Origin of the sequence: Hyphomonas johnsonii MHS-2 (genome assembly GCF_000685275.1) — a bacterium.
GTDB classification, from domain to species: Bacteria; Pseudomonadota; Alphaproteobacteria; order Caulobacterales; family Hyphomonadaceae; genus Hyphomonas; species Hyphomonas johnsonii.
This window is the reverse complement of the sequence record NZ_ARYK01000006.1, coordinates 57,672-114,257: the sequence shown is the minus strand read 5'-3', so window position 1 is coordinate 114,257 and position 56,586 is coordinate 57,672. Positions and strand designations below refer to the sequence as shown.

At 64.1% G+C, this 56,586-nt stretch carries 51 protein-coding genes and 1 pseudogene (2 of these 52 running past the window's edge); 23 read left to right on the top strand and 29 right to left on the bottom strand.

Translation table 11 applies throughout. The annotated features are described in order from the left end of the window. The 5 genes from HJO_RS12720 to HJO_RS12700 form a co-directional block, all read right to left on the bottom strand. Positions 1-139, bottom strand: the 5' portion of a protein-coding gene (locus tag HJO_RS12720) for a hypothetical protein (protein ID WP_035617429.1). The gene continues 404 nt to the left of window position 1, outside the view; only the first 139 of its 543 coding nucleotides appear in the window; the start codon lies at positions 137-139; its stop codon lies beyond the left edge, outside the window. Then, the gene (locus HJO_RS12715) at positions 136-522 is read right to left on the bottom strand and encodes a hypothetical protein (RefSeq protein WP_035617423.1); all 387 of its coding nucleotides are present in this window, start codon (positions 520-522) and stop codon (positions 136-138) included. Before HJO_RS12715 ends, HJO_RS12720 begins: the two co-directional genes overlap by 4 nt. Positions 523-599: 77 nt before the next feature. After that, complete coding sequence (locus HJO_RS12710; RefSeq protein WP_051618577.1) at positions 600-2,093, bottom strand: pyridoxal phosphate-dependent decarboxylase family protein; 1,494 nt, start codon at positions 2,091-2,093, stop codon at positions 600-602. Positions 2,094-2,180: 87 nt separating this feature from the next. After that, positions 2,181-2,531 (bottom strand): DUF3147 family protein, encoded by a 351-nt coding sequence (locus tag HJO_RS12705; protein WP_035617420.1) that lies wholly within the window; start codon positions 2,529-2,531, stop codon positions 2,181-2,183. Positions 2,532-2,534: 3 nt separating this feature from the next. Continuing rightward, positions 2,535-3,152: a S24 family peptidase gene (locus tag HJO_RS12700; RefSeq protein WP_035617417.1), complete on the bottom strand. Its 618-nt coding sequence runs from the start codon at positions 3,150-3,152 to the stop codon at positions 2,535-2,537. A 182-nt stretch (positions 3,153-3,334) separates the two neighbouring features. Between HJO_RS12700 and HJO_RS17835 the strand changes: the two genes are divergently transcribed. Then, positions 3,335-4,357 carry a TIGR00341 family protein gene (locus HJO_RS17835; RefSeq protein WP_051618576.1) on the top strand — a complete coding sequence of 341 codons (1,023 nt, stop codon included), beginning with the start codon at positions 3,335-3,337 and terminating at the stop codon, positions 4,355-4,357. Here HJO_RS17835 and pdeM read toward each other — a convergent pair. Next, complete coding sequence (pdeM, locus tag HJO_RS12690; protein ID WP_241764744.1) at positions 4,354-5,112, bottom strand: ligase-associated DNA damage response endonuclease PdeM; 759 nt, start codon at positions 5,110-5,112, stop codon at positions 4,354-4,356. The two genes, HJO_RS17835 and pdeM, sit on opposite strands and share 4 nt — an antisense overlap. A gap of 163 nt (positions 5,113-5,275) precedes the next feature. Between pdeM and HJO_RS17830 the strand changes: the two genes are divergently transcribed. Together HJO_RS17830 and HJO_RS12680 are read left to right on the top strand one after the other, a co-directional pair. Next, positions 5,276-6,313: a sterol desaturase family protein gene (locus tag HJO_RS17830; protein WP_051618575.1), complete on the top strand. Its 1,038-nt coding sequence runs from the start codon at positions 5,276-5,278 to the stop codon at positions 6,311-6,313. Continuing rightward, the gene (locus HJO_RS12680) at positions 6,310-7,455 is read left to right on the top strand and encodes an acyltransferase family protein (RefSeq protein WP_035617415.1); all 1,146 of its coding nucleotides are present in this window, start codon (positions 6,310-6,312) and stop codon (positions 7,453-7,455) included. The genes HJO_RS17830 and HJO_RS12680 overlap by 4 nt, the downstream gene beginning before the upstream one ends. A gap of 1 nt (position 7,456) precedes the next feature. Here HJO_RS12680 and HJO_RS12675 read toward each other — a convergent pair whose 3' ends face one another. Together HJO_RS12675 and HJO_RS12670 are read right to left on the bottom strand one after the other, a co-directional pair. Further along, the gene (locus HJO_RS12675) at positions 7,457-9,949 is read right to left on the bottom strand and encodes a ligase-associated DNA damage response DEXH box helicase (protein ID WP_035617412.1); all 2,493 of its coding nucleotides are present in this window, start codon (positions 9,947-9,949) and stop codon (positions 7,457-7,459) included. A 58-nt stretch (positions 9,950-10,007) separates the two neighbouring features. After that, positions 10,008-11,519, bottom strand: a complete 1,512-nt coding sequence (locus HJO_RS12670; protein ID WP_051618574.1) for a serine hydrolase domain-containing protein — start codon at positions 11,517-11,519, stop codon at positions 10,008-10,010. 297 nt (positions 11,520-11,816) lie between these two features. On the opposite strand from HJO_RS12670, the gene HJO_RS12660 reads away from it, so the two are divergent. Together HJO_RS12660 and HJO_RS12655 are read left to right on the top strand one after the other, a co-directional pair. Continuing rightward, positions 11,817-12,278: a (2Fe-2S)-binding protein gene (locus HJO_RS12660; RefSeq protein ID WP_035617407.1), complete on the top strand. Its 462-nt coding sequence runs from the start codon at positions 11,817-11,819 to the stop codon at positions 12,276-12,278. Positions 12,279-12,283: 5 nt separating this feature from the next. Next, positions 12,284-14,569, top strand: coding sequence for a xanthine dehydrogenase family protein molybdopterin-binding subunit (locus tag HJO_RS12655; protein WP_035617405.1), 2,286 nt, complete (start codon positions 12,284-12,286; stop codon positions 14,567-14,569). Positions 14,570-14,629: 60 nt separating this feature from the next. Here the strand turns inward: HJO_RS12655 and HJO_RS12650 are convergent, their stop codons facing one another. Continuing rightward, positions 14,630-15,859 (bottom strand): Hsp70 family protein, encoded by a 1,230-nt coding sequence (locus HJO_RS12650; RefSeq protein WP_035617403.1) that lies wholly within the window; start codon positions 15,857-15,859, stop codon positions 14,630-14,632. Between the two features lie 114 nt (positions 15,860-15,973). Between HJO_RS12650 and HJO_RS12645 the strand changes: the two genes are divergently transcribed. Further along, a complete protein-coding gene (locus HJO_RS12645) occupies positions 15,974-17,002 on the top strand; it encodes a ligase-associated DNA damage response exonuclease (RefSeq protein WP_035617402.1) in 1,029 nt (342 codons plus the stop codon). Positions 17,003-17,059: 57 nt separating this feature from the next. Next, positions 17,060-18,337, top strand: coding sequence for a S1 family peptidase (locus tag HJO_RS12640; protein WP_051618573.1), 1,278 nt, complete (start codon positions 17,060-17,062; stop codon positions 18,335-18,337). A gap of 6 nt (positions 18,338-18,343) precedes the next feature. Here the strand turns inward: HJO_RS12640 and HJO_RS12635 are convergent, their stop codons facing one another. After that, the gene (locus HJO_RS12635) at positions 18,344-18,958 is read right to left on the bottom strand and encodes a glutathione S-transferase family protein (RefSeq protein ID WP_035617400.1); all 615 of its coding nucleotides are present in this window, start codon (positions 18,956-18,958) and stop codon (positions 18,344-18,346) included. Between the two features lie 89 nt (positions 18,959-19,047). On the opposite strand from HJO_RS12635, the gene HJO_RS12630 reads away from it, so the two are divergent. Next, complete coding sequence (locus tag HJO_RS12630) at positions 19,048-20,670, top strand: cisplatin damage response ATP-dependent DNA ligase (RefSeq protein ID WP_035617738.1); 1,623 nt, start codon at positions 19,048-19,050, stop codon at positions 20,668-20,670. 79 nt (positions 20,671-20,749) lie between these two features. Here HJO_RS12630 and HJO_RS18240 read toward each other — a convergent pair. Beyond that, positions 20,750-21,079, bottom strand: a pseudogene (locus tag HJO_RS18240) (HU family DNA-binding protein); the annotation flags it as partial. A gap of 242 nt (positions 21,080-21,321) precedes the next feature. On the opposite strand from HJO_RS18240, the gene HJO_RS12620 reads away from it, so the two are divergent. From HJO_RS12620 to HJO_RS12605, 4 genes are read left to right on the top strand one after another with little or no spacing between them, the layout of a single operon-like run. Then, the gene (locus HJO_RS12620) at positions 21,322-22,080 is read left to right on the top strand and encodes a hypothetical protein (protein WP_035617399.1); all 759 of its coding nucleotides are present in this window, start codon (positions 21,322-21,324) and stop codon (positions 22,078-22,080) included. A gap of 14 nt (positions 22,081-22,094) precedes the next feature. After that, positions 22,095-22,931 carry a mechanosensitive ion channel family protein gene (locus HJO_RS12615; protein WP_051618572.1) on the top strand — a complete coding sequence of 279 codons (837 nt, stop codon included), beginning with the start codon at positions 22,095-22,097 and terminating at the stop codon, positions 22,929-22,931. Positions 22,932-22,962: 31 nt separating this feature from the next. Then, complete coding sequence (locus HJO_RS12610) at positions 22,963-24,060, top strand: mechanosensitive ion channel family protein (RefSeq protein WP_051618571.1); 1,098 nt, start codon at positions 22,963-22,965, stop codon at positions 24,058-24,060. Further along, a complete protein-coding gene (locus HJO_RS12605; protein WP_051618570.1) occupies positions 24,053-24,418 on the top strand; it encodes a hypothetical protein in 366 nt (121 codons plus the stop codon). Before HJO_RS12610 ends, HJO_RS12605 begins: the two co-directional genes overlap by 8 nt. 6 nt (positions 24,419-24,424) lie before the next feature. Here HJO_RS12605 and HJO_RS12600 read toward each other — a convergent pair whose 3' ends face one another. Next, the gene (locus tag HJO_RS12600; protein WP_035617398.1) at positions 24,425-24,841 is read right to left on the bottom strand and encodes a DUF2147 domain-containing protein; all 417 of its coding nucleotides are present in this window, start codon (positions 24,839-24,841) and stop codon (positions 24,425-24,427) included. A 62-nt stretch (positions 24,842-24,903) separates the two neighbouring features. Between HJO_RS12600 and HJO_RS12595 the strand changes: the two genes are divergently transcribed. Continuing rightward, the gene (locus HJO_RS12595; RefSeq protein ID WP_035617395.1) at positions 24,904-25,806 is read left to right on the top strand and encodes an SDR family oxidoreductase; all 903 of its coding nucleotides are present in this window, start codon (positions 24,904-24,906) and stop codon (positions 25,804-25,806) included. Here HJO_RS12595 and HJO_RS12590 read toward each other — a convergent pair. Continuing rightward, positions 25,803-26,588, bottom strand: a complete 786-nt coding sequence (locus HJO_RS12590) for a TlpA disulfide reductase family protein (RefSeq protein WP_035617393.1) — start codon at positions 26,586-26,588, stop codon at positions 25,803-25,805. The genes HJO_RS12595 and HJO_RS12590 overlap by 4 nt on opposite strands. A 67-nt stretch (positions 26,589-26,655) precedes the next feature. Between HJO_RS12590 and HJO_RS12585 the strand changes: the two genes are divergently transcribed. After that, positions 26,656-27,594 carry a DMT family transporter gene (locus HJO_RS12585; protein ID WP_206741853.1) on the top strand — a complete coding sequence of 313 codons (939 nt, stop codon included), beginning with the start codon at positions 26,656-26,658 and terminating at the stop codon, positions 27,592-27,594. Here the strand turns inward: HJO_RS12585 and HJO_RS12580 are convergent. The 3 genes from HJO_RS12580 to HJO_RS12570 form a co-directional block, all read right to left on the bottom strand. After that, positions 27,591-28,568 carry an NADPH:quinone oxidoreductase family protein gene (locus tag HJO_RS12580; RefSeq protein ID WP_035617390.1) on the bottom strand — a complete coding sequence of 326 codons (978 nt, stop codon included), beginning with the start codon at positions 28,566-28,568 and terminating at the stop codon, positions 27,591-27,593. The two genes, HJO_RS12585 and HJO_RS12580, sit on opposite strands and share 4 nt — an antisense overlap. Next, on the bottom strand, positions 28,565-29,599 hold the full coding sequence (locus tag HJO_RS12575; RefSeq protein WP_035617388.1) for an alpha/beta hydrolase: 1,035 nt from the start codon (positions 29,597-29,599) through the stop codon (positions 28,565-28,567). Before HJO_RS12575 ends, HJO_RS12580 begins: the two co-directional genes overlap by 4 nt. Before the next feature lie 71 nt (positions 29,600-29,670). Then, complete coding sequence (locus HJO_RS12570) at positions 29,671-30,300, bottom strand: TetR/AcrR family transcriptional regulator (RefSeq protein WP_035617386.1); 630 nt, start codon at positions 30,298-30,300, stop codon at positions 29,671-29,673. 216 nt (positions 30,301-30,516) lie between these two features. Between HJO_RS12570 and HJO_RS12565 the strand changes: the two genes are divergently transcribed. Then, entirely contained in the window at positions 30,517-31,974 is a 1,458-nt protein-coding gene (locus HJO_RS12565; protein WP_035617384.1) for a DUF1593 domain-containing protein, read from the top strand. A gap of 23 nt (positions 31,975-31,997) precedes the next feature. On the opposite strand, the gene HJO_RS12560 is transcribed toward HJO_RS12565, so the two are convergent. Genes HJO_RS12560 through HJO_RS12550 form a run of 3 tightly spaced genes read right to left on the bottom strand, consistent with a single transcriptional unit; the run spans position 31,998 to position 34,750 of the window. Further along, positions 31,998-32,684 (bottom strand): DUF6498-containing protein, encoded by a 687-nt coding sequence (locus HJO_RS12560; RefSeq protein ID WP_035617382.1) that lies wholly within the window; start codon positions 32,682-32,684, stop codon positions 31,998-32,000. 41 nt (positions 32,685-32,725) lie between these two features. Continuing rightward, a complete protein-coding gene (locus tag HJO_RS12555; RefSeq protein WP_051618569.1) occupies positions 32,726-33,388 on the bottom strand; it encodes a M23 family metallopeptidase in 663 nt (220 codons plus the stop codon). A gap of 30 nt (positions 33,389-33,418) precedes the next feature. Beyond that, the gene (locus tag HJO_RS12550) at positions 33,419-34,750 is read right to left on the bottom strand and encodes a flavin-containing monooxygenase (protein ID WP_035617380.1); all 1,332 of its coding nucleotides are present in this window, start codon (positions 34,748-34,750) and stop codon (positions 33,419-33,421) included. Between the two features lie 90 nt (positions 34,751-34,840). On the opposite strand from HJO_RS12550, the gene HJO_RS12545 reads away from it, so the two are divergent. Next, complete coding sequence (locus tag HJO_RS12545) at positions 34,841-35,341, top strand: PaaI family thioesterase (RefSeq protein ID WP_051618568.1); 501 nt, start codon at positions 34,841-34,843, stop codon at positions 35,339-35,341. Further along, a complete protein-coding gene (locus HJO_RS12540) occupies positions 35,331-35,762 on the top strand; it encodes a PaaI family thioesterase (RefSeq protein ID WP_051618567.1) in 432 nt (143 codons plus the stop codon). Before HJO_RS12545 ends, HJO_RS12540 begins: the two co-directional genes overlap by 11 nt. Positions 35,763-35,979: 217 nt before the next feature. Here the strand turns inward: HJO_RS12540 and HJO_RS12535 are convergent, their stop codons facing one another. Then, positions 35,980-37,284 (bottom strand): APC family permease, encoded by a 1,305-nt coding sequence (locus HJO_RS12535; protein ID WP_084141972.1) that lies wholly within the window; start codon positions 37,282-37,284, stop codon positions 35,980-35,982. 368 nt (positions 37,285-37,652) lie between these two features. On the opposite strand from HJO_RS12535, the gene HJO_RS12530 reads away from it, so the two are divergent. Beyond that, the gene (locus HJO_RS12530; RefSeq protein WP_035617375.1) at positions 37,653-38,390 is read left to right on the top strand and encodes a polyamine aminopropyltransferase; all 738 of its coding nucleotides are present in this window, start codon (positions 37,653-37,655) and stop codon (positions 38,388-38,390) included. A gap of 569 nt (positions 38,391-38,959) precedes the next feature. Here HJO_RS12530 and HJO_RS12520 read toward each other — a convergent pair. Continuing rightward, positions 38,960-39,826 (bottom strand): DUF3298 and DUF4163 domain-containing protein, encoded by an 867-nt coding sequence (locus HJO_RS12520; protein WP_035617370.1) that lies wholly within the window; start codon positions 39,824-39,826, stop codon positions 38,960-38,962. A gap of 11 nt (positions 39,827-39,837) precedes the next feature. Further along, positions 39,838-42,972, bottom strand: coding sequence for a bifunctional proline dehydrogenase/L-glutamate gamma-semialdehyde dehydrogenase PutA (gene putA / locus HJO_RS12515; RefSeq protein WP_035617720.1), 3,135 nt, complete (start codon positions 42,970-42,972; stop codon positions 39,838-39,840). Positions 42,973-43,172: 200 nt separating this feature from the next. On the opposite strand from putA, the gene HJO_RS12510 reads away from it, so the two are divergent. Continuing rightward, positions 43,173-44,279, top strand: coding sequence for a glycosyltransferase family 4 protein (locus tag HJO_RS12510; protein ID WP_035617369.1), 1,107 nt, complete (start codon positions 43,173-43,175; stop codon positions 44,277-44,279). Between the two features lie 83 nt (positions 44,280-44,362). Further along, entirely contained in the window at positions 44,363-44,554 is a 192-nt protein-coding gene (locus tag HJO_RS12505) for a DUF3008 family protein (protein WP_035617368.1), read from the top strand. On the opposite strand, the gene HJO_RS12500 is transcribed toward HJO_RS12505, so the two are convergent. Continuing rightward, positions 44,551-45,648, bottom strand: coding sequence for a substrate-binding domain-containing protein (locus HJO_RS12500; protein WP_051618566.1), 1,098 nt, complete (start codon positions 45,646-45,648; stop codon positions 44,551-44,553). The two genes, HJO_RS12505 and HJO_RS12500, sit on opposite strands and share 4 nt — an antisense overlap. A gap of 316 nt (positions 45,649-45,964) precedes the next feature. Between HJO_RS12500 and HJO_RS12495 the strand changes: the two genes are divergently transcribed. After that, a complete protein-coding gene (locus HJO_RS12495) occupies positions 45,965-47,107 on the top strand; it encodes a type III PLP-dependent enzyme (protein ID WP_241764740.1) in 1,143 nt (380 codons plus the stop codon). Here HJO_RS12495 and murI read toward each other — a convergent pair. Continuing rightward, on the bottom strand, positions 47,053-47,922 hold the full coding sequence (murI, locus tag HJO_RS12490; protein ID WP_035617366.1) for a glutamate racemase: 870 nt from the start codon (positions 47,920-47,922) through the stop codon (positions 47,053-47,055). The genes HJO_RS12495 and murI overlap by 55 nt on opposite strands. Before the next feature lie 123 nt (positions 47,923-48,045). Here murI and HJO_RS12485 point away from each other — a divergent pair, with 123 nt between their 5' ends. After that, positions 48,046-48,348: a hypothetical protein gene (locus HJO_RS12485; protein ID WP_035617360.1), complete on the top strand. Its 303-nt coding sequence runs from the start codon at positions 48,046-48,048 to the stop codon at positions 48,346-48,348. Here HJO_RS12485 and aguB read toward each other — a convergent pair. The 3 genes from aguB to HJO_RS12470 form a co-directional block, all read right to left on the bottom strand. Beyond that, the gene (aguB, locus tag HJO_RS12480; protein WP_035617359.1) at positions 48,345-49,187 is read right to left on the bottom strand and encodes an N-carbamoylputrescine amidase; all 843 of its coding nucleotides are present in this window, start codon (positions 49,185-49,187) and stop codon (positions 48,345-48,347) included. The genes HJO_RS12485 and aguB overlap by 4 nt on opposite strands. 57 nt (positions 49,188-49,244) lie before the next feature. Then, complete coding sequence (locus HJO_RS12475) at positions 49,245-50,228, bottom strand: agmatine deiminase family protein (RefSeq protein WP_035617716.1); 984 nt, start codon at positions 50,226-50,228, stop codon at positions 49,245-49,247. Positions 50,229-50,322: 94 nt separating this feature from the next. Next, entirely contained in the window at positions 50,323-53,499 is a 3,177-nt protein-coding gene (locus tag HJO_RS12470; protein WP_051618565.1) for a TonB-dependent receptor, read from the bottom strand. 264 nt (positions 53,500-53,763) lie between these two features. Here HJO_RS12470 and HJO_RS18715 point away from each other — a divergent pair, with 264 nt between their 5' ends. After that, entirely contained in the window at positions 53,764-55,470 is a 1,707-nt protein-coding gene (locus HJO_RS18715) for an ArnT family glycosyltransferase (protein WP_051618564.1), read from the top strand. Positions 55,471-55,479: 9 nt separating this feature from the next. Here the strand turns inward: HJO_RS18715 and msrA are convergent, their stop codons facing one another. Continuing rightward, on the bottom strand, positions 55,480-56,130 hold the full coding sequence (gene msrA / locus HJO_RS12460; protein WP_035617357.1) for a peptide-methionine (S)-S-oxide reductase MsrA: 651 nt from the start codon (positions 56,128-56,130) through the stop codon (positions 55,480-55,482). Positions 56,131-56,287: 157 nt separating this feature from the next. Further along, positions 56,288-56,586: the final stretch of a penicillin-binding protein 1C gene (pbpC, locus tag HJO_RS12455; RefSeq protein ID WP_035617354.1), read on the bottom strand. 1,759 nt of this gene lie beyond the right edge of the window; the window shows 299 of its 2,058 coding nt (coding positions 1,760-2,058); its start codon lies beyond the right edge, outside the window; it ends in the stop codon at positions 56,288-56,290.

Sequence of the window (56,586 nt, the reverse complement as noted above, 5' to 3'; positions counted from 1 at the left end):
AGCCGGTCGCATAAGGGAACGCCGCCATGCGCATGCCTGCTTTCGGCGCCGCGTTGATCACGTCATGCATGTAGGCCGTGTCATAATCGTAGCGTCGGCCGAATGCGCGCGCCTGCCTGTTCAGGAACCAGCGGATCATCGACCCGCCCGCCCGGACTGAAACTGCAGGGCCGCCGTCAGGGCCAGCCAGGCCGGCACCTGGATGCCGACAAGGTTGACCAGCGCGATCTCATCGAATGGCACACCGCGCCCCAGCCAGATCCAGACATGGAACAGGGCATGGAAACAGGGCCAGGCCGCGCCGAACACGGCCGCCGTGACATCGCGCTTCCAGGCGCCCCAGCCGAGCGCCGCCGCACTGGCCAGGTAGGCCAGTGCCACATCCCGGATGAAATGCAGGTTGAACGGCCCCATCATCGCAACGCCGGGCGTGCCCTCATACCAGGCATGCGGTGCGAACCACAAATAGGCAGCGAGCACGAAATTCAGTATCGCTATCGCAAACAATATCACGCGCCACATGGGCTTTCTCCTTCTTGCTGCCTCCATGACGAAACAGCCTCCGGATTTGTGACACGGTCTGGCGGAAGGCGCCGCCCTCAGGCTGGCCGAGCAGCTTCCCGCACAGCGGCCACTTCCGGCGACGCGGCGATCCGCACGATCTCGCGCAGCAGGATATCGAGATCCTTGCGCGCCGTGCGGTGATTGGTGATGTTCACCCGGATCGCCGTGCGACCGTGCAGCTGGGTCGTCGACGGGGCGGCGATGCCCTGCTCCTGCAACTGGATGACAATCTCGTCATTCATCGCGTCCAGCACAGGGCCGGGCAGCCCATCGACGACATGCCGGAAACAGCAGATGTTCAGCGCCACGGGCGCGAGCAATTCCAGCCCCGGCGTGCTGGCAACCTGCTCGCCCAGATACGCCGCCTGATCGCAATTGCGGGTAATCATCTGCCCCAGCCGGTCGGTCCCGAACTCCGCCAGCTGCGCCCACACTTTCAAGGCCCGGAACCCGCGTGAGAGCTCCGGCCCGTATTCCACCGGCCACGGGTTGCCGCCCGCCAGCCCGCGATCCTTGGCTTTCAGGTAGTCCGGTCGGTCGGTGAAGGCCGCACGATGCAACACCTCATCCCGGATCAGGGCAAAGCCCGCATCATAATTGACGTGCATCCACTTATGGAAATCGAAGGCCAGGGAATCCGCACGCCTGATCCCGGTCAGCCGGCCCCGCACACGCTCGGACAACACGCCCAGCGCGCCGAACGCGCCATCAATATGGAACCAGAGGTTCTCGTCTTTCGCGAGATCTGCAAGCTGGTCCAGTGGATCGATCGCGCCGACATTCACCGTGCCCGCCGTGCCGACCACAACGAACGGCGTCAGGCCCGCCGCGCGGTCCTGCGCGATCGCCGCCTTCAGCGCGTCCATGTCGATCTCGAGCCGGTCATTCGCCGGAATGCGCCGCAGGGCATCCGTGCCGAGGCCGACAAGGTCGAATGCCCGCGCCACGCAGGAATGCGCCTCGGTCGACGTATAGCCGACCAGGCCATGCCCGCAGACGCCCGCCTTGCGGCTGGCAAAATCGAGGCGCGCATCCCGCGCCACCTTGATCGCGATGATCGTGGCCATAGACGTGCCGGACACGACGATTCCGCTGGCGGTCTCGGGAAACGCGAACAGTTCGCGGCACCAGCGGATCACCTGTTTCTCGACATAGATCGCGCCATGGTCGCGCCCGCCGACATTGGCATTCATCGACGAGGCCGCCATTTCCGCCAGGATGTTCGATGGCGTGCCGGACCCGTGCACCCAGCCGAAGAAGCGCGGATTGGTATTGCCGGCGCCATACGGCAACAGGGCCTCCATCCGGCCGATGACGTCATCCGTGCCCCAGCCCTCGCGGGGTAGCGGCGCCTTCAGCGTGTCCTTGATCTCGGCTGGCAGTTCGGTCCAGACGCGGCCCTGCCGGCTCGCCTGCATGCGGTCGATGGCGGCGTCCAGCATGCGCTGCGCCTGCGCGCGGAAGGCGTCCCAGTCATCGGGGTCGAGCGAGACTTGCGGTGTGGGTTCTTCATGAGACGTGTCGGTCATGTCCGTTTATTCGCCTGCTTTCACCCGACATGCAAAGCGCTTCCCGAGCGGCATGTTGCAAAACGCCCCATCCTGCTGGCCGCACGATCAGAGCCTGAGCCCGAATCTGGGGCCGATCCACGTCATCAGCAGGTAAAGCATGATCGTCAGAAGGCACCCGGCCACCAGCGACGGCCAGAAGCCCCAGCCCTGCCGCAACAGGGCCGGGATCAGCAGGAACATCGGCAACGACGGCAGGACATACCAGAACGTCGCGCTGGCATGATCGGCCATGGTCGCGACATCCGGCTTGTCGCGCCACAGCCAGATCATGCCGAGGACCGAGACCAGCGGCAGCGAGGCGACCAGCGCCCCGAACCCGGGATTGCGCTTGGCAATCTCGGACACCGCCGCGATCAGGATGCCGGAGATCAGCGCCTTGAGAATGAGATATGTCATGCCCTACTGGCTCGCCCACAATATGCGCGCGATCCACGCGATCTCGTTCGGCTTGAAACTGCGCACCGGGTAATCCGGGTTCAGCGAGGCCAGTTCCACGCTGCGCGTATTGCGCCGGGCCAGCACCTTGGCCATCACTTCGCCGCCTGTCGTCTTCGCCACGACCCGGTCGCCCGGCTTCACCTCGGCGCCCGGCGCGACGATGATCCGGTCGCCGGCGCGATAGGCCGGCTCCATCGAATCCCCACTGATCTGCAGCGCATAGACCGGCTCGTCGCCGAGGCCCGGAAACCGCACCTCTTCCCAGCTGCCGCCCACCGGGAAGCCCGCATCGTCAAAGAAGCCGTCCTGCCCGGCCTGCGCAAAACCGATCAGCGGCGCGAGCCCCCCCCGGCGCCCCTCCACAAGGGCGGCGAAATCATCAAACCCGCTGCCAACCGCTTCCAGCACGCGCGCCAGGCTTTCCGTCGAGGGCCAGCGTGGCCGCCCGTCGGCACCTTCGCGCTTGGAAGGATTGAACGCCGTCGCATCAAGCCCGGCCCGCCTGGCGAGGCCGGAGGCTGACAGGCCATGATGGGCCGCCAGCTGGTCAATCCCCCGCCAGATATCCCGATGCTGCATGGAACGCGCCCTGTCCTGTCCTGCCTCAACGGATAATAGGAATAAAACCCTATTGTCAAGCGCCTTGCCGGGCCGCCTATCGAAGCTGGACGCGCATGGACATAGACATAGTGTTCCGCGTAGGCCTCTTGCAGCCATCCGGTTTGAACCGGGCAAACACCTGTCCCTGAGAGTCCGCCATCATGTCATCACGCCTCGTCGAAGTGTTTGTCCAGGATGTCGACGTGGACGAAGCCCGCAGCATTCTCGAAAGCTGCAGCGCCCGCCTCTGGCAGGAAACCGTTCCCGATGGACGTGAAAAGTTCTCTGCCATCGTGCTCAGCCACGATGTCGAGAACCTGCTCAAGCGCCTCAGCAACGCCCTGCATGACAATGAAGGGTTCGTCGCCCTCGTCGTCGAGTTGCAGGCCGTCATCCCGCCACTGCAGGAACCGGAAGTGGCCGGAACAGACCACGGTAAACCCGTGCGTCCGCCCACCCCGATCGAGCGCTTCCTCAGCCGCGACCGGCGCAGCACCGACGAGATCTATGATGATGTTGTCGATTCCATCGCCCTGACGCCGGAATACCTGATCACGGTCATCCTCTCGGCCCTGATCGCCGCGCTGGGCATGCGCAGCGGCCAGACGGCCATCGTCATCGGCGCCATGGTCATCGCCCCCCTGCTCGGCCCCACCCTGTCCCTCGCCCTCGCCGCCACTGTCGGCAACAGCGCCCTCGCCTGGCGCGCCGGGCGCACGCTCCTTGTCGGTGCCGTCAGTGTGCTGGTGTTCACCACCCTGCTCGGCCTGGTGATCGACTTCGATCCACGCACGCCGGAACTCTACAACCGCACAATCGTGCATCTCGGCGACATCGCCCTGGCCCTTGCCTCCGGTGCGGCCGGCGTGATGGCCCTCAACAAGGGCGCCTCGGCATCACTGGTCGGCGTCATGATCGCCGTCGCCCTGGTGCCGCCGCTTTCCGCCGCCGGGCTCTATTTCGGGCAGGGCGATATCGAACTCGGCCTGCGCGGCCTGTTCCTGTTCGCCACCAACCTTGTCTGCATCAACATCGCAGGCATCGCGGCCTTCCTGCTGCAGGGCCTGCCGCCCAAACGCTGGCGCATCACGGCCAGCGTGCTCGGCGTGTGGATCGCCATCCTGCTCGTCTTCATCGCCATGATCACCGGGCGCATCGTCCTCGGCGTCGCCTGGACGGGCTAGAGCCGCCACCGCGCACCGTTCGCCACATCCGGCACCAGGCTTTTGGCCGACACGGCAAACACCCGCTCGCCGCCCAGCGCGAACGCCATCAGGCCCTCCGGGAACAGTGGCGCAAAGGCCGCGTCCAGCACATTCAGGCCGCCTGTAAGCGCGCCCATGGCGGGCATCACCAGCCGCGCCCCGTCGCTGGCAAAACAGCGTCGCCGCACCATGCGCCCGCGCCCTTTCACCTTCGCCGCCGGATGCAGGTGCCCGGCAATCTCGCCCGCCTCGCCGGTCGGCTCGTGCCGGAATACGAGGTGGCCGATCCGCAGCGACTTCGCCGCGCGTCCACCAAGATGCGCCGGCGGATCGGGATCATGGTTGCCCTCCACCCAGACCCAGTCATGCGCCCCGGTCAGCGCCTGGATGCGCGCCGCGTAGGGGGCTGGCAGGCGCAGCTCGGCGGCCCGGTCATGGAAACTGTCACCCAGCGAAATCACGGTGCGGGGCGAAAGGGCCGCGCACAGCCGCTCCACCACATCCAGTGTCGCGGCCGTGTCATAAGGTGGCAGCATCTGGCCGCGGGCCGCATAGGCGCTGCCCTTTTCAAGGTGCAGGTCGGACACGACGAGCACCCGCTCGGCAGCCCACCACAGCGCCCCTTCCGGCAGCGGCAGCAGCATCTCGCCACCAATGTGCAACAGCGTTTCGGACGGGCGGGTGGCGGCAGCGGTCATGCAGGTGAAACTGGACCGGGCGGCGGGGCGGGTCAAATCCTTGTTCCACATCCTGAGAACGCTCGGGGCTGAACGTCGCCCGGTGGCGCCAGCAACGCCCGGTCCCCAACAATCACCTGTCTTTACATGGTTTTAAGCTTGTTTTCCTACAACTGGCGGACGCGACAGAAAATAACAAACCGTGATGGAGTCGTATGCAATGGCCGAATCTGCGCTCTCCGCGAGTGATGCCCTGGGCATTGCGCAGCGCGTGGGCCAGTGGCTGTTCGACCTGCTGCCGGTCGGCACCGGCGACCGTACGCACTGGACGGGTCTCGCCGCCTTCCTCTTTCTCGGCACACTTGTTTATGCCTTCAACCGCAAATCCATCCGCGAGAAAGGCTTCACCGGCCTTGCCGCCTACCTGACGCCAGCGCGCATCTACCTGTCCCGCTCGTCCTTGCTTGATGTAAAGGTCTTCCTGGCCAACAAGTTGTTCCAGCCCCTGCGGGCCGTGGTGTCGCGCGGGGTGCAGTTTGTGATCGTGGCATTCGTCGCCGACGCGGTCGGCACCGGCCTGCATCCCGGTACTGACGGCACGCTTCCGGTGCCCATGCTGTTCCTCGCGGCCTTCGTCGCAGCGCTCGCCGCAGATTTTGCCTATTACGTCACGCACCGCTTCCATCATGAAAGCCCGCTGCTGTGGCCGTTCCACAAGTTGCACCACAGCGCCGAGCACCTGACGATACTCACCGCCAAGCGCAACCACCCGGTCTTTGACCTGCTGCTCGACCTCGTCGCAGCACTGTTCATCGCGCCCGTCATCGGCGTGATCTACGGGCTTTTCGGCATGTTCGACATCGCCACCCTGTTCGGGATCAGCGTGTTCTTTGCCGTGTTCAACCTTGCCGGCGGCGCGCTCCGCCACTCTCACATCTGGCTCGACTACGGCCCGGTGCTCGACCACATCTTCATCAGCCCGGCCCAGCACCAGGTCCATCATTCCCTGGACCCGAAACACCATGACAGGAATTACGGCCTGATGTTCGCCCTCTGGGACTGGGCCTTCGGCACGCTGTACATTCCGCAAGGCCGCGAACAGCTGCGTTACGGCGTTGCCGACGCCAATGGCCACCCGGAACCGCAAGTGCACACCTCGCTCGTCACGGCGTATGCCGTGCCCTTCACTGAAGCGGCACACGTGCTGCGCCAGTCCGCCCGCCCTGCCCCTGCCGCCAAGGCAGGGCTCGCGAAATGACGCGCGGCTTTTCCCTCTATCTCGATGCGCTGCGCTTCCTTGCGGCGCTGGTCGTGTTCGCCTCGCACATGGGGTATGCCCGCTTCACCGGCGGCAACATGCAGTGGATCCGCGACCTCAATCTTGGCAGCGACGCCGTCGTGGTCTTCTTTGTCCTGTCCGGGTTCGTGATCGCCTACACGACCTTCGCCCGCAACCGTGGCCCGGCTGCCTATGCCGAGGCCCGCTTCGCCCGCCTCTATTCGGTGATCATCCCGGCGCTGGTCCTGACCTTCGCCCTCGACACGCTCGGCACGTGGATCGAACCGGCCGCCTACGCAGGCTGGTGGTACAATGGCGAAGACCGCGCCGGCCAGCTGGCGCAGGCAATGACGTTCACGACGCAGGTCTGGTTCGACGCAACCCGCGTCGGCTCGAACGGCCCTTTCTGGTCCGTCGCCTACGAGGCCTGGTATTATGCCGGGTTCGGAGTCGCCGTGTTCTGCCGCGGGCGTGTCCGGGTCCTGCTGCTCCTGCTGATGGCGGCGATTGTCGGCCCGCGCGTCCTGCTGCTGGCGCCGTGCTGGCTGCTCGGCGTCCTGTTGCAGCAGGCGGTTCACAAGGGCCACGCGCAGGCCCTGTCGAGAGCAACCGGCTGGCTGCTGGCCGTGGTCCCGTGGATCCTCTACGCTGGCGCGCAGGCAATTCACCTGCCCACCCGCCTGGCCAACCTGACCTATATCCTGCTTGGCAAAGTCGCACCGCCGAATTCCATTCTCGGCTTTTCCGATGAGTTCATCTGGAACTTCCTGATCGCCGTCCTGATGGCCCTGCATTTCCTCGGCGTGTACCGGCTTGCGCGGGAAGCCACCTGGATCAGTGCCCGTGCCGAGACGGCGATCCGCTGGGCGGCCGGCGCGACCTTCTCGCTCTACCTGTTCCACTATCCGATCCTGACATTCCTGCACGGCCTGCCGGGCTATGACAGCGCCAGCGTGCTGCACCCCGCCCTGATGGCCACCGCGGCGCTGATCGCCTGTTTCGCCCTTGCCGAGATTTCGGAACGGCGCCTGGGTGCATGGAAGCGCCTGGTCCATGCCGTGTTCCGGCATGTTTCAGCCTGGACGGCGGGTCCGGCGGTCATCGCCAAGCGCCCGTCCTGATCTAGTCCCGCATCGCATCGCGCACGAGGTCGGCCTCCGCCTCGCCCAGCACAGCGTCCTGCGCTGATGCACCGAACACCGGCTCCCGGCCCATTTCCAGCATCACCGGCACGGCGAACGGGCTGATACGGTCGAGCGTCTCATGATCGATCTTGCCGCGAATGCGCACCAGCATGTCCGACAGACGCCGCACATCCAGCAGGCCGGTCGCCGCATCCTGCCGCGCCGCCTGGAGCAGTATATGGTCCGGCTCGTGGCTGCGCAGCACGTCATAGATCAGGTCGCTGGAGAAACTGATCTGGCGCGAGTTCTTTTCCTTGCCCGGCAGGTTGCGCGCAATCAGGCCCGACACCTGCGCGCAATGCGCAAAGGTCCGCTTCATCAGCGCACTCTCGTCCAGCCATGCTTCGAGATCGTCACCCATCATGTCCGGGTGGAAAAGATCGCCCATGTCCAGCCCGCTCATGTCGTCCATCGCCCAGACAGCCAGCGCGTATTCGCTCGCCACGAAGCCCAGCGGCTTGGCCCCCATCCGCTCCAGTCGCCGCGTCAGCAGCATGCCCAGCGTCTGGTGCGCCAGCCGCCCCTCGAACGGATAGCAGACCATGTAATGCCGCTCGCCGCGCGGGAAGGTTTCAACCAGCAAATGATCCGGTGGCGGAATGCTTGAGCGGCGCACCTGCACTGCGAACCACTCCCGCACCGGCCCGGGCAGCGCATCCCACTGCGCCGGGTCATGGATCATCTGGCGCACCCGTTCGGCAAGGAACGTCGTCAGCGGAAACTTCCCGCCATTATAGGAGGGTATCGCCGGCTTCTCACCCACCGCCCGAACGGTGAGAACGTCGAGGCCCTCGACGCCGATCAGGCGCAACACTTCGCCGCCGAACAGGAACGTGTCGCCGGGCACCAGCGTTGAAATGAAATATTCCTCGATCTCGCCCAGTTTTCGCCCGGCCCGCACCGTTCGCTTTTCCCCGACCGCTGCCGCCCCCTTCCCCACGAAATTGGCCAGCCGCACCGACAACTGCACGGCCTCGACAATCGCCCCGACATTCATCCGGTGCTGCTGCGCATCCTGCGCCGTGCGCGCCACCCAGCGCCCGTCCGGCCGCCGCACGATCCGGTGGAACCGGTCATAGGTCTTCAGTGCATAGCCCCCGCTCGCCACGAAATCGACGATCCGCTCGAAGGTCTCCCAGTCGACGCCCGCATAGGGCGCGGCGCGCACGATCTCGTCGTACAGGGGCGCCAGTTCGAACCCGTCGCCGCAGGCCCGGCCCATGACATGCTGCGCCAGCACGTCGAGCGAACCTTGCCGCAGGCCGTCGCCGTCAATCTCCCCGGCTTCCACGGCCGCCTCGGCCGCACGGCATTCGAGCACTTCGAACCGGTTGGTCGGCACCAGAACGGCCCGGCTCGCCTCGTCCATCCGGTGGTTCGCCCGCCCGATCCGTTGCACCAGCCGCGCCGCGCCCTTCGGCGCGCCCATCTGGATCACGAGGTCCACCTCGCCCCAGTCGATGCCCAGGTCGAGTGTCGAGGTGCAGACCACGGCCTTCAGCTGCCCCGCCGCCATCGCCGCCTCCACCCGCACGCGCTGGTCCTTCGCCAGCGACCCGTGGTGCAGCGCGATCGGCAGGTTGGCGTCGTTCACCCGCCACAGTTCCTGGAACATCACCTCGGCCTGGCTCCGCGTGTTCACGAACACCAGCGCCATTTTCGAGCGCTTGATCGCCTCGTACACTTCCGGCACCGCGAACCGTCCGGAATGGCCTGACCACGGGATGTGCTCGCGCGAGACCAGGATATCCACCTCCGCCGACACGCCCCCCTCGGCGCGGATGATGCGGGCATCCGGCGCCAGCCACCGGGCCAGTTCCTCCGGTTCCTTCACGGTCGCCGAAAGGCCGATGAAGCGGCAGGCCGGGGCCCAACCGCTGAGCGTTGCAAGCCCCAGCGCCAGCAGGTCCCCGCGCTTGGAGGCTGCCATCGCGTGCACCTCGTCGACGATCACGCATTTCAGGTCAGCGAAGAAATCCCGGGCATGGTCCGACGCCACGAACAGGGCGAGCTGTTCCGGTGTCGTCAGCAATATGTCGGGCGGATTGCGCCGCTGGCGCTGGCGCACATGGCTCGGCGTGTCGCCCGTGCGCGTCTCGATCCGTATCGGCAGGCCCATGTCGCCAAGCGGCGCCATCAGGTTGCGTTGCACATCCACCGCCAGCGCCTTCAGCGGCGATATGTACAGCGTGTGCAGCGCCGGAATGCCGGTGTTCGATGCGCGCGCCTTCTCCTTCAGTTCGATCAGGCTGGCCAGGAAGCCTGCCAGCGTCTTGCCCCCTCCCGTCGGCGCGATCAGCAGGGCGCTCTGGCCCTCCAGCGCCGCCTCGGTCAGCGCCAGCTGGTGTGGCCGCGCCTGCCAGCCACGCGCGGCAAACCAGCCCGCGAAGGGGTCCGGCAGGGTAAACACGGGGGCGGCGCTGTCCGGCATGGCAGGCCCAGCCTAGCCCAGGCAGGCAGGCTTGCCTTCCCCCGTCATCGCAGCGTGCCTACTGCCCGAAGCGCTGCTTGATGCGTTCCTTGTAGGGCAATTTCGCCTCGGCCTCTTCCGATTCCGCTTCGGCCGTGGCGAGCTGCGCGGCGCGCTCATCCTCGGCGGCCTGCAGGCCCAGCAGCACGTCGCGCGTGAAGCTGTTGATGTCGAACCGTGCGCCGCCGTTCACGTCATAGCCGCGCCGCACGATGATCGCATTCATTGACGGCACGATGACGACATACTGGCCGCGATTGCCTGCCATGTAGAACGTGCCTTCCGGAACGCCGGCCGCATCATTCATCAGCCAGAACTGCGCGCCATAGCCGGGGCCGGTTGCAGGTTGCACAGGGGCGGGCGTGCGCACGAATTCAGCCCAGCCCTCCGGCAGAAGGCGCTCATTGCCCCACATTCCATCCTGCAGGTAAAGCTGGCCGACGCGGGCCAGGTCACGTGCCGTCGACCAGACCTGGCTCGACGCGATGAAGTCGCCGTTCCAGTCGATTTCCATGGTCGTGTGCACCGCACCGATCTTCGTCAGCAGCTTTTCATACGGGAAGCGATGGAAGGCATCATCATCCTTGAGGGCTTCGCGGAACGCCCGCATCGCGATCAGGGTGTCGTCATTGGCATACTTGAAGCGCGTGCCGGGCACGGCCTCCAGCACCTTGCCTGCGGCCTGGTCGACCACGCGTCCGCCACCGAAATAGATCCGGTCGGTACGCGAGCCGCTCTCGCCGCTGTCCAGCCCACTGGCCATGTGCATCAGGTTGCGGATCGTGATCGCCCGGCGCGGGTCGGCGCCATTGTTCCAGGCCGAGATCACTGCCGGATAATCGATATCGATATGCCCGTTGCGCCGCGCGACGCCGAGGATCGTCGCGGCAATCGACTTGCCGGCCGACCATGTCCGCTGCGGGGTCTCGTGATCGATGCCCCGCGCATAGCGTTCGGCGACGATCTGGCCGTCACGCACGACCACGACGGCGCTGGTGCGCGTGCCATTGCCATAGGTCCGCTCGTCAAAGGCCGACGAGACCGGCAGGTCCAGCCGTTCGGCCTCTTCAGTGCGCAACGAGACCTTGACGTTCGCGCCGATGGCACTGCCACGGTCCTCGCTCGGGACAATCGGCCATGTGGTGAAATGCGGCAGGTAGGCGATCGCGCCCTCACCGGCCCCGATGGGCAGCTGGGTGCAGCCATATCCGGGCCGCCAGGCGGCAATGCGCGGCGGCATGTCAGGCGAATAGGTCACCGAAACCGTCTTCATCGCAGTGTCGACCCTGACAGGCGGCAGGCGGTCATAGGCGCGCTGGTAGTCCTGGTAGATCCCGTCGAGTTCGTTGTCCTCGATCTCGGCCAGCGTCTGGCCTGCAGTGAACAGGCCCGAACAGGTGAACGCAGCCTTCCAGCCAGCGGCAAGGGCCGAATCCATTTCGTCGGTATTGCCACCCTCCTGGGCCAGGGCGGGCACCGCACTCATCGCGAGCACGGCAAGGGATACGATCACGGCAGACATGGCACGCATGGGTCAATTCTCCTCTGACGGGTGCACCATATGGGCATGATTCCGTGTCGCAAGTGTGGCGCGGCAGTTCCAGGCCTGGCAATCCGCCACCACCGCTGAAACAAGAAAGTGAAGTCCGCGGGCCCCCTGCGCGCTGGACACGTCGCTGAATTGCGCGAATATGCCCTCCTGCCTACGAGCGTTAATGAATTGGCAGGCAAACCGACTCCGGTCCGCATCGCGACTCCACGCCAGGCCGGCCAGGTCCGGCATCGCCAGTCCCGGTTGCCATGATCGGCAGACATGGGTGGAGAAAACATGACCAGCTTCAAACTCAACGGAAAACCGTTCACGATCGACACCGATCCCGACACGCCCCTGCTCTGGGTAATCCGGGACGAAGCCAACCTCACCGGCACCAAGTTCGGTTGCGGCATTGGCCAGTGCGGGGCCTGCACGGTCCATGTCGGTGGCGTGGCCATCCGATCCTGCATCACCCCGGTCAGTTCCGTCGACGGCGAAGACATCACCACGATTGAAGGCCTTGATCCGAACAGCGCGCACCCCGTCCAGGTCGCCTGGCAAGACCTGCAGGTACCGCAATGCGGCTACTGCCAGTCGGGCCAGATCATGCAGGCGGCTGCAGCGCTCGCCGAAAACCCGGACATGTCGGACGCCGATATCGACTCGATCATGACCGGCAACCTCTGCCGGTGCATGACCTATACCCGCATCCGGACGGCCGTGCGCCAGGCTGCCAACGCCATGAAGGGAGGCTGAGACCCATGTCACGCTTCACACGCCCATCCGATGCCGCCCCGACCGCTCTCTCGCGGCGCGGCTTTCTCATCACCACCGCCGGCGGCGGCCTCGCCTTCAGCTTCCTCACCGCCTGCGGCGCGAAAGACGCCCCCAGCGACGCAACCACGATCGATGCCGCGCCCTATGCGCCCACACTCTGGTTTTCCCTCGGCGCCGACGGAATCGCCACGATCAACATCATCCGCGCCGAAATGGGCCAGCATGTCGGTACGGCGCTCGCGCGGATCCTCGCCGACGAGCTTGAAATCCCGTGGGACAATGTCCGCATCAAGCAGGTCGACACCGATCCGAAATGGGGTCTCATGGTCACCGGCGGCAGCTGGTCTGTCTGGCAGACCTTCCCGATCTATTCGCAGGCCGGTGCGGCCGGACGCACGGCGCTGATCGAGGCCGGCGCCGCCGCCCTCGGCGTCGATGTCGCTACCTGCACCGCCAGCAACGGGGAAGTCATCTCCGGCGGCAAGAAGATCAGCTATGCCGACATCGTCAGCAAGGGCGTCACCAGGACGTTCACGCCCGACGAACTGGCGGCGCTCCCCGTCAAGCCCGCCGCCGACCGCCGCCTGATCGGCAAGCCGGTCATGGCGCGCGACATCAAGGAAAAGACCAACGGCACGGCCCTCTACGGCATCGACGCCAAGGTCGACGGCATGGTCTATGCCCGCCCCATCATGCCGCCGACGCGCAATGGTTCGAAAGTCAATTCCGTCGACGACAGCGCGGCGAAAGCGGTCAAGGGCTACCAGCAGAGCCTCGTGATCGACGACCCGTCCGGCACCGTGACAGGCTGGGTCATGGTGATCGCCGACACCTATCCGGCGGCCATCAAGGCAGTTGACCTCGTCAAGGTCGACTGGACCCCCGGCCCGACAGCCAAGGTCTCCGAAAAGCAGATCCAGGATCATGCCAGCAGCCTGCTCGACGATCCGTCGCAAGGCGCCATTCTCGACACCGGCGTGACCGACACGACGGCCGCCTTCGCCGCCGCAGCGACCAGGGTGGAAGCCACCTACACGACCGGCACGGCGCTCCACATGCACCTCGAACCCGTCAATGCGCTGGCCTTTGAAAAAGACGGCGTGATGGAAATCCACACCGGCAACCAGTGGCAGAGCCTTGTATTGCCCTGGCTGGCAACGGCGCTCGGCATGCCCGAAGACAAGATCGTCATGCGCACCTACCGGCTCGGCGGCGGTTTCGGTCGCCGGCTGAACGGCGACTATGCCGTGCCGGCCGCCCTCGCCGCCAAGGTGCTCGGCAAGCCGGTCAAGATGGTGCTCACCCGCGAGGACGATACCCGCATGGACTCCGTGCGCTCGCCCAGCGTCCAGCGGCTGCGGCTGGCGGCTGACGCCGACGGCAAGGTCACCGGCATGGAACAGCATGTCGCCGCCGGTTGGCCGACCCAGGTCATGGCCCCCTTCTTCATGCCCAACGGCACCAATGGCGTCGCCTATGACCCGTTTGCCATCAGCGGCGCAGACCATTGGTACACAGTCGGCGCCCACCGCGTCCGGGCTGTCTCGAATGATCTCGCCAACAGCGCGTTCCGGCCGGGCTGGCTGCGGTCGGTCGGCCCCGGCTTCACCAACTGGGCGCTCGAAAGCTTCATGGACGAGGCCGCCCACGCACTGGGCAAGGACCCGGTCGAATTCCGGCTCAGCCTGCTCGACGGTGCCGGCCTCAATGCCGGCTCGGCGCCCAACGCTGTCGGCGGCGCGCTGCGCCAGGCCGAAGTCGTGCGCCGCTGCGCCGCCAAAGCCGGCTGGGGCAAGCCACTGCCGGCCGATACCGGGATCGGTCTCGCGACCAGTTTCGGCCAGGAGCGCGGGATGCCAACCTGGGTTGCCTGCGCAGCGCAGGTTCATGTCGATCGCACCAGCGGTCGCGTCACGGCCGAGAAGCTGACCCTGGTGGCCGATGCCGGCACCATCGTCGATCCTGACGGCGCGCTGGCCCAGATGCAGGGCGCGTCGCTCTGGGGCCTCTCTCTTGCACTGCACGAGGGCACGGAGTTCGTGAACGGACAGGTCAAGGACCTGAACCTCGGCCCCTACACGCCGCTGCGCCTCGCCGACGTGCCGGACCTCGACATCAGTTTTGTCGACAGTACCGAAGTCCCCGTGGGCCTCGGCGAGCCGGCGACCACCGTCGTCGGCCCGGCGATCGGCAATGCGATCTTCAATGCCGTCGGCGCGCGCCTGCGCCACATCCCGATCAAGCCGTCCGCTGTCCTGGCCGCGATCTAGGCGGCCAGCCTGCCGAACGGATGCAAGGGGAAACGGGGCCAGTGCGAGCCCGTTCGCACGTTAGCGGGTTGCGGCCCCATGCAGGGCCAGGCCCTTGGCGACGGCGCCGAAGCGGTCATTGGCTGACAGGGCGGCATTGCTGAATCGCCCTGCCAGCCGTTCCTGCACCAGCGGGATGAAGGTGGACCCGCCCACCATGACGATGTCGGTGATCTGGTCGGGCGCCACACCCGCCCGCGCAAGGCAGTCCACCGCCACCGCGTCCATCCTGGTCACGGCACTGTCAATCAACTCTTCGAACGTCTGGCGTTCGACCAGCCGCTCCAGATGCGCCTCGGGCGTATCATAGACGAATGTCTGCTGTTGCGTGTCGCTCAGGCCGATCTTGATCTGCTCGGTGCGCTTGGCATAGGTGTGCGCCTCGTGGTTGTGCACGAGATGGTCGAACGCCCGGATCGCCTTGCTGTTCGGGCTGTTCAGGATCATCCAGCTGATCTGTTTCCGGATGTCGCGTGTGTACAGCTTGTTCAGGCTCTTCCAGTCCGACAGCGTCGCATACGGCGTCGAGGGGGCCGGCAAGTTGTTCAGTTCCAGCGTCTCCCAGTTCCCGAACAGGCGGGAGAGTTCGAAAAAGCTCAGCTGGTGATCGAAATCATTGCCGCCGACATACAGGCCCGCGCTGCCCAGCACATCGAACCCGGAATTGTCCGGCGATATGCGCACGACCGAGAAATCAGACGTGCCGCCGCCGATATCGACCACGAAGATCAGCTTTTCCCGTCCGCTCGGGAACGCCACAGACCGTGCCGCCGCCACCGGCTCGTCAAGGAAGGCGACACGCGCAACGCCCGCCTCGTGCAGGCAGGCTTCCAGGATGGTCTGGGCGCGCCTGTCCAGGTCGGCATGCTTGTCGTTGAACGACACCGGACGGCCCTGGATCACGGAGTCGACGCGCTGGCCCGTCAGGGCCTCGGCATCGGCAATCACCCGGCGCAGGAAATGTGCGATCACATCGCGGAACGGCAGCCGCCGGCGGCCCACTTCCGTCGTCTCGTCAATCAGGGACGAGCCCAGCACCGACTTGATCGAGCGCATCAGCCGGCCATCCTCGCCTGACTCGTATGCGGCCACGGCCTGCGACCCGATGGCGTACTCGCCGGACTCCGATCCGTAAAACACCGCCGTCGGGATCGATGTCGTCTCCGGCTCGAGCGCGATCAAGGTGGTTCCGTCCGGGCCGCAAAAGGCGATGGACGTGTTCGACGTGCCGAAATCGATGCCAATTTGCATGGGAGCAGCCCTTGATGCGAAATGCGGCCCCGTCGCCTAGCCCACTTGGGCGCAAAGCGAAAGGGACCGTGTCTGCCCCCTTCCCCCACCCGCACCAGCGCCTACACTCCGCGCATGCTCCGCCCCGACCTCCTCCTCCAGCCGACACCCAAGGGCCTCTACTGCCCGCCGGGAGACTTCTACCTGGACCCCGTGCGCGGCGCCGTTGACCGCGCCGTGATCAGCCATGGCCATTCCGATCATGCCCGCGGCGGCCATGGCAAGGTGCTCGCCCATCCCGACACGCTGGCCATCATGGCCTGCCGCTATGGCGCCAGTTTCGCGAAGGCGACACAGGCGCTGGACTATGGCGAACCGGTCAGCATCAACGGCGTCACCGTCTGGCTTTCCCCGGCCGGCCACATCCTCGGGTCGGCCCAGGTCGTGCTGGATTACAAGGGCCTGCGCATGGTGTTCACCGGCGACTACAAGCGCCGCTTCGACCCGACCTGCGCCAGCTTCGAGCCCGTCACGAATACCCATGTGCTGATTTCCGAAGCGACATTCGGCCTGCCGGTCTTCCGCCATCCCGATACAGGCCGCGAAATCGAGCGCCTGCTGCACAGCCTCGCCACCTTCCCCGAGCGGACGCATTGCGTCGGCGCCTATTCACTCGGCAAGGCCCAGCGCGTGATCCGCCACCTGCGCCTCGCCGGCCATGACGCGCCCATCTACATCCATTCCAGCCTCGAAAAGCTCTGCGCGCACTACCAGTCCGTCGGCATTGACCTCGGAGTGCTGGTCACCGTGCCAGCGGGCGAACAGGCGAAAGCCGCGCGGGAAGCCTGTCGCGGCCAGGTCGTCGTCGCCCCGCCCGGCAGTTTCGAGGGCAAGTGGGCGCAGAATTTCCCCGATCCGGTCATCGCCTTCGCATCCGGCTGGATGAGTATCAAGCAGCGGGCAAAACAGCGCGGCGTGGAGCTGCCACTGGTGATCTCGGACCATGCCGACTGGGACGAGCTGACCCGGACGGTGCAGGAAGTGAACCCGTCCCAACTCTGGGTGACCTATGGCCGCGAGGACGCGCTGGTACGCTGGGCCGAGCTGGAAGGCCGCCGTGCCCGGCCCCTGCGCCTTGTCGGCTATGACGAAGAGGTCAGTTGACCGCACGCCCCGGATGCGGCCTTTAGGAGGGACATTGGTGCTTTCAGAGGGGACGAAATGAAACGCCCGGTTCTATTTGCGGCCGCCGCCGCGCTACTCGCACTGTCAGCCTGCGACGCCGTTCGTGTGCCGGGCGTCAACCCGGTCGAGGAAGAGTCCGCCGATCCGGTCGCCCAGCTGCCCGACGACATTTTCGACGAGGATGTAGCCAATTCTGTTGAAGTCGTGCCTGAAGCCCCGGCAACCGTGGCCGCGGCCCCCGAGCCGGCAGCCGCAGAAACAGTTGAAGCCGCCGCGCCCGCTTCGGATACCCCCCTCGCCGACGAAACCGGCACGGATACCGATGCTGATGCCAGTGTCGATGCCGGTACAGATGCAGATGCTGATGCCAGCGGCGAGCCCAGCGCCGTTGACGACGCAAGCCTGCAGCCTGAATCCCTCCCCGCCCTCGCCCTGACCGTCGACACGCCCCTGCCAACCCTCGCGTCCCTCAATGCCGGCCGCTGCGGCCTGCCCGCTGGCGCCGCGCCGACACCGACCGTCGCCTCACTCGCCGGTGCGCCAGCGGCGGCTGACAGCACCGCCGCGCCCTCCGCCGTCAACGGCCTCGCCGCCAGCCTTGCGAGCTTTCCGGGCATCGTGAAGCTGGAACCGCGCGGCCCCGGGCCCAACGGCACGATCCTGTCCGGCCATTGCAGCGCCACCCGCATCGCGCCCAACTGGTTCGTCACGGCGGCCCATTGCGTCGATGACCCGTATGACGAGCTGCGCATCATCGGCGACGCGGAAAACCTGCGCAGCCCGCTCGCCAAGGTCACCTCCGGCAAGACGGCCGTGTGCCATGCCGGCTACAAGGGCACTGCCACCGGCTATGCCAATGACATCGCGCTGATCCGCCTCGACGACGACCAGGTCGCCCCGATCGCGGACGTGCCGATCGCCACCTATGGTCCCACCCTGCTGACGCTGGCCCCCGCCAATTACCCCACATTCGACATGGCCGGCTGGGGCATCACCCATTATGGCGGCCAGCTCTCGAACGCCCTCCTCACCACCACGCTGGCCAACAGGGCCGACGGCCCGGCGGTGATCGACGTGGCCAGCGCCGGCGGGGCCGGCCCCTGTGTCGGTGACAGCGGCGGGCCGCTCTATGTCACCGAGGCGGACGGCACCCGTACGGTTGTCGGCGTGCTCTCGGTCGTCGAACAGAACCGCACGACCGGGGAATTCTGCGCCGGCGACTATAATGGCCGCTACACCAACCTGCAGGGCTATATGGGCTGGATCACCTCTGTCATGGCCCTGTGCGACGCCCGCACGGACCATTGCAGGTAGGCAGGCCTAGATCCCGACTTCCAGCATCTTCTGGTAAGCTGGCCGCGCCTGCATCTTCGTGAGCCAGGCCTTGGTTGCCGGGCGATTTTCCAGCGCGCCCATGCTGTCAGCCATCTGGATCTGGAAGCCCATCAGGCAGTCGGCTGCCGTGAACCGGTCGCCCGCGAAGTAGGGATATGTCGCAAGGTGCGCCTCGATGACGCCAGCTGCCTTCTCGCGCTCGGCCGCCATCATTGCGGTGACCGGGCTGTTTGTCATGTCGACATTGCGGAAATAGACCTGCAACAGGCCCGGCAGGAACACGGCCCCCTCGGCAGCGTGAATCCACTCCAGGTAACGCGGGAATTCCGGCGAGTTGGGGCGCGGGTGCAGCTGGAAGGCCGTGTCGTACTTGCCCATCAGGTATTCGGCGATGGCGCCCGTCTCCGCGATGACGACCCCGTCATCCTCCAGCAGGGGTGACTTGCCCATCGGGTGGATCTTCAACAGGTCCGGCGGCGCAAGGTTGGTGGTCTCGTTGCGCTTGTAATGGACGATTTCGTGCGGCACGCCGAGTTCGGCGAGCAGCCAGACGATCCGCTGCGAGCGTGAAGCATTCAGGTGGTGGAGCGTGAGCGTCATCGGCTGGTATCCCTTGCGGTTTTCATTTTGCGTTCACGATCTTGAACGAGGCGCTGTCATGCAATGTGTTTGGCCTTATGTATGGCCTGATGCAAGCCTTTGCCGACCTGCTCGACCGTCTGGTCCTGACGCCGTCCCGCAACGGCAAGCTCCGCCTCATGATGGCCTATTTCGCCGCTGCCCCGGACCCGGACCGCGGCTATGCCCTCGGCGCCCTCACAGGCGACCTCGACATTCCCGGCGTCAAGCCGGCCATGATCCGCGACCTGATTGCGGACCGGATGGACGCCGGCCTTTTTGCGATGTCCTACGATTACGTTGGCGATCTTGCCGAAACCGTCAGCCTCGTCTGGCCCGGAGACCGGCGTGCGAACCGCCCGCCGCCCCTGTCGGACATCGTCGAGACCCTGTCGGGCGCCAGCCGCGCCGAGGCGCCGGGTCTCGTGGCGGGCTGGCTCGACGATCTCGACACGACCGGACGCTGGGCCTTGCTGAAACTGATGACCGGCGGCCTGCGCATCGGCGTCTCGGCCCGGCTCGCGAAACTTGCCCTGGCCCAGTTCGGCGAGAAGGACGTGACCGACATCGAGGAAATCTGGCACGGCCTTGCCTCGCCCTATGAAAGCCTGTTCGCCTGGCTGGAAGACCGCGCCGAGAAGCCGGCGCCGGACATCGCCGCCCCCTTCCGGCCCGTCATGCTCGCCCACCCGCTGGTGCCCAAGGCCGACCGCGGCAATCCGGACGCCCTCGACCCCGCGCTGATCCGGCCGGACACGTTCGCAGCCGAGTGGAAGTTCGACGGCATCCGTGTCCAGGCCTCGGCCGAACGCGGCACACGGCGCATCTACACCCGTACCGGTGACGATATTTCCCGCACCTTCCCGGATGTCGTGGCCGCGATGGATTTCGAGGGCACGCTCGACGGCGAACTCCTCGTCCGGACCACCGACGGCGCCGTTGCCCCCTTCAATGCATTGCAGCAGCGCCTCAATCGCAAGACGGTCTCGAAGCGCCAGATGGAAACCCATCCGGCCTTTATCCGCACCTATGACATCCTGCAGGATGGCGGAACGGATCTGCGCGCCCGCCCCTTCCGCGCCCGCCGCCAGAGCCTTGAAGCCTTCGTCGCAGGGTTGAGCCCTGCCCGCTTCGACCTCTCCCCGCTCGTCCCGGTCACCGATATCGCCGCACTCGACGCCGCCCGCCTCGCACCGCCCTCGCCCGAGATTGAAGGCCTGATGCTGAAACGCTGGGACAGCGCCTATGTCGCCGGGCGCCCGAAAGGCCTCTGGTACAAATGGAAACGCGATCCCTATCTCGTCGACGCCGTGCTGATGTATGCCCAGCGCGGCCACGGCAAACGGTCCAGCTTCTATTCCGATTTCACGTTCGGTGTCTGGCGCGCGGCCGGCGGCGAAGACGAATTGACCCCTGTGGGCAAGGCCTATTTCGGTTTTACCGACGCGGAACTGAAGCAACTCGACGCCTTCGTGCGCGCCAACACGATTGAGCGGTTCGGGCCGGTGCGCTCGGTGACGGCGAACAAGGAAACGGGCATCGTTCTGGAAGTGGCCTTCGAGGGCCTGCAGCGCTCGCCGCGCCACAAGTCCGGTATCGCCATGCGCTTTCCCCGGATCAATCGCATCCGCTGGGACAAACCGACCGCCGAGGCGGACCGGCTCGAAACACTCGTGGCACTCCTGCCAGACTAGCGGACCCTTGCGCAAAACGAAAAAGGGCCGGACCATTTCCGGTCCGGCCCTTCAATGAATACTGGAAAGAATTCCGTCCTCAGACGGTCTCTTTCAGTTCCTTTGCGACGCGGAAGGCCACCTTCTTCGAAGCCTTGATCTTGATCGCTTCGCCCGTTGCCGGGTTGCGGCCCATGCGTGCCGGGCGCTTGCGCACTTCCAGCGTGCCGAGGCCGTTCAGGCGAATACGTTCGCCCTTCTTGAGGCGCTTCGTGATTTGCGTCGCCATGTCGTCGAAAATTTCCTGCGCCTGCTTCTTAGTCAGGCCGTGTGTCTCGGCCAGGCCGACCGACATCTGACGCAGTGTGACAGTCGGCGCAGTCTTGGTTGCCGCCTTGGCAGGTGCTGCAGCCGGTTTGGCTTTCGCAGCCGGCTTGGCAGCCGCCTTCGCAGCAGGTTTCTTCGCGACAGAAGGTTTCTTCGCGACAGCCGTTTTCGTGGCGGCAGGTTTGGCAGCGGCCTTCTTGGCCGCAGGTTTCATTGCCATGAGCAAATTCCTTTGTTGAATCTCCGCAGAGGCGTCGGCGTATAACGTCAATTCGCCCGCCTGCATCAAACTTTTTTCAGTTGGGGCGCGTTACCGCATGATTTTTCAGCTACATATCACCTCCCATGCAGAGACACCGGTCATCCATCCTGATTCTCCTTGCCCTGTTGCAGCCACTGGCAGGCGCCCTCGCGCCCGTGCTGCGAATCGGCACACCGATCGGCAATGCCACCCGCGATGCGGGCGCGCCGGAACAACCGCTGCCGATTTTCTTCGCAATCTGGGGCGTGATTTTCCTGGCCTATTTCCTGTTTGCGCTGGCTACACTGCTGCGGCACGAACCCTGGATGGACCGAATCGCAGCGCCGCTGGCCCTCGCCGGATTCTTCAGTGTTGTCTGGATGCTGAGTGCGCAGATCATCGCCTCCCAGCCACTCGACTTCGTCCTGCTCTTTCCCATCGCAATCACGGCATGGACGGCGGCCTACAGGTTCGACCGCGTGCGCGGCATGGGCGGCAGCCCGGCCAAGTTCATCGCCGATGCCGCCACCGGCCTTCTGTCCGGCTGGATCATGGTCGCCATCGCAATATCGATCCCGCTGACCATCCGCTCGTTCTCGACCCTCGGCCCGACAGACCTCCCTTGGCCCATGCTGTGGACCACGATCGGTGCCGCAGCGCTTGGCACCTGGGCCTTTAGCCGCTTCATCAGCCGCAGTCCCTGGTTCTTCATTGCGCTCGGCTGGGGCCTCGTCGGCATCATCCTCAACAACTGGACGATCACGGGCATGAACTGGCTCGCCATCATGACAGGTGTCGTCACCTGTCTCATCCTCTACCTCCGGCTGACGCGCGGCGCTCGCGGCGCGCTTGGCCAAACCTGACCCCGGAGTATTTCATGGACTTTCTGAACAATATCGACTGGCAAGCCGCGCTCGCCGAAAACTGGCCCACGCTTGCAGCCTATGGGCTGAAGGCGCTCGGCGCCTTCATCCTGCTGATTGTCGGCCTGCGCATCTCCGGCGCAATGGCCAGCCTCGTCCGTCGGCAGGCGGTCAAGCGCCCGAATATCGACGAAACGCTGGGCAGCTTCTTCGCCTCCCTCGTCCGCTGGTTCCTGACCGCGGCCACCATCATCGCCGCGCTGCAATTGTTCGGCATCCAGGCGACCAGCTTCGTCGCCATTCTCGGCGCCATGACCCTGGCCATCGGCCTGTCGCTTCAGGGCGCGCTCGGCAATATCGCATCCGGCATCATGATCATGCTGTTCCGCCCCTATGGTGTCGGCCAGTATATCGAGGTCGCCGGCATTGGCGGCACGGTGAAGGAAATCAACCTGTTCCAGACCATCATGGCGACACCCGACAATGTCCAGGTGATCGTGCCCAACAGCCAGGCCATTGACGGCGTCATCAAGAACTATGCCGGCTATCCGACCCGCCGCATCGATCTTGTCTTCGGCATCGACTACGGCGACGGCATGGAACATGCGATCAGCGTCATCGAGGGTGTCATCAAGGCCGACAAGCGTGTCCTGGCAGACCCCGCCCCCGTCGTACGGGTCAGCGCGCTGGGCGCCAGTTCGGTCGACATCATTGCCCGCCCGTGGGTGAAGACACCCGATTACTGGGAAACCCGCTGGGCCCTCACAATGAACGTCAAGGCGGCCCTCGATGACGCCGGCATTTCCATTCCTTACCCGCACCAGGTCAACGTGACCAAAAGCGAGAGTTGAAGCCAGCTCCGGCGCATGACATGAGGTCGCCATGATACCTGAAATCGACATGACGGGCTGGCCCGACTGGGCAGTGGCTGCGGAACCCGAGGTCCTGAAATGGTCACTGGTGTTCGGCGCAACCATCCTGATCTGGATTGTCGCCATCGTGATCAAACGGCTGGTCATGCTGGTCGGCAAGATGGTCACCGCAAAGGACATGGATTTCGAAGGCTCCAGCTGGGACCTGGGCGCTTCGGTGGCGCGCATGTTCGCGCTGATCCTGATGTCGCCCCTGCCGCTTGGACTGGCGGGCTATGACTGGCGAACACTGGTCGAGAACCGGGGTCCGGGCGCGATCGCGGCGGTCGCCATCCTCTTCGTGGCCATCCTGTTTGCGAACTGGGTCGCCCGGTCGATGCGCAATTTCGGCGGCAAGGCCCATCGGCGCACCGGCGCAGACGACACGCTGTTCGCTTTTGCCGGGTCACTGGTCAAATACCTGATATTCGCCGTCGCCATCGTCATGGCGCTGACCCAGCTTGGTTTCCCGACAACCTCGCTGGCCGCCGTGCTTGGTGCGCTCGGCCTGGCCATCGGCCTTGGCCTGCAGGACACGATGAAATCGGTCGCCGCCGGCGTCATGCTGGCCATCCTGCGCCCGTTCCGCATTGGCGACTATGTCAGCCTGGCCGGTCTCGAAGGCGAGGTTACCGACATCTCGCCCTTCACCACCTCGCTGAAGCAGGTCGACAACAAGATCGTCATCGTCACCAATGACAAGGTCTGGAGCGATGCGCTGGTCAACCACACGCGCCAGACACGCCGCCGGTTCGACCTCTATTTCGACATTTCCTATGACGACAACATGGACCACGCGCTGGCCGTGTTGCTGGCGGTCGCCACCGACCATCCGCGCGTGCTGGCCAAGAGCGAGACATGGGTTGGCGTGCATGCCCTCGCCGACTGGAGCGTCAAGCTGCGCCTGCGCGCCTGGGTCGCGACACCCGAATTCGTGCAGGTCCGCGCCGACATTACCAAGGGCGTCAAGGAAGCCTTCGATCGCGAAGGCATCTCGATCCCGTATCCGCACCAGGTCAATGTCGCCTACAAGGGCAATGTGGCAGTGAACAAGGCGGAACATGAGTGACAGCGAACCACCCGTTGTAGAACCGCTTCCGCCGCCGCCCGGCCCGGCCCCCGCGCCCAGGCCCGTCAAGCCGCCGCCCCGCCCCCTGCTCATCCGCCTGTTCGGCATCAGTCCCTGGGGCGGCCTCAAGCTGCTCGCGCTATGCGTGCTGGTGGGATTCTTCGTCCTGGCGGCCAATTTCAATCCGGCCTCGCCCGACGTCGACGTCCCCGCCGCCCTCGCCTCGATTGCCCGCCAGACGCTCGCCGCTGCCGGCTGGGCTGTCCGGAATTTCTGGAAGCCCGCGCTCGCTGGCGCCGGCATCGTGTTGCCGGTCTGGATTCTCTGGCGGCTGGTCAGCCTGCCCTTCCGGAAATAGCGCCCCTCAGCCTACCGGCTTCCAGTTCTGCGTCTTGCACAGCATGGCGATACAGCCCTTCACTTCAAGCACGCCATCGTCCAGCCGTTTCATGCGCGAGCTGTAGGTCTTGCCCTCTTTCGGGTTGTAGATCGTGCCACCGGCCCAGCCCTTGGCCTTCTTCTCAAAGCCCTGCAGCATCGTCAGGCCGAGAATCTTCTTGCCGTCCGCATCCGTCGCGGTGTCCGGCGTCTTGCCGTCCGTCACGCTTGCCGGATCGATCCACACGATCGTGCCGCACGGGGTGCCGTCGCCGCAATCGGCAATCTCGACATGCGAATTCTCTTCTTCGGTTGCGAACGTGCCGAACACGTCGAGCGGTCCGGCGCTGGCATGGCCTGCCGCGAGGGTAATGGCAAAGAGCGAAAAGATGACAGGTTTCATGGGATGCCTCCGGCTGCAGACTGGCTATACTCGCTAGCAGATAAAAAAAGGGGAGACCACTTATGGATACGTCACAACTCATGTTCCGCGACGGCCTGATGAAGGGTGAACGCATCCTGGTCACGGGCGGCGGCACCGGCCTCGGCAAGGAAATGGCCGAAGGCTTCCTGACGCTCGGCGCCGAGGTCCACATCTGCGGCCGGCGCGGTGGCGTGTGCGAAGAGACCGCCAGGGAACTGATGGACAAGCATGGCGGCAAGGTCGTGCCGCACGCGTGCGATATCCGCGTCGCCGAGGCGATCACCGACATGAACGACGCGATCTGGGCCAAGCACGGCCCGCTCACCGGCCTCGTCAACAATGCCGCCGGCAATTTCATCTCGCGCACCGAAGACCTCTCGATCCGCGGCTTCGACGCCATCGCCAATATCGTCTTCCGCGGCACGTTCTACATGACGCATGATATCGGCACGCGCTGGATCAAGGGCGGCCATCGCGGCAACGTTGTCTCCATCCTGACGACATGGGTCTGGAATGGCGGGCCCTTCGTCGTGCCGTCCGCCATGTCCAAGGCCGGCGTCAACGTGATGACACAAAGCCTCGCGGTCGAGTGGGGCCGCTACGGCCTGCGCTTCAACGCCATTGCGCCGGGCCCCTTCCCCACGGAAGGCATGTCGAAGCGCCTCGCGCCGGATGCCGACGGTGCCAAGCGGATGGACAGCGGCACCGCCAACCCGATGGGCCGCGTCGGCGAGATGCACGAACTGGTCAATCTCGCCGTCCTGCTGATGGGCCCCGGCGCCGAATACATCAACGGCCAGACCATCGCCATTGACGGTGCCATGTACAATGCGTCCGGCGGCAACTTCTCGATGCTCACCGAATGGGGAGACGCCCAGTGGCAGGCCGCCAAGGATGCCATCACCGCCACCAACAATGCCGACAAGGCGAAGCGGACGGTCTAGCCGCCGCTTTCCGTCAGCGCGGCAAAGAAGGCAATCATCTCGTCCGACGACCAGATACCTGTCCGGTCGTCGGGCATTTGGTAGAACAGGGCATAGGGCTCTCCGCCCGGCCTGTAGACGATGTTCGTCGGGTATTGTGCGCCGACGGTCTGCCCGCTCGCAATGAGCAAGGCATTGGCGTCGGATCCGGCTGCAAACAGGGGCGCGAGCGACTTCACGCCGCGCTTGCGATACACCGCCTCGACATCGGCCAGCGTGTCATTGCGCGACATGTCAGCGTCGATTGCCAGCAATGTCACGCCCGCCTCGGCCAGGCGCGGCGCACCCGCATCCATGTCAGGCAGTTCCTTGACACAGGGTGCGCACCACGTCGCCCATATGTTGATCACAACCCAGCCATCCTTCGCGGCGGCGAATGCGCCCCCGGTGTCACCTTCCGGCGCGATATCCGGCCAGTCGGCGCTCGACGGCGCCTCAACAAGGCGCCCACCAGGGAATGACGGCACGCCTTCCGGCAGCTTGATGTCAGCACGCGCGGCCTTTTCCGCCGCCATTTCTTCGAGCATTCTTTTGGACATCTCTGCACTCTTTATCTCGTTTTCGAGATACGCGGTCGTCCTGTGCTGCTCGATCAGGTCGTCCGGCAGCACGGACAGGTCCACCCAGCCCTCTCCCGGCTCGACGGCCTGCGGAAACAGGTGCGGCGCCGCCACCAGCCCGCCGGCAAATCCCGCACAGAGAGCCGCCGCCCCCACGATCCCGTATGCAACCTTCACATCCATCCTCCTCACCCATAGATGGATTGTAATACTGTCACATGCTTTGAATCCGTCAAGGCGCGCGCCCGCGATGCGCTTTGACAAGCCGGTCCGCCTACTGTCCAAGCGCCGGATGGAAATCTGGATCCCGATCACGATCGCTGCAGCGTTCCTGCAGAACCTGCGCTCTGCGCTGCAGAAACGCCTGAAAGCCACGCTCAGCACTTGGGGCGCGACGGCGGCCCGTTTCGTCTATGCCGCGCCGCTTGCGCTCCTCGTTCTGGGCGGTCTCGTCTTGACCACCGGCGCCACGGTGCCGCCACTGAACCTGACCTTCGTGCTCAGCGGCATGGCCGGCGGCCTCGCGCAGATCCTCGCGACCGGCCTGCTGATCCATCTCTTCTCCTACAAGAACTTCACCGTCGCGACGGCCTTCACCAAGACCGAACCGATCCAGACAGCGCTGTTCGGCATCATCCTTCTGGGTGACCACCTGTCACTGCCCGTCGCCGTCGCCATCCTTGTCAGCCTTGTCGGTGTCATCCTGATCTCGATTCCGGCGGACGCCACCGGCCGGCGCAGCTTTCTTGACCGGAAGGCCCTGCTGGGAATCCTCTCCGGCGGCCTGTTCGGCCTGTCCGCCGTTGCCTATCGCGGCGCGTCCCTGTCACTCGCGGACGGCGACGTGTTCCTGCGCGCCTCGGTCACGCTCGCCTTCGTCACCGGCTTCCAGGCCATCACCGTGCTCGTGTGGCTGCTTGTCCGGGAACCCGGCCAGACGCAGCGCCTCCTGCGCAGCTGGCGGAGTGCCGGTTGGGTCGGCCTGGTCGGCATGCTGGGTTCGCTCGCCTGGTTCACGGCGTTCACCCTGCAGAACGCAGCACTCGTTCGCGCCCTTGGACAGGTCGAGGTCATCTTCATGATCGCCGCCTCGATCCTCGTCTTCAAGGAGCGCGTCACCGTCCGCGAGATCGCCGGCGTCCTGCTGGTCGCCGGCGGGATCATCGGGTTGGTGCTCTGTTCGGCCTAGGGCGTGACCACGACCTTGCCGACAACCTTGCGGTCCCGCAGCATGGCGAACGCGTCCAGCGCGTCTTCCAGCTGGAAGCTCGCATGAACCCGCGGATGCGTCTTGCCCTCGCGCGCCCAGTCCCAGATGGTCTCGACGTTCTCACGGCCCTTGTCCGGGAACTGTCGGCCATATTCGCCGGCCCGCACGCCGACGACGGAGAAACCCTTGATCAGCGGCATGTTGGTCGCCACGGTCGCGATCCGGCCTGACGTGAAGCCGATCACCAGCAAGCGTCCGCCAAATGCGATACAGCGCACGCTTTCGTCGAACACGTCGCCGCCGACCGGATCGAAGATCACGTCCGCCCCGCGCCCGCCCGTCAGCGTCTTCACCTTGTCACGGAACCCCTGCATCACATTGATTGCATAGTCGGCCCCGTAATCCACGACGAGATCGAGTTTTTCGTCCGATGCGCCCGTCGCAATCACCGTCGCCCCCAGCAGCTTGCCGACATCGACGGCAGCCAGGCCCACGCCGCCGCTCGCACCGTGCACCAGCAGTGTCTCGCCGGGCTGCAGGTTGGCGCGCCTGACCAGCGCGACATAGGCCGTCAGGTAGGCCGCCGGATAGGCCGCCGCCTCGGCAAAACCCATCGCTGGCGGCTTCTTCTGCAGGGCGTCGGCCGGCACGACGACGAATTCGGCAAAGGCGCCAAACCGGCTGCCGCCCGCCACGTCATGGCCCAGGCGCAGCGGCCCTTCGGCCCCCTCCCCCATCTTGTCGACAACGCCCGAGAAATCCATGCCCGGCGTGAAGGGCGGTTCCAGTTTCAGCTGGTACTTGCCCTGCGTCAGCAGCAGGTCCGGGAAATTGACGCTGGCCGCCCTGACCCGCACGCGCACTTCGTCAGGCCCCGGCTCCGGCAACGGCACGTCGCGGACTTCGACGCCCGAAAAATCGTCTGCGATCCGATGGCAGACAAGCGCTCTCACAGGCGACCGTACATGTCGTGAACCATGCCTGCTATTTCCTCGCACGCAGCGCGAGAGCCGGGAGAAAAGTCCGTGAACGCCGTAAAGGCATGGGCCAGCGCATCAAAGCGCTTGTGCTTGACGTAAACGCCGTCGCGGCCCAGCCGCAGGGCATAATCATCGCCCTCGTCGACCAGCGGGTCATGCCCGGCCGTGATCACGATGGCCGGCGGCAGGCCCGACAGGTCGCCGGTCTGGCCAGGCGACAACAGCGCGTCGCTGCGGTCGAACCCTTCCGGCAGGTACTGGTCCATGAACCAGTTCATCGTGTCGGCCGACAGCGAGAACGTGTCGCTGAACACGGTCCGTGACGGGAATTCCTCGACCAGGTCGATGGCCGGGTAGATCAGCAGCTGCAGGGCCGGTACCGGCTTGTCCTCACGCTTCATTTCCTGCGCGACGATGGCGGCGAAATTGCCGCCCATGCTGTCGCCACCAACCGCCGCGACGCCTTCCGGCGCGCCATATTTGCCGGCATTGCGCAGGGCCCATTCATAGGCCGCGATGGCATCGTCGATGCCGGCCGGGAACTTGTGCTGCGGGGCAAGCCGGTAGTCGACCGACAGGACCGGGCATTGCGCGGTCTTCGCAATCATCGAGCAGAAGGCATGGCAGGTCTCGATATCGCCGATCACGCCACCGCCCATATGATAGTACACCATCATCGGGTGCGCCGGTTCCTGTTCGTCCGGCCGGTACAGCCTGACGGGAATCTCGTTCTTGTCGGGGCCGGGAATGGTGAAGTCCTCGAACGCCACGCCGGGCTCGGGATCGGCCGCCAGCATCGCGAGCTGTTCCTTGGTCGCCGCCTGCACCACATCGGCCGGCAGGCTGGACAGCGGCGGCGCCTTGCGGCCATTCCAGGCTACCAGCTGCAATTGCGGCTCCAGCACGCGGCCATTGATCTCGATCGGCTTGCCACCCGCCAGCCTGACGAGCCACCCGCCCGGCAGTTTGAACATCAATTTCGCGATCGTCTGCTGTAGGCTCATGCCCGGGCTCCCATCCTGCCTTTGTTTCCGGCAGCTTAGTCCCCTTCCGTGAGGTTCGCCAAGGCTTGTCCTTAGGGCCGCTTGCCAGCCACTTCCTTTACACCCGCCAGCAGCAGCCGGGTCGCGAACAGGGTTGCGCCCTCCGCATCGACCGGGCGGCGCTGCAACATGTCGTCGCCCATTTCACGCGCAATCCCGATGGCGGCGGATGTCAGGTAGTCGATATCCACGTCCGGCGCGCCGTCTGCCGAAAGCACATGGTCGAGATCGGAGCGGATCTCGTCGGCGACCGCCAGCATTTCCGGCGTGTCGACGCGCACGCCGATCAGGGCCATATGCGGCGCGCCATCGCTGATCGCCTGTTCGTTCTCGGCGGCGATGAAGCTGAAATAGGCGCGATAGGCCTGGTCGATATAGTCCTCCAGCGAGGTCGCCCGCGCCCGGACATCGCTCAGCCGCGCACGGAACCGATAGGTCGAATCCTCGGCGATGGCCTCGAAGACCTCTTCCTTGGACTTGAAGTAATTGTAGAACGTGCCCGCCGCCAGTTCAGTCTCCCGGATGATGTCGCGCACGGTGGTCGCCTCGAACCCGATGCGGGCAAACACGCGCCGCCCGGCGAGCAGGATCGCGCGGCGATTGGCGGCCTTGGACCGGGCGCGCTTGCCCGGAACGGTGAGACTGTCGGCGGTAGACGTCATGAAAAACCCTTCTGTGCCGCGAATCCGGCTTCAGCGGCGGATAATGCGCCCAACCGTCATCATGCGTCAACTTTATACGTCAGCGAGGCGAACACCCTGCCCTGTCGCCGGGGCCAGCCGCCCATGCCGATCCGATTCCGCTCGAATGTTAGCGCTAGACAAAAAGGGCGTGCGCCCTATTCTCGCGCTTCGCCTTCAACGCTCCACAGGTGGTTCATGATCGTCACGCCGAAACCAGTATTACGCGCCCTGGCGATCCTGGGGCTCGTTTTCGCCCCCCTGGCATCGGCCCAGACCACGACGGCCGAACCGGCCCAGCGCCTGATCGTCCTGACCGACATCGAGGCCGACCCCGATGACACGCAGTCGCTCATCCGCCTGCTGCTCTACGCCAATGAAATTGACATCGAGGGGCTGATCGCCACCACGTCAGTCCATCAGAAGACCCGCGTCGCGCCCGAGTCGATCCGCGCGGTCCTCGACACTTACGAACACGTCCGGCCGAATCTCGAAACCCATGCCGCCGGCTATCCCACCGGCGCTGCGCTCAAGGCGATCACGCTGCACGGCCTGCCGGAATACGGGATGGGCGGCGTCGGCGCAGGAAAGGACAGCGAAGGATCGGACTGGATCATCCATGTCCTGGAACAGGATGACGACCGGCCGGTCTGGGTATCGGTCTGGGGCGGCGCCAACACGCTGGCCCAGGCGCTGCACAAGATCCGGCGCACCCACAGCAAGGCCGACGCGGCGCGCCTGGTCGCCAAGCTGCGCGTCTACACGATCTCGGACCAGGATGATTCCGGCATCTGGATCCGGCGCAATTTCCCCGACCTGTTCTACATCGTCAGTCCCGGCGGGTATGGCGGCGCAACCTGGACAGCGATCAACGCCGAAATTCCCGGCTTTGACAATCACGAGATCAGCAATGCCTGGCTGGCCGGGAACATCCAGCAGGGCCACGGCGTCCTTGGCGCCAGGTATCCCGACGTGGCCTATGGCATGGAGGGCGATACGCCCGCCTATCTCGCGCTCATCCCGAATGGCCTGAACGCCCCCGAACACCCTGACTGGGGCGGCTGGGGCGGGCGCTACGAACTCTACCGGCCGGACCGGGCCGCGCTCGACCCCGACGGATTCACGGGCGGCGTCCCGGTCGAAGCCGAGCCGCGGGCCATCTGGACCAATGCGTCCGATCAATATGTCCCGCTCGTTGCCGGCACATACGGGCGGGCAACACATGCCGGATCCGAAGCCATCGACGGCAACAAGGCCACGCTGTGGCGGTGGCGCAAGGACATCCAGAACGACTTCGCGGCCCGCATGGACTGGACGACCCAACCGTTCGGGAACGCCAACCACCCGCCTGTCCCGGTGCTCGGCCATGCCGACACGCTCACCGTCAAGTCCGGCAGCGGCTTCACGCTGGATGCGACCCCGACGACCGATCCCGACGGCGACAGCCTCAGCTATGTCTGGTTCAACTATCCCGAGGCCGGCACGCTGGACGCCCCGGTACCGATCGACTCTGCCGAGAACATCGCGCGGGTCCATGTCGTCGCGCCGGACGTTACCACGCCGTCAACGCTGCATTTCATCCTGCGGGTAACCGACAAGGGTAGCCCCCCGCTCGCGCGCTACAAGCGGGTTATCGTCACCGTCCTGCCCGACTGATGCGCCGGTCACGGCGGCGGTGATCATCCCGCCTGCTCGAACGCAGACAGGCTGGCGCCCAGCTGGCCGTCCAGTTTCAGGCGCCGCAGCACCGACAGGACGAGTCCGAACACGACGCGGATCACGATCAGGATCAGCACGCCCAGCAGTGGCTGGTCCGTGGCAATCGAGAAGAAGGCCCCCAGGATGATCGCCACGTGCAGCGTGACGATCCGGCCATAGGGCGCAAACATCTCGGCGGCCGGGTTGGCCGTCACGAATTCGCGCTTGCCGATATAGTCGACCGCGAAGAATACCGCGTTGGTGAAGACGATAATGGCCAGGAACACCGGCATGCCTTCGCCCGAACCGACTGCCCAGCGCACGATGTCCATCATGCCATCGCCGCCGCCGGCATTGCTCGCGAACGATTTCAGGAACACGCCGTGGCCGTAGCAGAACATGCCATAGTGCAGCGTGAAGAACGGTATCAGGAAGATCGCCGCGCCCAGCTTCGCGATATTGCCCGTCGCCGAACCGGCCAGCCGCAATATCGTATAGGCGCCGATCACCAGGTTCTCCAGCCAGTACAGGGCCACCAGCGGTGTCGGCCCCCACTGCAACAGGATGATCGCAAGGATCGGCAACAGGTCTGTCACGAGGCTGAGCCAAGTCAGGGGATCACGGAAGGTGCGCGCCAGGACGGCCGGATCGAAAAAGCGGCCGCTCATGTGGCCGTGCCTGATGGTTGCATTGTCCCCCACTCCCCCGTTCAGTATCCCGTCAGGGCCGGCTCATAGGCAGGAAACCTGAACGGATCGTGCACGGACAGCCCTTTTGAGCCCTTCGGATTGCGATAATTTCCGGTCAGTATCTCATAATGCAGGTGGATCGCCGTCGCGTTGCCGCTTTGCCCCATCACGCCGATCGGCTGGCCATAGCCGATCGGCTGGCCGACCCGGACGCGCGTGTCGGTATGGGCCAGGTGGGCATAGCGCGTGTACACGCCCCGCCCGTGGTCGATCAGCACCTGCAGGCCGTACCCGGTCGACATGCGCGCCTCGACCACGCGGCCCGGCGCCGCCGCATAGACGGTGCCCGCCGGTCGGTGTGTCAGGTCGATGCCCTCGTGCAGCCTGCCGCCCCTGTAGCCGAACCCGGAAGACAGGCAGGCATCATTCGTCGGCACCGTCACCAGTACCACGCCGTCGACCACGATCACCGGCTTGAAATCGGCCACCCAACCGCCCGGATAGAAGACCGGCGCATTCGACACCGACATGCCGCCGCAGACCTGCAGGTAGGCATTCGGCTGGAACGGGCCTTGCACCGGGTTGCCGGGGTCGCCCGGCGGGCCATAGACGACAGGCGCCGGGGCCGTCGCACAGGCGCAAACGGCCAGCAGCAGAAAGATCGCAGGGACGAAGCGGGTCATCACACCCTTATGCCGGGCGGCGCGTTAATATCAGGCAACCACGGACGCGCGTTTTTCGCCCCGCTTTATTTCCTTCAGCAAATCCGCGACATAGACGCCGAAATCCACCTGCATCCGGTGGCGCGGACTGTCATAGAAATGGCCAAGGTGCTCGGCTTCGTCCGCCATCGTCACCCGCTCCATCTCGGCTGCATCGGGAAAGGCATAGGCGCCGGTCAGCGCCGCGGCGACCAGCTTGGATTGCTGTTCGGCAAAATTCACCAGCGTCGGCAGGGGCTGCGCCAGGCCGAGGAAGAACAAGGTCTCCCGGCCCGGCTTCACCATGCGCTTGAACAGCGGGAACGTATTCTCCTGCGGCGTCAGGTCCGCCTGCTTCAGGAACGGGAAGGTCACATTATAGCCGGTCGCCCAGACGATCGCGTCGACCTGTTCCCGGCTGCCGTCGGTGAACACGACGCCGTCGCCGTCGAGACGCTCGATCCCCGGCTTCGGGCAGATATCGCCGCACCCCACCCGCGTCAGGAATTCGCCCGACACCGACGGATGCCCGTCCAGCGGCTCATGGTCGGGCTTGGGCAGGCCGTAATCCTCCATCATGCCGATCGTCTTCTTGATCTTCGCGCGGGCCAGCTTGCGGCCCAGTTTCGCCGGCATCCAGGCCGGCAGCGCCGCCTTGTCGGCGGGCCGGCCATCGATATATTTCGGCAGCACCCAGACACCGCGCCGCATCGAGATGAACAGCTTGTCGGCGATCGGCCGCTGTGACAGTTCCGAGGATATGTCCATCGCCGAATTGCCGGCGCCGACAATCATCACGTTCCGGCCCCGGAAATCATACGGTTCGAACGGATCGCGATAGTGGTGCGAGTGCACCTGGTAACCATCGAAATGCCCGGGATAGCTCGGCATCCGCGCGTCCCAGTGATGGCCGTTCGCCACCACCAGCGCATCGTACTCACGCGCTTCGCCGGTCGACAGCGTCACCTTCCAGCGCCCGCCCGTCAGGCTCTCGCAATCGGTCACCGCCGTGCCGAACGTGATCGTCTCGCGCAGGCCGAAATGGTCCACGTAATCATGGAAGTACTGCAGCAGCTGGGCATGGTGAGGAAAATCCGGCCAGTCCTCGGGCACGGGATAGTCCTCGAAGGCGAGGCGCCATTTCGACGTGTCGATATGCAGGCTCTGGTAGCAGGACGAGGTGCCGTTGGGGTTCTTGTAGTACCAGTTGCCCCCGATATCGTCCGACATCTCGAAACAGTCATAAGGCAGGCCATGATCCTTCAGGCGTTTGGCCATGGTGAATCCCGAGCATCCCGCGCCAATGATGCACGTTTTCGGTTTGCTGCTGCCATCAAATGCCATTTGCAGTGTCCTCCCTTGCGTGATGTGTTCCCACGCTCCTGACCAGATGTTATCCGGGGCGACCGGAACGTCAAACGAAGAGGCCAGCACATGAGCGATGACCCGACGTCAGCCCCCGAAAGCGGTGTCCTGCCGCTTCGCCTGATGCAGGAAAACCTCGACATGATCTCCGGTGTCATCCCCTGGGGCCGCCGTCTCGGCTTCCGCATGACCAGGGTGGAAAAGGGCCATGTCTGGGGCGTCCAGCCCTGGAAGGAGCGCCTCGTCGGCGACCCCGACACCGGCGTCATCCATGGCGGCGTGCTGACCGCCTTCCTCGACAATCTCTGCGGCACGGCCGCCGGCTCGGCGATGGAGCAGCTGCGCTATGTCGCAACGCTCGACCTGCGCATCGACTATATGCGCCCGGCCGAGCCGCGCCGCGACATTCTCGGCGAGGCCGAGTGCTATCACGTCACCCGCTCGATCTGCTTCACCCGCGCCTGGGCCTTCCACGAAACCCGCGACAAGGTGATCGCCACCGCTGCCGGTGCCTTCGCCATCACCAAGCCGCGCGCGCCCTCCACGATGGGAGCCTCCGATGCCGAGTGACACCCCCCCAAGCCGGGCAGATGAAGTGGCCGCTTTCATCGCGCGCACGCCGTTCGCGCAGGAACTCGGCATGCATTGCGAAGTCATGGGCGACGAGATGACCGCCGTCCTGCCCTTCCAGGACAAGCTGATCGGCAATGTCGCCATCCGCGCCATCCATGGCGGCGCCATTGGCGCCTTCCTCGAGATCACCGCCATGGCACAGGTCTTCCTCGTCACCGAACACCTGACGCGCCCGCCGCGCCCGATCAACCTGACCATCGACTACCTGCGACAGGCCCACGCGAAGCATCTCTACGCCCGCGCCACCATCACCAAGATGGGCCGGCGCATGTGCTCGGTCCAGGCCGTTGCCTGGCAGGACGAGAAGTCAAAACCCGTCACCATACTGATGGCCCATTTCATGGTCGGCGGAGACTGACGCGGGGCAGGATCGATTGGCCGCTCTCAAACGCGGGAACTCGCCAGAAAGCGGCAGTAGTCTACAATACTGCGATGTCCGGTTTGGGCTCAAAAGGAGACATCCAGTTCACAGATGCCCAAGGTCCGCATTTGGCCCATTGTCGCCGGTCGTTACTCCTATTGCGAGCGTCTGATTTGCTTCTGCTTCGGGTCATGAGCGGACATTATTTACTATGTCATTCGTGAGCAATCGCCATCACCTTTTGTTCTCGGTCGGCTAGCCAATATACAGGTATGCCAGCGCACAACAGTATCCCGCCCCACATCAGCACAACAAAGCCTGATCCCACTAAGGCGAAAAACGAATACATTGCACTAACAAAGGCGAGCGTGATCCATCCTCGTGATGATCCCCAAGAGTGTTTGAGTTCCGCCAATGCACAAAGAAAATACGGCAATAACGCGGTGGCCGTGGACATCATCAGCAGGAAAGTAAAGGCTCCAAGGAGTCCTTCCGTTGCGTTTAACAACACGAGCACCGACCCAATCGACGCGCCCACGACAAGCGCAGCTGCAGGCGCGCCCCCAGGTCGCTGTCGGGCAAAAAATTGCGGGGCGATACCGTCTTGGGCCATGCCAAACGCGAGGTGGCCAATGACGAACAGGGCTGCGAGCAACGCTCCCGCCGTCGAAACCAAGGCCCCCACAGCGACAATTGTGAAGCCAGCACGGCCAAGCGACCGAGTGGCATCAACCAGGGGGGCTTCGGAATTCATCAGAATATTTTGCGGAACCAGCACCATAGTGGCGAGCGTGATGAGCACATATATACTCATGACAGTCAAAACGCCGAGAGAGACGGCACGTGGTAGTGTTCTTTGAGGATCGGCCACAGCATCAGTTGAAACAACACCTGCCTCCAGCCCAAGAAATGCCCACATTGTGAGCAGAGCCGTTGCCGCCAAAGAAGGGAAGAAACTGGTCTCAGGAACGTCCAATGCTAAAAGCTCTTTTGGCGAACCGACAACAATCGCTAGACCAATTACAAAAATGAGTGGCAGCAGCTTCAACATTGTTAAAACGATGGTCGCGAGCGCAGCTTCTTTAACGCCTTTCAAGGCAATAAAAGTCAGACTCCAAATGACAACGAGTCCAACCGCCATTTGTGCAAAATTGTTGTTTGATAAGTCAGGGTACAGGCTTCCTGCGTATCCGACAAAGGCCATTGCAATGGCTGGCACTGCGATAACAAACGAAACCCATAGGCTCCACCCTGCCATGAATCCAGCAAAGCGGCCAAATGCATCTTTTACGAAAACTGCAGGTCCGCCAGATCGCGGAGATCTTACCGCGAGCTTGCCGATTACCACGGCAATACACATCGCCCCGGCCCCGGTTACGAGCCAACCTGCAAGCGCATAAACACCAAATGGTGCCAGTACCGCCGGCAACAAGAATATGCCCGAGCCGACCATCGCGCCGACTGTCAGCGCCCAAATACCCCAAAAGCCAATCGGACGCGAAGTAGGTACTTCACCCATATTATTCCCCACCCAAGCATTGCCAGCTTACTGTTGGTGAGATGATCACTTTAGTCAATTAAGCTTGGAACTCCGACGATGGTTCTAATCCGTGAGCCGTCGTCGATATCGAGGCAACTCTTGCAATCGCGTGACGACAATTAGTTGCATTTAAACCCTCTCGCCAGTTTCAGCTTTGACGCCGGAAGCAGCCGTCCGAATTTGGATATCGTATGACCATCTTTGGCGATTTTCTAACATTGAAATCGTACCGCCCAATGTCCGCTTTCAGGATCAAACAGACATTGTAAGCGACCGCTTGGCCAGCCGCCTATGCCCCGCCGCTCGAACCCGCTAGGGAGGATGCTACAACGCAAGGACGTCGCCGCATGAGCCGCCTGTTTGAAGAACTCGACTATCGCGACACGCCGATCGGGCCGATCAGCCTGCGGCGGCGCTTCCACCCCCTGCTGAAAGTGGACGTGTTCGAGATCATCCTCGGCGACGAGCACCTGATGTCGAACATCTTCACCGTGTCGGAAATCGCCCTCGCCCGCCTCGGCCTCGACAGGCTGGCCAGCCTCAGTCCCGGCTCGGATGAAAAATGGGATGTCGTCGTCGGCGGCCTCGGCCTCGGCTACACCGCCGGCGCGGTGCTGGAATATCCGCGCGTTGCCTCGCTGCGCGTCGTCGAGATGCTGGACGCCGTGGCCGACTGGCACGATGCCGGCCTGGTGCCGCTCGACCCGCCACTCAGCGCCGATGATCGCTGCCAGATCGTGCGCGATGATTTCTTCGCCCTCGCCCAGTCCGATACCGGCTTTGACGCCGCCCAGCCGGGCCGCCAGTTCGACGCCATCCTGATCGACATTGATCACACGCCCGACTGGCTGCTCGATGCGCGCAGCGGCCACTTCTACAGCGAGGCGGGCCTGCGGAAACTGCGCACGCACCTGAAGCCGGGCGGCATCATGGGCCTCTGGTCGGATGTCGTGCCGGACGAGGCCTTCGTGCAGCGCCTGTCAGGCGTCTTTGCGAGCGCCTCGGCCGAACCGGTCACGTTCTACAATCCCCTGCAGGACAAGAATCACACGCAGACGATCTATCTCGGCCTCAACCCCGCCTGAGCCGCAACGGCCCGTCTGGCTCCCTGCCTATCCAACCCCTTTGGCGTCCGGCGTATAATGCGCCGATGCCACCCTTCTCCCTCCTCACCCCCATGCAGGGGCTGCCCTGGTACCTGCTGCCGCTCTGGCCGCTGATCTTCTGGCGCATCCAGCGTTTGAAGAAGTGGTTCCGCGCGGCAGGGCATCCCGGGGCGCAGATGCTGTGGGGCGTGATGCGGAACGGGCGTGTCGTGCTCATTCGTCTGTCTGACGACATGTCCGTGCAGCGTTCGGGCTGTTTCCGTGCACCTGTGTCGAGCAGGCTGCGGCTGGCCCTCACGGATACCACCCCTCCCCCATGCCTTCGGCGCGCGCCGAGGCTGCGAAGGGATCAGCAATCACATTGCGATTGCCCCGCAGCAGGCCCAAGCGCAAGGCTGGTCCGGATCGGCCCCATCCCCGACACCTGACCCCGGCCCACCTCTGAAAACCCGTCCTCGAATGCGAAGCGCCCTCACAGGCGCCGCAGGCGCTGGATCAAGCCATCAGCGTCCGCTGAATTCGTTTTCCGGCCCTGCGCCGGCCAGGCCCTAATTCTCAGGATCGACCGGCTCACCGGCGAACAGGTCCCGGTATTCGGGCTTCAGTCCGTCATGGAAGGCCGCCTGCGGCACGGTGATACGATAGGCGCCTTCAGCAAACGAGCCGATCTCGTAAGGCGCAAAATGCACGGTATAGCCGCCGAACTTGCCGGCCTCGGTTGACGCCGCCAGGCCGACCTCGCCGTCGAGAATGCTGTTGTCGGAAATGGCGTCCGCTGATTCGGCCCGGAACACCTCCCGCGATTTCGCGTCACCCGCAGCCGCCACCCGCTTGTCGGCAATGTCGGCATAGATCAGCGGCAGGTTTGCGCTGACCGTCGCAACCGGATCCGTCAGCAGGTCCCGCAATGTCAGCTCGCGCCCGGTCGTCACGTCATGGATGCGTGCATCCGTATAATAGTTCCCGTGCGCGCCGCCGGAATAGGCGCCTGTAAAGCCTTCAATACTGATCAGGTCGCCGGCTTCGGCCACCAGCGACCATTTGATGGTGAGGCTGAAGGGCGTGAAATATGCCGGATCCTCAAGCTTGTAGGTGGTCGCGTCATTATCCATCGCGTCGATCCGCACCCTGGAATCATAGGCCAGGTCAGCCGCGATCTTCGGGGCGATCTCGAACAGGCGGTCGTCGATCACCGACGAGCCGGTGAAACTGTCGGTCTTGACCGAAATCTCATGCGCCGGCCCCGGCTGGACAACAGGCACCTCTGGTGGCGCGACGACAGTCTCCGCGCCGCCGGTCGCCGCCACATTCGTCGCTGGCGCGTCAGGTGCGGCCGGCGCGGCCGGTTCGGTCTTTCCGCTACAGGCGCCAAGCGTCAGCGCACCGATTGCGGCGCAGCAGGCCAGTTTCAGCATGGACAATCTCCTCAAAGGCTCAGCAGTTCGGCATCCCCGCCCTGCGCCGTGATATTTACCGTTACCACGCGCTCCGAGGCAAAACGATGGAGATAGTGCGGCCCGCCCGCTTTCGGCCCTGTGCCGGACAGCCCTTCCCCGCCGAACGGCTGCACGCCGACAACCGCCCCGGTCATCGACCGGTTCACATATGTATTGCCAACCGGACAGGCCGCGATGACTTTCGCATGGAAGGATTCAAGGCGCGAATGCACGCCCAGCGTCAGGCCGTAGCCCTTGGCCGCCAATGCCTTGCCCACCTTGGCAACATTGTCCGGATCATACCGAACGATATGAAGGATGGGCCCGAAATTCTCTTCGCTGATCTGGTCCAGCGATGACAGTTCCACCAGCGCCGGCCCGAACCCGTAGCCGTCCTCGCCGATCTTCCCGGCATCGACCTGGTGCAGCAGCTTGGCCTCGGTCTTCATCCTTTCGAGGTGCGCCCTCAGCAATTCGCGCGAGTCGGTATCGATCACCGGGCCGACATCCGTGTCGGCCTCGGCCGGGTTGCCAAGCTTCAATTCATTCATTGCGCCGATCAGGCCCTCGATAAGGCCGTTCGCCGTGGACTTCGGAATGAAGGCCAGGCGCAGCGCCGAACAGCGCTGGCCCGCAGACCCGAAGGCCGACACGATCATGTCGTCGATCACCTGCTCGCGCAGCGCCGTCGTGTCCACGAACATGCCGTTCAGGCCGCCCGTCTCCGCGATGAACGGAATGATCGGCCCGTCGCGGCCGGCAAGTGTGCGATTGATCAGCCGCGCCGTCGTCGTGCCACCGGTAAAGCAGACGCCAGACACGCGCAGGTCCGACGTCAGCGCTGCGCCAACCGTCTCGCCCCGGCCCGGCAGGAGGTGAAGTGCATCCACCGGAAGTCCCGCGCGCTGGAACAGGCGGACCGCCTCGAACGCAATCAGCGGCGTCTGCTCGGCCGGCTTGGCAACGACCGTGTTGCCGGCCGCAAGGGCGGCAGCGATCTGTCCGGTGAAAATGGCCAGCGGGAAGTTCCACGGACTGATGCAGCAGAACACGCCGCGCCCGTGCAGTGACAGGTGGTTGGTCTCGCCCGTCGGTCCCGGCAAGCGGACAGGGCCGGCAAAATCGAGCTCTGCCTGCGCCGCGTAATAGCGGCAGAAGTCGACAGCTTCACGCACTTCAGCGACGCCGTCGGCCAGTGTCTTGCCCGCTTCGCGCGCCATCAGGACGATCAGGCGCGATGCGTGCTCTTCAAGAATATCGGCCATCGCGCGCAGGTGATCGGCGCGCTCTGCGCCGCCCAGCGCATCCCACTTGGGCTGGAAGCGCGTGGCGGCCTCCATCGCCGCATTGATCGAGGCTTCGCTCGCTTCCTTGCAGGCACCGAGCACGGTCTCCGTGTCGAACGGCACGCGCACGAGGTCTCCGCCATTGGCGTCCGGCTTGCCGGACACGATCGCGCCGGCCGCAATCGCCGGGCTGTCGCGGAAGGATTTGAGCGAGGCAGCCATGGCCTTGCGCACACTGGCCTGGCTGAGGTCGAGCCCCTGGGAGTTGCGACGCTCCGGCCCATAGATGCGGGGCGGCGTCGGAATGCCGGGATGCCGGCGCGGACCGACCTCCACCTTGATGATCGGATCGTCGACGACATCCTCGACCGGCACGTCCGGGTCGAGGAAGGAGTGCACGAAGCTGGCATTCGCGCCATTCTCCAGCAGGCGGCGAACGAGATAGGGCAAAAGGTCCTTGTGCGCGCCGACCGGTGCGTAGACGCGCACCCGGCGGCCGGCTTCGGCAGCATCATACAGCGCCTCTCCCATGCCGTGCAGGCGCTGGAACTCGTACGCCGTCACGCCAGCCTCTTCAGCGAGAATGTCGATCGCCGACAGGGTGTGGGCATTGTGTGTGGCAAATTGCGGATAGATCGCGGGCGAGGCCGCCAGCATCTCCTTGGCACACGCGATATAGTGCAGGTCTGTCCCCTGCTTCGTGGTGAAGACAGGGAAGTTCGCATAGCCTTCGACCTGGGCGTGCTTGATCTCGCTGTCCCAGTAGGCGCCCTTGACCAGCCGCACCATGAAACGCTGGCCCGTATCCTCAGCCAGCCGGGTCAGGTTGGCGATCACCGACAATGTGCGCTTCTGGTAGGCCTGGATGGCCAGGCCGAGGCCGGCCCAGCCCTTCAGCGACGGTTCGCGCGCCAGGCGTTCGAACAGTTTCAGGCTGATGACCAGGCGGTCCGCTTCTTCGGCATCGAGGCAGAGATGGATATTGGCCGCGGCCGCCTTTTCGCACAGCGACAGGAGCTGGGGATAAAGCTCGGCCATGACGCGGGCTTCATTGACGGCCTCGAAGCGCGGATGGATCGCCGACAGCTTGACCGACACGCCATTCGCCGCTTCCGGCGCAAGGGCCCTGTCCTTGTCGACGGCAACGGCATCGATCGCCAGTTCATAGGCTTTCAGGTAGCGCGCTGCATCTGCGCTGGTGCGGGCGCCCTCGCCGAGCATGTCGAAGCTGAAATGCGCAGCTTCGCCGAGCTTCACCATCCGGCGGCCGCGCTTCAGCGCTTCCTTGACGGTGCGCCCTAGGACGAACTGCTCGCCCATGATCCGCATGGCTTGCATCATCGCGGCCCGGATCACCGGCTCGCCGCTCTCGCGGATCAGGCCGGAGACGAAATTGGCCGGCCCCTTGGAAAGGGAGTTCGGCACTCCGATCACGTGCCCGGTCAGCATCAGCCCCCAGGTCGAGGCATTCACCAGCCAGCTCTCGGACTGGCCGAGATGCGAGGACCAGTCGCCCGACCGGATCTTTTCCGCGATCAGGTCGTCCCGCGTATCAGCATCCGGCACGCGCAGCAGCGCCTCGGCGAGGCACATCAGCGCAAGGCCTTCGGAGTTCGACAGTCCGAATTCCTCGAGGAAACTCTCCATCACGCCCTTCTTGCGGCCACGTGACCGGGCGATCTCGACCAGTTCGCGGCCACGCCGCACGGCCGTGTGACGCGCGCCCTCGCTCAACGGCGCCGCGTTCAGGATGCCTTCAAGCAAGGCCTCCTCATCGACAAATTTCTCGTCGTCCAGGGTGTCCCAATCGATGGAAATGGGGGGAATCGAGTCAGGCATGCAGGGTCCGGTCATCTGAAGGTTTGAAGGATGGGCGCCATGGCAGGGAAAATCCTGCCGTCATATTCGGGTTTGTTGGCATAGATATATCGCGGTCCATTCTGTAACGCGAGGAAGTTTGCAGTTGTTCCGCCCCTTTACGCATGCGCACAACCCGGCCACATTGCGCCGCGACCCGCCAATGGCCTCAAGGAACACTCATGCGCATCATGCTCGTCACAGACGCCTGGGACCCTCAGGTAAATGGCGTCGTGCGCACGATGAAGCGCGTCATCGAGGAATCCGAGGCAATGGGCCACATCTGGGAGATCGTGCATCCCGGCGACGGCTTCCGCACGGTGCCGCTGCCCACCTATCCCGAGATCAAGCTGGCCCTGTTCGCCCGCAAGAAGATCGAGGAGCGCTTTCGCGAGTTCGAGCCGGATGCCATCCATATCGCCACTGAAGGCACGCTCGGCATGGCCGGCCGGGCGATGTGCCTGACCGTCAAGCACCCGTTTTCGACGGCCTACCACACGCGGTTTCCGGAATATGTGTCTGCGCGCCTGCCCATTCCGACGTCGGTTGGATATTCGTTTGTCCATTGGTTCCACAAATACTCCGGCAAGGTCATGGTACCGACCCCCTCGATGGTCGAGGAATTGCGGGCCCGCCATTTCATCAATCTGGTCGCATGGACGCGCGGCGTCGATACCGAAATGTTCAATCCGAGCCGCCGTGTCCCGGAAGGAGAAGAAAAAGACCCGTTCAAGGGACTGGCGCGCCCGATCTTCCTGAATGTCGGCCGCGTCTCCGTCGAAAAGAACATCGAATCCTTTGCCGAACTCGACCTGCCGGGATCGAAAGTGATTGTCGGCGACGGCCCGCAACTGGAAGAACTGAAGCGCAACTATCCGAACGTCACCTTTCTTGGCAGCCGGTTTGGTGAGGACCTGGCAGCGGTCTATGCCAGCGCCGACGTCTTTGTCTTCCCGAGCCTGACCGACACGTTCGGCCTCGTCGTGCTCGAGGCCATGGCATCCGGCATCCCGGTCGCCGCCTTCGACGCGACCGGCCCGCGCGACGTGATACCGGGTTCGGGCGCCGGCACGATCACGCCGGTCGGAGGCGACCTTGCGAAAGGTGCCATCGACTGCCTGTCACTCGACCGCAAGACCTGCCGGACCTTTGCCGAGACCTATAGCTGGAAAGCCTGCGCCGAGGCGTTCATCGAAAACCTCCAGCCTCTGCCGGCCCCTGCCCGGCGCCGCTTCTGGCAGAAGATCCGCCTGCGCCGGCGCAAGCGCCCGCCGATCGAAGGCCTCTAGAGGCAGGTTTCCACCTCACCCTGAGAACTTCCGGGCGCCTCGTGCGTAGGGAAATCACAGGCACTGGAAAGGAGGAAAGACCGATGCCCGCACGCTCAAAAGCCCAACAGAAGGCCGCTGGCGCCGCGCTTGCCGCCAAACGCGGCGAACAGGACCGCAAGGACCTGACCGGCGCGGCCCGACACATGTATGATTCAATGACCGAGGCAGAACTCGAAGACCTTGCCGGGACATTGCACAAGCGCCTTCCCGACAAGGTCAAGGGGCATGCCTAGTTCGACGCCGCCGCCTTCAGGCTTTCGGCAACCGCACGCTGGGCGTCCCGGTCTTCATCCGTCAGCGGGATCAGTCCCTTCTCGACGAGATAGCCGTCCGGCCCGAACGCGCTGTCCGACGTGAACGCCTCGATGTAGTCGATCAGGCCCGGGACGAGCGTCAGGTTCTGGTCCTTGACGTAGAAATACATGATGCGCGACAGGCCATAATCGCCCGACGCGATGTTCTCGAACGTCGCCGGCACCCCGGCGAGCTGGGCGCCTTTCACCCGGTCGCCATTCTGTTCGAGGAACGAATAGCCGAGCACACCAATCGCCGTCGGCGACTTCACCAGCTGCTGGATGATGGCCGTGTCGTTCTCACCCGCGTCAATCCAGGCGCCGTCCGTGCGGATCGTATGCGCGCGCACCTGGAACGCCTTTTTGTCGCTCGCCTTCAGCGCGTCGAGGGCGGGCAGCGATTCGGCCCCGTGTTCCATGCCAAGCTCGACAAAGGCATCGCGTGTGCCGGAAGTGGGCGGCGGGCCGAATACCTGGATCGGTTCATCCGGCAGGCCGGCGTCGACATCGTGCCAGGACTTGTACGGATTGGGCTGGAAGCCACCGGCGCCATCCGGAATGTCCTTTGCCAGCGCGAGGTAGAGCTGGGTCTTCGTGATGTCGAAATCCGGCCCGTTCTTCGAGTTCGCAACAACGATCCCGTCATAGCCGATTTCGACCGGCGTGATCTCGGTGACGCCGTTGCTGGCGCAAAGCGCCGTTTCGCTGGCCTTGATCGGGCGTGATGCGTTGGAAATCGACGGTTGGTCAGGGCCGAGGCCCTGGCAAAAGGCCTTGAAGCCGCCGCCAGTGCCGGTCGTTTCGACAATCGGCGTCGAAAAGCCGGACGTCGCACCAAAGCGCTCGGCCACGGTCGTGGCAAAGGGCGAAACCGTGGAAGACCCCACGATCTTGATCTTCTGGGTCGATCCGCTCATTTCAGGCGCCGCAGCGACGCCATCCGATGTGTCGAGTGATGACAGGTCGCTCTTGCCACAGGCGACAAGCGTCAGGGCCGCAAGGCCGATAGTACCGCAGATCATGCCGGTCTTCATGAAGGAATCTCCGATGTTGCATGGGACATTTCCCAGGGAATCTGTCTCCCGCAATACGGCTCGCAGATGACGGTGGTATGGATGAAAAGTAACATTTTTGCGACAGTTTGCAGCCGGACCAAAAGTTTCACTTGCACTCGCGATCATGTTCGCATATCTCACGCTCCGAATACGGATGTGGCGGACATCTGGGCCAACCCTTAAACTGGGGGCCCCCTGCACTAACGCCCGAAGCTGGTTAAAAGCCCTTTGGAGGTTAGGTGTCATGCACTCCTATGCTACCCCCTATAATATTGTGCGCTCGCAAGAGCCCGACATGCCTGTCTACTGCTTCCGCCCCGACCGGGTGACGACGGCTGCAAAATGGTTCCGCGAAAGCTTTCCGGGCCAGCCGTTCTATGCGGTCAAGGCAAATCCGGGCGTTCACGTGCTCGACGCCCTCTGGGCCGCAGGCATCAACAGCTTTGACGTTGCCTCCGAGAACGAGGTCGAGCTGATCTACAACCGCTTCCCGGGCGCCCGCATGGCGTTCCTGCATCCGGTCAAGAACCGCCGCGCGATTTCGCGCGCCTACCACCAGTATGGCGTGCGCATCTTCGTGACCGACACGCATGCCGAATTGCAGAAGATCCTCGAGGAAACCGGCTTTGCCCGCGACCTGACGATCATCGTGCGTATCGGCGTCTCGAATGACGGCGCGACCCTGCCGCTGACCGGCAAGTTCGGCGCCAATGAAGATGACGCTGCGGAAATCCTGCGCGAAGCCCGCCGCTATGCCGACGAGCTGGGCGTCTCCTTCCATGTCGGCAGCCAGGCGATGAAACCATCGGCCTGGGCGACCGCCATGGCAGACGTCTCGCGCATCATCATTTCGGCTGGTGTCACGGTCGATATCGTGGATGTCGGTGGCGGATTCCCGTCGATCTATGCCGATACGCCCCCGCCGTCGCTGGAAGACTATGCCGCCATGGTCGAGCGGTCGTTCGAGTCCATGTTCGTTCTCGAAAACGCCGACCTGTGGTGCGAACCCGGCCGCGCGCTCGTCGCGGAAGCGGAAAGCCTTCTGCTGCGCGTGGAACTCGCCAAACCCGGCTCGCTCTATCTCAACGATGGCTCCTATGGTGCCCTCTATGACGCCGTGCACGAGCGCTGGCAGTTCCCGATGCGGGCCATCACCGGCGACGGACGCAAGCTGCGCGGCATGGCCGAGTACACGGTCTATGGGCCGACCTGCGATTCGACCGACAAGTTCCCCGAAAAGGTCTGGTTGCCTGCAGGGCTCACCGAAGGCGACTATATCGAGTTCGGCAATATCGGCGCCTATGGCCGTGCGATGGCCAGCCGGTTCAACGGGTTCGGTGAAAGCGAAGTAGCCATCGTTCACGATGCGCCGTGGCCGAGCCTCTACAACAAGGTCGGCGCGGAAGTGATCGCGATCGGCTCCAAAGCCACGAACTGAACCTCCGGAAAACCGTAACGTCTGAGGACAAGCGCCAGGTCCGGCGCCTCCTCGGGCGGGCTGGTGAGATAGGCCGAGCCGCCCACGCTGCGCGCCTCGGTTTCCTGCGGCAGGACGCGGATGGTCTGGCGGGCAATTGCCGCGCCCGAATCGACATAGCTCACCGCGTGAGGGGCGCTGGCGATAAGCTGGCCGCGCACCAGCGGGAAATGCGTGCAGGCCAGCACGATCGTGTCGATCTCGTCGCCGCCCGGTGCCTCGAACAGCGGGGCCTGGGCGGCGGCAATCGCCTCAATCGGGACGTCCTCCCCCCGCGCATGGGCCTCGGCCAGGCGGACCAGTTCGATACTGCCATGCTGGATCACGCGCCGGCTGCCGGCGAACTCCGCGATCAGCCGGGCCGTATAGGCGCGCCCTATGGTTCCAGGCGTGGCCAGCAGGCCGATCGTGCCCGTCTGGGTAAACGCCGCTGCCGGCTTGATCGCCGGCACCGTTCCGACAACCGGGATGTCGAGCACAGCCCGAACCTCCTGCAGGGCCAGCGTGCTGGCCGTGTTGCAGGCGATCACGAACACGTCCGGCCGGACATGGTCGCACAGGGCCTTGGCCACCCGCGGCAGCCGCTCCCTGAGCGCCTCATCCGACTTGTCGCCATAGGGGAAAAAGGCGCTGTCGGCAGCATAATGGACACCGAGCGCTGGCCCGAGGGCGCGGATCTCTTCCGCCACCGTCAGGCCGCCAACCCCGGAATCGAACACCAGGACCCGGCCCCGGGCCGGCGAAGGGACGAAATTATTCGGCAGGAACTCGGTCATCACGGAATGATATGTGCATTCGCAGACGGCGGAAACGGGGCAGTTCCACGGCACTGTCATGTGGTTTGTTGTGCACCGCAACATAAAGGACTACATATTGAACAGGAACAAGGATCAAGGCCCATGATGGAACTCTGGCTCGCACCGTGGCGAGCGTCTCTCGCCCTCACAACTTCTGCACTGGAAATGATGCTCAAGGCCCAGAAAAACATGATCGGCAGCGCAGGGCTTGCCAGCATGCAGCCGATGGACGAGGCCCGCATGCGCGAGGCATTCCATTCCGCAGCCGGCGCCAACCTGCGCCGCTGGGGGAAGACGGCTGATGCCCTGCAGACCCTGCCGGAATGGTACCGTGACCTGTCCAGAGTGCCCGGCACCGTGTTGACCGACTGGTTCGATGCCGCGCGGCGCCCGTCGCAGGACTAGGCCAGCGACGTATACAGGTCCGGGCGCCGGTCGCGGAAGAAACCCCAGGCCGCCCGGTCCCGCTCGACCGTTTCAAGGTCGAACGTCGCGCTGATCACGCCTTCTTCCGTTCGGCCGAGATCGGTGACGACCTCACCGGCCTGGTCAGCAATAAAGCTGGTGCCGTAGAACACCTGGCCGTCTTCATCGCCGATGCGATTGGCGGCAGCCACCGGAATGACGTTCGATACCGCGTGCCCCAGCATGGCGCGGCGCCAGCGCGCGGCAGTATCGAGGCTTGAATCCTGCGGTTCGGCGCCAATCGCTGTCGGATACAGCAGGACGTCGGCGCCCATCAGGGCCATGGCCCGCGCGGCTTCCGGGAACCACTGGTCCCAGCAGATGCCAACCCCGATGCGGCCCTTCCGGGTGTCCCAGACGCGGAACCCCGTGTCGCCGGGGCGGAAATAGAATTTCTCCTGGTAGCCCGGCCCGTCAGGAATATGGCTCTTGCGGTAAACGCCCAGCGCCTTGCCGTCAGCATCCAGCATGACCAGTGAATTGTAATAGTGCGGGCCGTCCTTCTCGTAGATCGAGACGGGAATCACGACGCCCAGTTCTGCAGCGATTTCAGAGAGTTGCACGACCGCCGGATGCGTTTTCCACGGGTGCGCCCGGGCAAAATGCACTTCGTCCTGCGTCTTGCAGAAATACGCCCCGCAGAAGAGTTCAGGCGGCAGCACGACATCGGCGCCCTGCCCGGCCGCGTCGCGCACGAAGCCGGCAACCCGGGCAATATTCGCCTGGACGTCGTCAGACGGGGCGAACTGGATGGCGGCAAGGGTGATCGGGCGGGGCATGGGCGGAAGTCCGGATGGGGGCGACAGGGTGAGGGGGCGGGTGTGGCAGATGGGGTGTCAGGCGGGAATTTCACGGGTCATGCAGTGGAAACTGCCGCCACCGCGCAGAATGTTCAATGCCGGCAGGCCGATCACCTTGCGCCCCGGGAAAAGCGGACGCAATTCCGACAGGGCGACGAGGCCGAAGCGTTCGTCATAGACCGGCACGATCACGGCACCATTGGTGATGGTGAAATTCATGTGGCTGGCCGGCGCGGCCTTACCATCCCCAAGGTCGATCCGGCCCGGCGAGGAGATCGTCGAGACCATCAGGCCCATCGTGCGCAACCGGTCGACGATGGCCAGCAGGATGGCGGCGTTCGGATCTTCCTTGCCGGTCGGATGCTGGCACAGCACATGGCCCGGCGCGATGAAACGGGCAACATTGTCGACATGGCCGTCAGTATGGTCGTTGAGCAGGCCGTCGCCGAGCCAGATGATTTCGTTGACGCCAAAGGCCACCGACAACGCAACTTCCGCATCGCCCTCGCCCCAGCCGGTGTTCCGGTTCGGATTGAGCAGGCATTGCCGGGTTGTCAGGAGGCGCCCTTCGCCATCGACATCGATCGCGCCGCCTTCCAGCACGAAATCGTGGGCGTGCAGGGGCACGCCCTCGACACCGGCCAGGGCGGCCGCCGTCTGGTCATCACCCGGCATGACATACTTGCCGCCCCACCCGTTGAACCGGAAGGCCTGCGCCTCGCGGCCTTCGGGCCCGGACGTGAAGATGGGGCCTGTATCCCTCAGCCAGATATCGCCGGTCGGAATCTCGACCAGTTCAGCGGTTTCGCCGAGCATGGCACGCGCCGATGCGAGCGCTTCGCTTGACCCCACCGCGACCTTGACCGGTACGAACCCGGCGGCGGTGCGGATGAAGGCCGCGATCTCGGCGCGGGCACCTTCAAGATCACCGCCCCATTCCTCGGCGAGGCGCGGCCAGCCACACCACAGGGCGGCTTGCGGCGCCCATTCAGGCGGCAGGATGGATTTGGCTTCGATCATGGTTGCAGCGCTTGCCATACCTTTCCGGTAACGAAAAGGGCGGCCCGCATCGCAGGCCGCCCTTCCCCAATCTACGTCCTGGATCGCAAGCGGCCTAGAACTTGTATTTGACGCCGAAGTGAACCTGCCACAGCGACGCGCTGTTGACGATGCGGTCACGGTCAGCGTCGCCATTGAAGCTCGTGATGACGTACTGGCCGTTGTCGATACCGCTGATGTCATAGAGATCAGCATTACCCGGGAAGCCGTGCTCGCGCAGGACGCCCCATTCGTCGTTCAACAGGTTGCCCAGGTTCTCGATAACGATGAACGCTTCCGTGCGATCATTCTCACGAAGGCCTGGCAGTTCCTGCGACAGGCGAAGGTCGAACTTCGTCCACCAGTCATCAGCAGCCGAGTTACGATCGACGACACCGCCGCGATAGTCCCACAGATCCTTGTTCTCGCTGACGTACTGGTTCAGCGCAGCAACGGCTGCCGGATCCGACAGTGGCGAGATCAGGCCATCACCTTCACCTGCCGGGATATAGGCCAGTGCGCGGGCATTGTTGAACAGCGGCGAGAAGATGCCGGTGTTCGAGCCGAAGGTGTAGCTGTATGGCGCACCTTCGCTGGCCGTGCCGAACAGCGATGCCCGGGTCGTCAGGTTGTTGATGAAGTCTTTCTCATAGTTGAACTGGAACGTGAAACGGTGAGCAATCTCATAGTCGCTCGTGCCCAGGTCAGGCTGGAATGCATTGTCCGTCGAGAAGTTCACAAAGTTCGAGAAGGCCACCGAAGACGTCATCGGGTTGGCATCCTTGGCATCGGTGTAGGCGTAGCCGAGCGACCAATCCATGCCGTTGTCATATTGCTTGGACACACCAAGCGACAGGACGAGCGCGGAGCCCTTCTCTTTCGCATTGGTCAGCAGGAAGTCGTTCGTGTTGCCTGTGCCGTAGATCGGACGCCCATCAGGTGCCGTATCCGTCTGGACCCAGCTGATTGGCTGCGACAGGGCCGCTTCATTCGTCTTGGAATACAGAATGTCGGCCATGATGCGCCAGTCGCTGCCGATCATCGGGTTCGCACTGTCAAAGTCGATAACCGTACCCAGAGCGAACTTCCACTCGGATGGGATTTCGAAGTTGGGGTCGATGGCGTTGACGGGGCCACCACCAGTTGCCGCAGCGACAGCAGCCACTGCTTCATCCGGCACGTCGATGAACGGACGACCCGCACCACCGGCATAGGTGTAGTCAGCAATGTTCGGCGCAACGCCACCAATGCCTGGCAGGCAGTCATTCGTGCGGGTCCGCTCACGGCATTCGAACAGGGTCACACCATTGTTGGAGTAATTGTTCGCGATCCAGACGTTCGGGTTGCCGCCGGAATAGAGGCCGGCACCGCCGTGGAATTCAACATTGTCGCTGAACTCGTACTTGAAGCCGAGGCGCGGCTGCAGCAGGTCGCGGCCGTCCATGGTTTCGTCGTTGCGAATACCGTAAGTGTCGAGGAAAGTCTGGTTGAATGCAGGTGCATCGTCAGACTGGTAAGTATCGTAGCGCAGACCGGCCACGATGTTCAGCTTGTCGTTAACCTGCCACTCGTCCTGCGCGTAGAACGTGTTGATTGCGTAGGAAAACGCAGCCGCGCCATCATCCTGGTTGTTCGTGCCAGCCGCGTTCTCGTAACGGAAATCCGAAAAGTCGCCTGCAGCAAAATCTGCAATCGAGTCGAACACCCATTCGCCCTGAACTTCCTGGATGAACAGGTTGAACACTTCAAACTCTTCACGCTCGGCACCCACCGTGAACAGGTGATTGCCCATCGTGTAGTCGGCTTTGCCTTTGAAGTTCAGCGTTTCGTAGGTCAGCTCGTTGGCATGACGGCTGTCGTCTGCACCGAGGTAGACGGTCGAACCGCCAACGCGCACCTGGACTTCACCGAAATTGTCGAGACCGCCGACAGGGATCTGGCGGTTTTCAAGGTCAACGTAGGTGACACGGAACTCGGTCGACAGGTTCTCGGTCCAGTCAGAGTAGAGTGCACCCGTGTAGTTCTGCAGCTTCGCGCCGCGCTCGTAATAGTGGTTACCATCGGAAAGGCGGTTCGAACCATCGTCGGACGGGCTGAAGTTGAAGCCGTCATTGTAGTTATAGGTAAGGATGGCGCGGTGATTGTTGGTGATGTTCCAGTCGAGTTTTGCGAAGATCTTTTCGTCTTCAACAGCAATCGATGTCGGCAGGCCGCCGGCGATGTAGCCATACCCTTCGGCGATGTTGATGATCTGGTCGTAATCAGCTTGCGTGAGACCAGCGCTTTCCGGCGTGAAGCCGAAGATGCTCGCGCCTTCGAACTTTTCGTACGAACCGAAGAAGAACAGCTTGTCCTTGATGATCGGTCCACCAACGTTGAAGCCGTAACGCTTTTCTTCGAAATCGCCGAGATCGACGTCCGTGCCGTCAACCTTGTCGCCAGTGAAACCGTCGCTGGTGAAGTCGTAGAAGGCGCCGCCGTGGAATTCGTTGGCGCCGGTCTTGGTGACGGCGTTGATGTTACACGCCGTGAACTGGCCGTACTCGACGTCAAACGGGGCAAGCTCAACCGAAACCTGTTCGATCGAGTCATACGAGAACGGGATACGCTCGGTCGGGTAGCCGTTGGAGTTCAGGCCGAAATTGTCGTTGAGGCGTGCGCCGTCGACCGTCAGCGAGTTGTAGCGCGGGTTGGCACCGGCGCAGCTGATCGAGTCGTTGAAGGCTTCGTCGACGTAAACGCGGGGATCAAGACGAACGATGTCCTTGATGTCGCGGTTCATGGCCGGTGCATTTTCCAGCGTCGACAGGTTGTAGGTCGATGACGGACCAGACGCGACCTGGGCAGCCGAAACAGCCGACCCGGTGATGACGACTGTTTCCATGCGGGCCGTGTCGTCGCCTTCAGCTGCGACGTCGACGACCAGGCTGAGCGACGTTGCATCGCCAAGGTTGGCGTAGATGTCGTGGGCGCGGCTTGGCACGAAGCCCGGGCCGGTCACGGTGACGCTGTAGGGGCCGCCAACGCGGAGGTTTTGCGCACCGAACGCGCCGGTGTTGGAGGTCGTCGTGACCGCAACCGTACCGGTGGGTTCGTGCAGGATGGTGACAGTGGCGCCGGAAACGGCTGTCCCGTTGCTGTCAGTGACCTGACCGCGAATGCTGGAAGTTGTGACCTGCGCTGCGGCGAGGCCTGCAACGCCGAGAGCGATGGCAGAAACTGCCATGCCGCGACCGAATGTAGTCCAATTCATGATGATATTCCCCTGATCCGAATGAGCCCCCGGCCTGAAACACTGGTGCAGGCCGGCCTGCGGTCGCTTACTCCCGCTGCATGACGGATTAGTGACAAGTTTTTGAAGGTTCAACGTACGTATGAGCGAATACAGCCATTAACTATGCTGCGATGCAAAAAAGCCACGGTTTGGGGCGTTCAAAGGTACAGATTGCCTCACATGGGGGCTGTATTCGCGAGACTGTGCGCTGCATAAGCGCATAACGTATCAAGGTGAGATCGCATGCAGCGCACGGAAACCGATTCGGCGAGTGAGGGTCTCAGGCCTGTTCTGATGGTCCTCGGGGCCATTCTCCTGCTTCGCGTCGGGGCGCTCGTCCTCTCCCCGCTCAACCTCTATGCCGATGAAGCGCAATACTGGCGGTGGGGCGAAGTGCTGGACTGGGGCTATTATTCAAAGCCCCCGATGATCGCCTGGGTGATCCATGGGGTGACGGCCCTGTTTGGTGATTCCGAATGGGCGGTGCGGCTGGCCGCGCCCTTCCTGCACATGGCGGGCGCCGTGTTCCTGCTGCTGCTGGGGCGGGCGATGTACGGCACGCGCGTCGGCATGTTTGCCGCGCTCGGCTATGCACTGATGCCGGCTGTCATCCTGTCATCCGCCGTGATCTCGACAGACGGCGTCCTGATGCCGTTCTGGTGCGCCGGGCTCTACACGTTCTGGCGGCTGCGCAGCGGCGAAGGCGGGTGGGCGAGCGCCGTTGGCCTTGGCGTCGCTGTCGGCGCCGGGTTCCTGTCGAAATACGCCATGCTCTACTTTGTCATCGGCATCGTGCTGACGCTGCTCCTGGACCGGCAGACGCGGCGCGCCCTGCTGTCGCTGCACGGGCTTGCCGCGCTGGCGGTCGCCGCAGCCATCTTCGCGCCGCACCTCGCCTGGAATGCTGCCAACGATTTCAAGACCGTCAGCCACACGGTCGACAATGCCAATCTCGGCGGCGACCTCATCCATCCGGACCACGCCATCACGTTCCTGGTCGACCAGATCGGTGTCTTCGGGCCGATCAGTTTCCTGTCGCTGGCCGTCGGCCTGTTCGTGATGCGCAGTGAGGATGCCGGCGTGACCGGGCGGGACCGCTGGCTGCTCTGCTTCATCCTGCCGGTTCTGGTGATCATCCTGTTCCAGGCCGTGCTCTCGCGCGCGAATGCGAACTGGGCTGCAACCGCCTGGCCCGCCGCCAGCGTGCTGGTCGCCGCCTGGCTGACACGGGCCCGGCCCAATCGCCGGCTCTGGTGGATTGTCGCCGGCCTGACATTCGTGGCCCTGCAATTCGTGCCGGACGTCCCCGTCTGGGCACGGCTGGCCGCGGGCAGCCTTGTCGCCGCCGCGATGGTTGGCTTCGGGCATTTCGTGAAACACCGCCCATCCGGCCTTCTCTGGGCCAGCCTCGCGGTGCACGGCGTCATCGCCGCAGCGTTCATGACCGTCGCGTTGCTGCCGGCAGCCACCGCCAGCAATCTCGGCTTCGACAATGCCCTGAAACGCACCCGCGGATGGGATACGGCCGCCGAGGAAGTGTTCCGCCGGGCCGCAGATCTCGGCGCAACCGCAGTTCTCGTCGACGAGCGCGAAGTCTGGCACGGGCTCGACTATTATGCGCGCGACCGCACGATCCCGCTGATTTCCTGGCGGCGCTACGGCGTGCCCAAGAGCTTTTCCGAATCCCGGCCGCTGGCGCCGCCGATCGACGGGAATGTGCTGGTCGTGTCGCTGCATGCGGAAATGCGGCCGATGCTGCGCAGTGACTTCCGGCGGTTCCAATCGGCCGGCGAAATCGCCATACCGCTGGGCACGCGCCGCAACGGCTGCTCGCTCACGCGGCGCTTCCATCTCTATCTTGCATCAGGTTTTGCGCCGGACCCGCACGATGCAGACTGGGAAGCGCGTCACGCGGGGCTGTCCGAATTCCGGGAACCGCCCTGCCCCTAGGCCAACGGCTCAGTGCGTGGCGACGGCGTCGCCCCAGAGCGCCTCGATGCGCTTGTCGCGTCCGCAGGACGAGCGATAGTAGCTGTAGCGCAACGGGTTCTTCTTGTAATAATTCTGGTGATAGTCCTCGGCCGGCCAGAACGTGCTGGTGGCAAGGACCTTGGTCACGACCGGCTTGGGCAGGACGCGGGACGCGTCGACTGCGGAAATATCGCTCTCGGCAACCTGGCGTTCTTCGTCATTGGCAACGAAAATGGCTGACCGGTAGCTGTCGCCCTTGTCGCAGAACTGGCCAAAGGCGTCGGTCGGGTCGATATGGTGGAGGAAATAGGTCACCAGCTGGTCATACGACACGACATCGGAATCATAGGTCACCTTGACCGATTCATAATGGCCCGTGGTCTCGTGGCTGACCTGCTTGTAGGTCGGGTTGGCCACGTCGCCACCGGTATAGCCCGAGATCGTGTCGATCACGCCGTCGACCTTGTCGAAATCCGCTTCGGTGCACCAGAAGCAGCCGCCGGCAAACACCGCCGTCGACAGGCGCTTGGCCGATTCGGTTGCTGGCTGGTCTTCTGCGCCGGCACTCGAGATGAACGCGAAACCGGCCGCGGCAATCCCGGCAGACAAGGCGATAAGGGTGGCGGAACGGTTACGCATGACAAACTCTTAAACACGACTATAGGCGTACGTGCCGCCTACCAAAGTCCCATATGGGATGCGCCCCTTTGCTGGAAAGAGGACAACTGCACAGTTAACAGGTTTGTGTTGACCGCGTGTTGTCAGGCAGTGGCAATTTTGGGGCGAAGCTGTGTTGTCAAGCAGGCCCGGTCAGGACGCGCACACGCACCCGGCTCGTCCGTCCTGCAGTATCCACTGCAGTGACGATGTAGAATCCCTCGCGGGTCGGCTGCCAGACGGGCGCGCCCGCGTCATCAATGGCGCAAGGCGCTCCGTTAACGAACCAGGTGAGCTGTCCCTCCCCCCGGCCGGCGAGGACAAACCCCTTTGCCGGCGTGCCATCGACGGTTCCCGCCCACAATTCGGCGTCGCGCGGCGGGAACAGGATCTGTGGCGGTGCGTCAGCGGAAAAGTCGCGGATCGCGCCCTTCGACC

Coding starts and splice junctions, on each gene's coding strand:
- HJO_RS12540 (WP_051618567.1), top strand. CDS start 35,331: ATGCCGAGTGACACCCCCCCAAGCCGGGCAGATGAAGTGGCCGCTTTC.
- HJO_RS12485 (WP_035617360.1), top strand. CDS start 48,046: ATGATGGAACTCTGGCTCGCACCGTGGCGAGCGTCTCTCGCCCTCACA.
- HJO_RS12620 (WP_035617399.1), top strand. CDS start 21,322: ATGCAGAGACACCGGTCATCCATCCTGATTCTCCTTGCCCTGTTGCAG.
- HJO_RS12550 (WP_035617380.1), bottom strand. CDS start 34,750: ATGGCATTTGATGGCAGCAGCAAACCGAAAACGTGCATCATTGGCGCG.
- msrA (WP_035617357.1), bottom strand. CDS start 56,130: ATGCGTAACCGTTCCGCCACCCTTATCGCCTTGTCTGCCGGGATTGCC.
- aguB (WP_035617359.1), bottom strand. CDS start 49,187: ATGCCCCGCCCGATCACCCTTGCCGCCATCCAGTTCGCCCCGTCTGAC.
- HJO_RS12575 (WP_035617388.1), bottom strand. CDS start 29,599: ATGAGCCTACAGCAGACGATCGCGAAATTGATGTTCAAACTGCCGGGC.
- putA (WP_035617720.1), bottom strand. CDS start 42,972: ATGCCTGACTCGATTCCCCCCATTTCCATCGATTGGGACACCCTGGAC.
- HJO_RS12555 (WP_051618569.1), bottom strand. CDS start 33,388: ATGACCCGCTTCGTCCCTGCGATCTTTCTGCTGCTGGCCGTTTGCGCC.
- HJO_RS12590 (WP_035617393.1), bottom strand. CDS start 26,588: ATGGATGTGAAGGTTGCATACGGGATCGTGGGGGCGGCGGCTCTCTGT.
- HJO_RS12675 (WP_035617412.1), bottom strand. CDS start 9,949: ATGCCGGACAGCGCCGCCCCCGTGTTTACCCTGCCGGACCCCTTCGCG.
- HJO_RS12670 (WP_051618574.1), bottom strand. CDS start 11,519: ATGCGTGCCATGTCTGCCGTGATCGTATCCCTTGCCGTGCTCGCGATG.
- HJO_RS12585 (WP_206741853.1), top strand. CDS start 26,656: ATGCGCTTTGACAAGCCGGTCCGCCTACTGTCCAAGCGCCGGATGGAA.
- HJO_RS12475 (WP_035617716.1), bottom strand. CDS start 50,228: ATGATCGAAGCCAAATCCATCCTGCCGCCTGAATGGGCGCCGCAAGCC.
- HJO_RS12655 (WP_035617405.1), top strand. CDS start 12,284: ATGTCACGCTTCACACGCCCATCCGATGCCGCCCCGACCGCTCTCTCG.
- HJO_RS12660 (WP_035617407.1), top strand. CDS start 11,817: ATGACCAGCTTCAAACTCAACGGAAAACCGTTCACGATCGACACCGAT.
- HJO_RS12710 (WP_051618577.1), bottom strand. CDS start 2,093: ATGACCGACACGTCTCATGAAGAACCCACACCGCAAGTCTCGCTCGAC.
- HJO_RS12650 (WP_035617403.1), bottom strand. CDS start 15,859: ATGCAAATTGGCATCGATTTCGGCACGTCGAACACGTCCATCGCCTTT.
- HJO_RS12610 (WP_051618571.1), top strand. CDS start 22,963: ATGATACCTGAAATCGACATGACGGGCTGGCCCGACTGGGCAGTGGCT.
- HJO_RS12495 (WP_241764740.1), top strand. CDS start 45,965: ATGCCTGTCTACTGCTTCCGCCCCGACCGGGTGACGACGGCTGCAAAA.
- murI (WP_035617366.1), bottom strand. CDS start 47,922: ATGACCGAGTTCCTGCCGAATAATTTCGTCCCTTCGCCGGCCCGGGGC.
- HJO_RS12705 (WP_035617420.1), bottom strand. CDS start 2,531: ATGACATATCTCATTCTCAAGGCGCTGATCTCCGGCATCCTGATCGCG.
- HJO_RS12680 (WP_035617415.1), top strand. CDS start 6,310: ATGACGCGCGGCTTTTCCCTCTATCTCGATGCGCTGCGCTTCCTTGCG.
- HJO_RS12470 (WP_051618565.1), bottom strand. CDS start 53,499: ATGAATTGGACTACATTCGGTCGCGGCATGGCAGTTTCTGCCATCGCT.
- HJO_RS12715 (WP_035617423.1), bottom strand. CDS start 522: ATGTGGCGCGTGATATTGTTTGCGATAGCGATACTGAATTTCGTGCTC.
- HJO_RS18715 (WP_051618564.1), top strand. CDS start 53,764: ATGCAGCGCACGGAAACCGATTCGGCGAGTGAGGGTCTCAGGCCTGTT.
- HJO_RS12530 (WP_035617375.1), top strand. CDS start 37,653: ATGAGCCGCCTGTTTGAAGAACTCGACTATCGCGACACGCCGATCGGG.
- HJO_RS12500 (WP_051618566.1), bottom strand. CDS start 45,648: ATGAAGACCGGCATGATCTGCGGTACTATCGGCCTTGCGGCCCTGACG.
- HJO_RS12615 (WP_051618572.1), top strand. CDS start 22,095: ATGGACTTTCTGAACAATATCGACTGGCAAGCCGCGCTCGCCGAAAAC.
- HJO_RS12570 (WP_035617386.1), bottom strand. CDS start 30,300: ATGACGTCTACCGCCGACAGTCTCACCGTTCCGGGCAAGCGCGCCCGG.
- HJO_RS12700 (WP_035617417.1), bottom strand. CDS start 3,152: ATGCAGCATCGGGATATCTGGCGGGGGATTGACCAGCTGGCGGCCCAT.
- HJO_RS12630 (WP_035617738.1), top strand. CDS start 19,048: ATGCAAGCCTTTGCCGACCTGCTCGACCGTCTGGTCCTGACGCCGTCC.
- HJO_RS12545 (WP_051618568.1), top strand. CDS start 34,841: ATGAGCGATGACCCGACGTCAGCCCCCGAAAGCGGTGTCCTGCCGCTT.
- HJO_RS12645 (WP_035617402.1), top strand. CDS start 15,974: ATGCTCCGCCCCGACCTCCTCCTCCAGCCGACACCCAAGGGCCTCTAC.
- HJO_RS12510 (WP_035617369.1), top strand. CDS start 43,173: ATGCGCATCATGCTCGTCACAGACGCCTGGGACCCTCAGGTAAATGGC.
- HJO_RS12505 (WP_035617368.1), top strand. CDS start 44,363: ATGCCCGCACGCTCAAAAGCCCAACAGAAGGCCGCTGGCGCCGCGCTT.
- HJO_RS12565 (WP_035617384.1), top strand. CDS start 30,517: ATGATCGTCACGCCGAAACCAGTATTACGCGCCCTGGCGATCCTGGGG.
- HJO_RS12605 (WP_051618570.1), top strand. CDS start 24,053: ATGAGTGACAGCGAACCACCCGTTGTAGAACCGCTTCCGCCGCCGCCC.
- HJO_RS12535 (WP_084141972.1), bottom strand. CDS start 37,284: ATGGGTGAAGTACCTACTTCGCGTCCGATTGGCTTTTGGGGTATTTGG.
- HJO_RS12640 (WP_051618573.1), top strand. CDS start 17,060: ATGAAACGCCCGGTTCTATTTGCGGCCGCCGCCGCGCTACTCGCACTG.
- HJO_RS12600 (WP_035617398.1), bottom strand. CDS start 24,841: ATGAAACCTGTCATCTTTTCGCTCTTTGCCATTACCCTCGCGGCAGGC.
- HJO_RS17835 (WP_051618576.1), top strand. CDS start 3,335: ATGTCATCACGCCTCGTCGAAGTGTTTGTCCAGGATGTCGACGTGGAC.
- HJO_RS12520 (WP_035617370.1), bottom strand. CDS start 39,826: ATGCTGAAACTGGCCTGCTGCGCCGCAATCGGTGCGCTGACGCTTGGC.
- HJO_RS12560 (WP_035617382.1), bottom strand. CDS start 32,684: ATGAGCGGCCGCTTTTTCGATCCGGCCGTCCTGGCGCGCACCTTCCGT.
- HJO_RS12635 (WP_035617400.1), bottom strand. CDS start 18,958: ATGACGCTCACGCTCCACCACCTGAATGCTTCACGCTCGCAGCGGATC.
- HJO_RS12595 (WP_035617395.1), top strand. CDS start 24,904: ATGGATACGTCACAACTCATGTTCCGCGACGGCCTGATGAAGGGTGAA.
- HJO_RS17830 (WP_051618575.1), top strand. CDS start 5,276: ATGGCCGAATCTGCGCTCTCCGCGAGTGATGCCCTGGGCATTGCGCAG.